The organism is Loktanella sp. 3ANDIMAR09, assembly GCF_001420005.1.
Lineage (GTDB): Bacteria > Pseudomonadota > Alphaproteobacteria > Rhodobacterales > Rhodobacteraceae > Loktanella.
Window position 1 is genome coordinate 112,727 of the sequence record NZ_LJAK01000001.1, and the last position, 56,508, is coordinate 169,234.

Annotated in this window: 57 protein-coding genes (1 of these 57 running past the window's edge); 16 read left to right on the forward strand and 41 right to left on the reverse strand. The window is 62.2% G+C overall.

What is annotated here, in order from left to right:
- The 6 genes from flhA to fliL all read right to left on the reverse strand — a co-directional run.
- Window positions 1-1,028 carry the 5' end (the start) of a flagellar biosynthesis protein FlhA gene (gene flhA, locus AN189_RS00585; protein ID WP_056029445.1) on the reverse strand. 1,063 nt of this gene lie to the left of the window's left edge, so the window shows 1,028 of its 2,091 coding nt (coding positions 1-1,028); the start codon lies at window positions 1,026-1,028; the stop codon falls past the left edge of the window.
- Between the two features lie 131 nt (window positions 1,029-1,159).
- Entirely contained in the window at window positions 1,160-3,253 is a 2,094-nt protein-coding gene (locus AN189_RS00590; protein ID WP_056029448.1) for a hypothetical protein, read from the reverse strand.
- Window positions 3,250-4,119 carry a flagellar motor stator protein MotA gene (gene motA, locus AN189_RS00595; RefSeq protein ID WP_056029451.1) on the reverse strand — a complete coding sequence of 290 codons (870 nt, stop codon included), beginning with the start codon at window positions 4,117-4,119 and terminating at the stop codon, window positions 3,250-3,252. Before motA ends, AN189_RS00590 begins: the two co-directional genes overlap by 4 nt.
- A gap of 83 nt (window positions 4,120-4,202) precedes the next feature.
- A complete protein-coding gene (locus tag AN189_RS00600; RefSeq protein WP_056029454.1) occupies window positions 4,203-4,757 on the reverse strand; it encodes a MotE family protein in 555 nt (184 codons plus the stop codon).
- Window positions 4,754-5,107, reverse strand: coding sequence for a hypothetical protein (locus tag AN189_RS00605; RefSeq protein ID WP_056029457.1), 354 nt, complete (start codon window positions 5,105-5,107; stop codon window positions 4,754-4,756). Before AN189_RS00605 ends, AN189_RS00600 begins: the two co-directional genes overlap by 4 nt.
- Before the next feature lie 15 nt (window positions 5,108-5,122).
- Complete coding sequence (gene fliL, locus AN189_RS00610; RefSeq protein ID WP_056029460.1) at window positions 5,123-5,608, reverse strand: flagellar basal body-associated protein FliL; 486 nt, start codon at window positions 5,606-5,608, stop codon at window positions 5,123-5,125.
- Between the two features lie 119 nt (window positions 5,609-5,727).
- On the opposite strand from fliL, the gene fliF reads away from it, so the two are divergent.
- On the forward strand, window positions 5,728-7,284 hold the full coding sequence (fliF, locus tag AN189_RS00615; RefSeq protein ID WP_056029463.1) for a flagellar basal-body MS-ring/collar protein FliF: 1,557 nt from the start codon (window positions 5,728-5,730) through the stop codon (window positions 7,282-7,284).
- On the opposite strand, the gene AN189_RS19705 is transcribed toward fliF, so the two are convergent.
- Window positions 7,190-7,480, reverse strand: coding sequence for a hypothetical protein (locus AN189_RS19705; RefSeq protein ID WP_172794826.1), 291 nt, complete (start codon window positions 7,478-7,480; stop codon window positions 7,190-7,192). The two genes, fliF and AN189_RS19705, sit on opposite strands and share 95 nt — an antisense overlap.
- A 3-nt stretch (window positions 7,481-7,483) precedes the next feature.
- Between AN189_RS19705 and AN189_RS19710 the strand changes: the two genes are divergently transcribed.
- Genes AN189_RS19710 through fliP form a run of 3 tightly spaced genes read left to right on the forward strand, consistent with a single transcriptional unit; the run spans window position 7,484 to window position 8,856 of the window.
- Window positions 7,484-7,846 carry a hypothetical protein gene (locus tag AN189_RS19710; protein WP_172794827.1) on the forward strand — a complete coding sequence of 121 codons (363 nt, stop codon included), beginning with the start codon at window positions 7,484-7,486 and terminating at the stop codon, window positions 7,844-7,846.
- Complete coding sequence (locus AN189_RS00625) at window positions 7,839-8,135, forward strand: FliM/FliN family flagellar motor C-terminal domain-containing protein (RefSeq protein ID WP_056029467.1); 297 nt, start codon at window positions 7,839-7,841, stop codon at window positions 8,133-8,135. The genes AN189_RS19710 and AN189_RS00625 overlap by 8 nt, the downstream gene beginning before the upstream one ends.
- A gap of 40 nt (window positions 8,136-8,175) precedes the next feature.
- A complete protein-coding gene (gene fliP, locus AN189_RS00630; RefSeq protein WP_253279534.1) occupies window positions 8,176-8,856 on the forward strand; it encodes a flagellar type III secretion system pore protein FliP in 681 nt (226 codons plus the stop codon).
- A gap of 333 nt (window positions 8,857-9,189) precedes the next feature.
- Here fliP and AN189_RS00635 read toward each other — a convergent pair whose 3' ends face one another.
- From AN189_RS00635 to AN189_RS00690, 12 genes are all read right to left on the reverse strand, one after another.
- Complete coding sequence (locus AN189_RS00635) at window positions 9,190-10,281, reverse strand: flagellar basal body P-ring protein FlgI (protein ID WP_056030619.1); 1,092 nt, start codon at window positions 10,279-10,281, stop codon at window positions 9,190-9,192.
- A gap of 11 nt (window positions 10,282-10,292) precedes the next feature.
- The gene (locus tag AN189_RS00640) at window positions 10,293-11,300 is read right to left on the reverse strand and encodes a flagellin (RefSeq protein WP_056029473.1); all 1,008 of its coding nucleotides are present in this window, start codon (window positions 11,298-11,300) and stop codon (window positions 10,293-10,295) included.
- A gap of 2 nt (window positions 11,301-11,302) precedes the next feature.
- Window positions 11,303-12,748 (reverse strand): flagellar hook-associated protein FlgK, encoded by a 1,446-nt coding sequence (flgK, locus tag AN189_RS00645; protein WP_056029476.1) that lies wholly within the window; start codon window positions 12,746-12,748, stop codon window positions 11,303-11,305.
- Window positions 12,749-12,766: 18 nt separating this feature from the next.
- On the reverse strand, window positions 12,767-14,068 hold the full coding sequence (locus AN189_RS00650) for a flagellar hook protein FlgE (protein ID WP_056029479.1): 1,302 nt from the start codon (window positions 14,066-14,068) through the stop codon (window positions 12,767-12,769).
- 78 nt (window positions 14,069-14,146) lie between these two features.
- On the reverse strand, window positions 14,147-14,947 hold the full coding sequence (locus tag AN189_RS00655) for a flagellar motor protein MotB (RefSeq protein WP_056029482.1): 801 nt from the start codon (window positions 14,945-14,947) through the stop codon (window positions 14,147-14,149).
- 80 nt (window positions 14,948-15,027) lie between these two features.
- Entirely contained in the window at window positions 15,028-15,801 is a 774-nt protein-coding gene (locus AN189_RS00660; RefSeq protein ID WP_056029485.1) for an FkbM family methyltransferase, read from the reverse strand.
- Window positions 15,798-16,202: a DUF6165 family protein gene (locus AN189_RS00665; RefSeq protein WP_056029488.1), complete on the reverse strand. Its 405-nt coding sequence runs from the start codon at window positions 16,200-16,202 to the stop codon at window positions 15,798-15,800. The genes AN189_RS00660 and AN189_RS00665 overlap by 4 nt, the downstream gene beginning before the upstream one ends.
- A gap of 1 nt (window position 16,203) precedes the next feature.
- Window positions 16,204-17,589, reverse strand: coding sequence for a tetratricopeptide repeat protein (locus AN189_RS00670; protein WP_056029491.1), 1,386 nt, complete (start codon window positions 17,587-17,589; stop codon window positions 16,204-16,206).
- On the reverse strand, window positions 17,573-18,358 hold the full coding sequence (locus AN189_RS00675; RefSeq protein WP_056029494.1) for a hypothetical protein: 786 nt from the start codon (window positions 18,356-18,358) through the stop codon (window positions 17,573-17,575). The genes AN189_RS00670 and AN189_RS00675 overlap by 17 nt, the downstream gene beginning before the upstream one ends.
- Window positions 18,359-18,445: 87 nt before the next feature.
- Window positions 18,446-20,095: a glycosyltransferase family 4 protein gene (locus AN189_RS00680; RefSeq protein ID WP_056029496.1), complete on the reverse strand. Its 1,650-nt coding sequence runs from the start codon at window positions 20,093-20,095 to the stop codon at window positions 18,446-18,448.
- Complete coding sequence (locus AN189_RS00685; RefSeq protein WP_216597713.1) at window positions 20,092-21,153, reverse strand: Gfo/Idh/MocA family protein; 1,062 nt, start codon at window positions 21,151-21,153, stop codon at window positions 20,092-20,094. The genes AN189_RS00680 and AN189_RS00685 overlap by 4 nt, the downstream gene beginning before the upstream one ends.
- Window positions 21,150-21,935 carry a ThuA domain-containing protein gene (locus AN189_RS00690; RefSeq protein WP_056029499.1) on the reverse strand — a complete coding sequence of 262 codons (786 nt, stop codon included), beginning with the start codon at window positions 21,933-21,935 and terminating at the stop codon, window positions 21,150-21,152. The genes AN189_RS00685 and AN189_RS00690 overlap by 4 nt, the downstream gene beginning before the upstream one ends.
- Before the next feature lie 137 nt (window positions 21,936-22,072).
- Here AN189_RS00690 and chlG point away from each other — a divergent pair, with 137 nt between their 5' ends.
- From chlG to idi, 4 genes are read left to right on the forward strand one after another with little or no spacing between them, the layout of a single operon-like run.
- Window positions 22,073-22,978, forward strand: a complete 906-nt coding sequence (gene chlG, locus AN189_RS00695) for a chlorophyll synthase ChlG (protein ID WP_056029502.1) — start codon at window positions 22,073-22,075, stop codon at window positions 22,976-22,978.
- 1 nt (window position 22,979) lies between these two features.
- Entirely contained in the window at window positions 22,980-24,260 is a 1,281-nt protein-coding gene (locus AN189_RS00700; RefSeq protein ID WP_056029505.1) for a BCD family MFS transporter, read from the forward strand.
- Between the two features lie 2 nt (window positions 24,261-24,262).
- Window positions 24,263-25,444: a geranylgeranyl diphosphate reductase gene (locus tag AN189_RS00705; RefSeq protein ID WP_056029508.1), complete on the forward strand. Its 1,182-nt coding sequence runs from the start codon at window positions 24,263-24,265 to the stop codon at window positions 25,442-25,444.
- Window positions 25,441-25,974: an isopentenyl-diphosphate Delta-isomerase gene (gene idi / locus AN189_RS00710; RefSeq protein WP_056029511.1), complete on the forward strand. Its 534-nt coding sequence runs from the start codon at window positions 25,441-25,443 to the stop codon at window positions 25,972-25,974. The genes AN189_RS00705 and idi overlap by 4 nt, the downstream gene beginning before the upstream one ends.
- On the opposite strand, the gene AN189_RS00715 is transcribed toward idi, so the two are convergent.
- From AN189_RS00715 to AN189_RS00755, 9 genes are all read right to left on the reverse strand, one after another.
- Complete coding sequence (locus AN189_RS00715; protein ID WP_172794828.1) at window positions 25,975-26,661, reverse strand: CatB-related O-acetyltransferase; 687 nt, start codon at window positions 26,659-26,661, stop codon at window positions 25,975-25,977. It abuts the gene before it with no gap.
- A gap of 89 nt (window positions 26,662-26,750) precedes the next feature.
- The gene (locus AN189_RS00720; protein WP_056029517.1) at window positions 26,751-27,761 is read right to left on the reverse strand and encodes a cytochrome d ubiquinol oxidase subunit II; all 1,011 of its coding nucleotides are present in this window, start codon (window positions 27,759-27,761) and stop codon (window positions 26,751-26,753) included.
- A 2-nt stretch (window positions 27,762-27,763) separates the two neighbouring features.
- Window positions 27,764-29,152: a cytochrome ubiquinol oxidase subunit I gene (locus AN189_RS00725; protein WP_056030623.1), complete on the reverse strand. Its 1,389-nt coding sequence runs from the start codon at window positions 29,150-29,152 to the stop codon at window positions 27,764-27,766.
- 206 nt (window positions 29,153-29,358) lie between these two features.
- Entirely contained in the window at window positions 29,359-30,330 is a 972-nt protein-coding gene (locus AN189_RS00730) for an ABC transporter substrate-binding protein (protein WP_253279535.1), read from the reverse strand.
- 55 nt (window positions 30,331-30,385) lie between these two features.
- Entirely contained in the window at window positions 30,386-31,219 is an 834-nt protein-coding gene (locus AN189_RS00735; RefSeq protein WP_083484214.1) for an ABC transporter permease, read from the reverse strand.
- The gene (locus AN189_RS00740) at window positions 31,219-32,136 is read right to left on the reverse strand and encodes an ABC transporter permease (protein ID WP_056029525.1); all 918 of its coding nucleotides are present in this window, start codon (window positions 32,134-32,136) and stop codon (window positions 31,219-31,221) included. Before AN189_RS00740 ends, AN189_RS00735 begins: the two co-directional genes overlap by 1 nt.
- A gap of 72 nt (window positions 32,137-32,208) precedes the next feature.
- On the reverse strand, window positions 32,209-33,039 hold the full coding sequence (locus tag AN189_RS00745) for an ABC transporter ATP-binding protein (RefSeq protein ID WP_083484198.1): 831 nt from the start codon (window positions 33,037-33,039) through the stop codon (window positions 32,209-32,211).
- Between the two features lie 6 nt (window positions 33,040-33,045).
- Complete coding sequence (hydA, locus tag AN189_RS00750; RefSeq protein ID WP_056029528.1) at window positions 33,046-34,500, reverse strand: dihydropyrimidinase; 1,455 nt, start codon at window positions 34,498-34,500, stop codon at window positions 33,046-33,048.
- 75 nt (window positions 34,501-34,575) lie between these two features.
- Window positions 34,576-35,826, reverse strand: coding sequence for a Zn-dependent hydrolase (locus AN189_RS00755; protein ID WP_056030627.1), 1,251 nt, complete (start codon window positions 35,824-35,826; stop codon window positions 34,576-34,578).
- 160 nt (window positions 35,827-35,986) lie between these two features.
- Here AN189_RS00755 and AN189_RS00760 point away from each other — a divergent pair, with 160 nt between their 5' ends.
- Together AN189_RS00760 and AN189_RS00765 are read left to right on the forward strand one after the other, a co-directional pair.
- The gene (locus AN189_RS00760; RefSeq protein ID WP_056030631.1) at window positions 35,987-36,604 is read left to right on the forward strand and encodes a TetR family transcriptional regulator C-terminal domain-containing protein; all 618 of its coding nucleotides are present in this window, start codon (window positions 35,987-35,989) and stop codon (window positions 36,602-36,604) included.
- Window positions 36,605-36,635: 31 nt separating this feature from the next.
- Window positions 36,636-37,304 (forward strand): FAD-binding oxidoreductase, encoded by a 669-nt coding sequence (locus tag AN189_RS00765; RefSeq protein WP_056029531.1) that lies wholly within the window; start codon window positions 36,636-36,638, stop codon window positions 37,302-37,304.
- 69 nt (window positions 37,305-37,373) lie between these two features.
- Here the strand turns inward: AN189_RS00765 and preA are convergent, their stop codons facing one another.
- Genes preA through AN189_RS00780 form a run of 3 tightly spaced genes read right to left on the reverse strand, consistent with a single transcriptional unit; the run spans window position 37,374 to window position 40,790 of the window.
- Window positions 37,374-38,678, reverse strand: a complete 1,305-nt coding sequence (gene preA, locus AN189_RS00770) for an NAD-dependent dihydropyrimidine dehydrogenase subunit PreA (protein ID WP_056029534.1) — start codon at window positions 38,676-38,678, stop codon at window positions 37,374-37,376.
- 17 nt (window positions 38,679-38,695) lie between these two features.
- Window positions 38,696-39,475, reverse strand: a complete 780-nt coding sequence (locus AN189_RS00775; protein ID WP_056029537.1) for an Fpg/Nei family DNA glycosylase — start codon at window positions 39,473-39,475, stop codon at window positions 38,696-38,698.
- Complete coding sequence (locus AN189_RS00780; protein WP_056030634.1) at window positions 39,468-40,790, reverse strand: NAD(P)-dependent oxidoreductase; 1,323 nt, start codon at window positions 40,788-40,790, stop codon at window positions 39,468-39,470. The genes AN189_RS00775 and AN189_RS00780 overlap by 8 nt, the downstream gene beginning before the upstream one ends.
- Window positions 40,791-40,952: 162 nt before the next feature.
- Between AN189_RS00780 and AN189_RS00785 the strand changes: the two genes are divergently transcribed.
- Window positions 40,953-41,432 (forward strand): DUF1810 family protein, encoded by a 480-nt coding sequence (locus tag AN189_RS00785; protein ID WP_056029541.1) that lies wholly within the window; start codon window positions 40,953-40,955, stop codon window positions 41,430-41,432.
- 70 nt (window positions 41,433-41,502) lie between these two features.
- Here the strand turns inward: AN189_RS00785 and rnr are convergent, their stop codons facing one another.
- Both rnr and dapE read right to left on the reverse strand, forming a co-directional pair.
- Entirely contained in the window at window positions 41,503-43,752 is a 2,250-nt protein-coding gene (gene rnr / locus AN189_RS00790) for a ribonuclease R (RefSeq protein WP_056029544.1), read from the reverse strand.
- A gap of 91 nt (window positions 43,753-43,843) precedes the next feature.
- Window positions 43,844-44,992 carry a succinyl-diaminopimelate desuccinylase gene (dapE, locus tag AN189_RS00795; RefSeq protein ID WP_056029547.1) on the reverse strand — a complete coding sequence of 383 codons (1,149 nt, stop codon included), beginning with the start codon at window positions 44,990-44,992 and terminating at the stop codon, window positions 43,844-43,846.
- A gap of 278 nt (window positions 44,993-45,270) precedes the next feature.
- Here dapE and AN189_RS00800 point away from each other — a divergent pair, with 278 nt between their 5' ends.
- Together AN189_RS00800 and AN189_RS00805 are read left to right on the forward strand one after the other, a co-directional pair.
- Entirely contained in the window at window positions 45,271-46,875 is a 1,605-nt protein-coding gene (locus AN189_RS00800; protein WP_056029550.1) for a Hint domain-containing protein, read from the forward strand.
- On the forward strand, window positions 46,872-47,954 hold the full coding sequence (locus AN189_RS00805) for a Hint domain-containing protein (RefSeq protein ID WP_056029553.1): 1,083 nt from the start codon (window positions 46,872-46,874) through the stop codon (window positions 47,952-47,954). The genes AN189_RS00800 and AN189_RS00805 overlap by 4 nt, the downstream gene beginning before the upstream one ends.
- On the opposite strand, the gene AN189_RS00810 is transcribed toward AN189_RS00805, so the two are convergent.
- The 5 genes from AN189_RS00810 to dapD form a co-directional block, all read right to left on the reverse strand.
- Entirely contained in the window at window positions 47,951-48,295 is a 345-nt protein-coding gene (locus tag AN189_RS00810) for a hypothetical protein (protein ID WP_056029556.1), read from the reverse strand. The genes AN189_RS00805 and AN189_RS00810 overlap by 4 nt on opposite strands.
- A gap of 33 nt (window positions 48,296-48,328) precedes the next feature.
- Window positions 48,329-49,360, reverse strand: a complete 1,032-nt coding sequence (locus AN189_RS00815; RefSeq protein ID WP_056029559.1) for a sodium:calcium antiporter — start codon at window positions 49,358-49,360, stop codon at window positions 48,329-48,331.
- A gap of 76 nt (window positions 49,361-49,436) precedes the next feature.
- Window positions 49,437-49,685 (reverse strand): GlsB/YeaQ/YmgE family stress response membrane protein, encoded by a 249-nt coding sequence (locus AN189_RS00820; RefSeq protein WP_056029562.1) that lies wholly within the window; start codon window positions 49,683-49,685, stop codon window positions 49,437-49,439.
- Between the two features lie 89 nt (window positions 49,686-49,774).
- Complete coding sequence (locus AN189_RS00825; RefSeq protein ID WP_056029565.1) at window positions 49,775-50,068, reverse strand: hypothetical protein; 294 nt, start codon at window positions 50,066-50,068, stop codon at window positions 49,775-49,777.
- Entirely contained in the window at window positions 50,068-50,895 is an 828-nt protein-coding gene (gene dapD, locus AN189_RS00830) for a 2,3,4,5-tetrahydropyridine-2,6-dicarboxylate N-succinyltransferase (protein ID WP_056029568.1), read from the reverse strand. The genes AN189_RS00825 and dapD overlap by 1 nt, the downstream gene beginning before the upstream one ends.
- 83 nt (window positions 50,896-50,978) lie before the next feature.
- Between dapD and AN189_RS00835 the strand changes: the two genes are divergently transcribed.
- Entirely contained in the window at window positions 50,979-51,824 is an 846-nt protein-coding gene (locus AN189_RS00835; protein WP_056029571.1) for a TIGR00730 family Rossman fold protein, read from the forward strand.
- A gap of 191 nt (window positions 51,825-52,015) precedes the next feature.
- Here the strand turns inward: AN189_RS00835 and rlmN are convergent, their stop codons facing one another.
- Window positions 52,016-53,197, reverse strand: coding sequence for a 23S rRNA (adenine(2503)-C(2))-methyltransferase RlmN (gene rlmN, locus AN189_RS00840; protein WP_056029574.1), 1,182 nt, complete (start codon window positions 53,195-53,197; stop codon window positions 52,016-52,018).
- 93 nt (window positions 53,198-53,290) lie between these two features.
- Complete coding sequence (locus tag AN189_RS00845; RefSeq protein ID WP_056030637.1) at window positions 53,291-53,824, reverse strand: invasion associated locus B family protein; 534 nt, start codon at window positions 53,822-53,824, stop codon at window positions 53,291-53,293.
- A gap of 169 nt (window positions 53,825-53,993) precedes the next feature.
- Here AN189_RS00845 and AN189_RS00850 point away from each other — a divergent pair, with 169 nt between their 5' ends.
- On the forward strand, window positions 53,994-54,989 hold the full coding sequence (locus tag AN189_RS00850; protein ID WP_056029578.1) for an asparaginase: 996 nt from the start codon (window positions 53,994-53,996) through the stop codon (window positions 54,987-54,989).
- Window positions 54,990-54,999: 10 nt separating this feature from the next.
- A complete protein-coding gene (locus AN189_RS00855) occupies window positions 55,000-55,788 on the forward strand; it encodes an exodeoxyribonuclease III (RefSeq protein ID WP_056029581.1) in 789 nt (262 codons plus the stop codon).
- Between the two features lie 72 nt (window positions 55,789-55,860).
- On the opposite strand, the gene AN189_RS00860 is transcribed toward AN189_RS00855, so the two are convergent.
- Window positions 55,861-56,493, reverse strand: coding sequence for a GDSL-type esterase/lipase family protein (locus tag AN189_RS00860; RefSeq protein WP_056029584.1), 633 nt, complete (start codon window positions 56,491-56,493; stop codon window positions 55,861-55,863).
- Window positions 56,494-56,508 lie beyond the last annotated feature (15 nt).

Here is a 56,508-nt window from a genome sequence, read left to right on the forward strand (position 1 = left end):
CGTTCTGGCGTGTGATCCTCTGCGCCGCGATCAGATGCAACTTGCAATGCGGCCCTGGTTCGCTGTGCCTGATGCCCGAGCCAGGCACATGCACCCAGAACCGCCGCGCCGATAATAAACGGAAGAAACGGCAATCCCGGCACCAAGGCAAACAACGCCAGCAATACCGCGACCGTGGCCAATGCAGCCGGGTGTCGGCCCAGTTGATCAACCAATGCCAAATCTGTTGAACCGGTGGCCCCGCCACGAGCCAGCAGCAACGCCGATGCAATCGAGATGATGACGGCTGGTATCTGACTGACCAATCCATCTCCGACCGTCAGGATTGCGTATGTTTCGAATGCCTCGCCGAACGGCATGCCCATCACAGCGATGCCGATGACCAAACCGACGACCAGATTGAGGGCTGTGATCAGTAGCCCTGCAACCGCGTCGCCCTTGACGAATTTCGATGCCCCATCAAGCGAGCCGAAAAAGGTTGTCTCCGCCTGTTCCCTCTCGCGGCGAGCCTTTGCCTCTGCGTGGTCAATTGCGCCTGCTGCGACATCGCTGTCGATGGCGAGTTGCTTGCCCGGCATCGCATCCAGCGCAAAGCGCGCCCCGACCTCGGCCATTCTGGTCGCACCTTTGTTGATCACGACGAAATTCACGATCAACAGAACGCAGAAGACGACAACACCGAGCACTGCGTTTCCGCCCATGACGAACATGGCAAATCCCTCGATCACCTCACCCGCCGCGTCGGTGCCGGTATGGCCTTCGCCGATGATCAGCTTGGTCGAACTGACATTGAGCGACAGGCGAAGCATGAGTGACGCAAGCAGCACGGTCGGAAATGCCGAGAAATCAAGCGGTCTTTCGATGAAAAGTGTCACCGTGAAAATCAGGATTGCCAAGGCAAATGATGCCGCGAGGCCGATATCAAGGACAATCGCCGGCATCGGCAGAATCATCATGACGATGATCGCCATAAGCATCAGCGCGAGGGCGATCGTTGGTTGAAACGCGAAACTACCGATCCCCCTCATGGCAAGGACCGAATGCAAACTGCGACCGATAGCGGATTCAATTGGAATAGGACCTGCATTCTGCGTGGCATAGAATTGCCTTCCATCAACTTAATCACGCTACAAAATAGGGTATCAGGATTACCAAATTGTCACTGCGTGATGGGCGGCGGCAGTTGAAACCGGCCAAGTAGAGCATCCACAGTAGCCCGCGCTTCATTCGCATCCGCGATCAATGCCCGACCACTCGACAGTGGGGTGAGCGGATCGACTGCGATGGGGGGCCGCGTCGCAAGAATGGCCGCCGATTGTAGTAGCGGGTCATCCGTTCCAGACAATTGTACCCAGTCGCCATCGCGCCAGGCTGTGTCCATTTCATCCTCAACCGGCGGCCACGGCTCCGCTGCCAGGATTGCTGCTGCGCGCGACGTCGCAATACCCGCCAGCGCAATCTGCGCTTGGGCGGCATCATCCATTTGCATGAATGCCATCGCACGAAGATATCGGCGTTCCCCCATTGCGCCACCGGTAGCAGGGCCAGCAAGCAGCACAGCGGCGCGTTCTGGCAGACTCATCGTCAACAAACGGGCCGCGATCATATTCCGAACCTCCGCATTGGGTCGCAGCGCGTCACCACTGAATGCAAAGTCCAGAAACGATCCGTCCGCTGCTGTTTCTACGATGCGTTTTGAAACTTCGGTCCACGCAGGCATGATCTCATCACCATCGGCGGTCGCCGCTGCGCGCAAGCTGGCCAGCGCTGCCGGGAGATCCCCGTTTCGGGCATAGGCAAGTCCCAACGCTGTCCGCAATTCGTTCGCAATCGGTTCGTTCCGGTTCGCAAAAATCAGATCTTCCAGACGGCCAATCATGGCATCATGGACGCGATCATCATCTTCCAACATCATGTTCAGAAGACGAAGGACATCATCTGGCGGCATGTTCGGGTCCTCGGAAAAGCCTGCGAACAACATGGCGCGGGCCGCGTCAACATCACCATCGGCCACTAGAATTTCGGTCTGAACCACCGCAGCTTCTGTTGTGAAAAGAGCCTCTTTCTGACCGGTGGCCAACACCAGTTTTGCAGCATCTGGGGCATCTATCCGGCGCAGCCCCTCTGCAAGGCGAGGAGCGATGAGCACCTGCAAATGCCCGGGAAGCGTTTTGAACTTCTGCATGATCTGATTGACGTCCCACTCCGCTGGCGAAGGGCGTGCGCTGTCGGCGGCGAGCGCCCAGAGAGGGGCCATGCCCGGACAGTTCAACTGCGTTCGAAGTGTCTCGGACGCTGGCGGAATATTGTCGAAAACTTGCGCAAGTGTGCGTAAAGCCAGACGTGACCTGCTCTGCACGCCGTCGAGTTCCAGCGTGCGGATCGCCTCTTGTCCAAAACCGTAATAGACATAGGCGCGGGCCAATGCTTCGACCGCGGCCGGGTCAAACCGGTCACTGCCATCAGTCATGACCGCGCGAGCCTGTGCCAGACGCGCACCAAAAGGCACGTCGTCGCCGTACCACATGGTCACATCGAACACATCTTCGGACCAGCAGAGGTCTGGAGGTGGCGCTACTTCTGGCACATCGCGCGCTGAACGCAGGACCAGACCAGGTGCAGCCTGAAGCGGGCGATCCGGCGTCGCAGACATGACCGGCGCGGTGCCTGCATCTTGGGCCCCGCCCGCGCCCGTCAGGGTCAGGACCCCACGGGTCGATGCCTTTGCCAGTGTTTCGACCAAACTACGTTCGAAACCCACCAGATCGATGGATGGCCCAGCGATCGCCGCGATCGCACCACGATCAAGCGCAATCGCGGGCCCGCCAACCGTGATTGGCAGCATCAGTTCGGAGGTTGTGGCCGCGTCCGGCAAAAACGGGTCTTGTCCAGATCGGTTCGGCGTCGGTACGGACTCGTCTGTCACGTCAACCACGATAAATCTGTCGCGAAAAGAAAAGGCTGTAGCGCGACACTGACATGCCAGTTTGATCGAGAAAACATTGCCCGCAGTTGACACATCCGCCACCCGGTCGCGTCGGATGCGCTGAAATACACGCGTGAGGTCAAGGTCGAGAGGTGCTGCAACGCGCAGGTCATAACCTGTCTCCGTGCGCGTGAGGCTCCAGTCGTTTATATTTTCGACCGGTACAGTCACGCGGGTAAAACCATCATGATCCCCTGACAAAACGGTGCCGGCCCAGGCGAATGAAGGACAAAACAGAAAAAAGAGGACCACACGCACCAGTGTCATGCCGCGTCCTTTCTGACTGATTTCATCGCTTCCTCAAGCGCGGCAAACGAGGGCCGCAGATGCGACGGCGTGTTCTGACGTCCGACTTCGATACATATGTTAGGGGCATGTTGGTGAAGGTTTGCGACCAGAATCTCGCGTACTAATTTGGCGAAATGCGCATCCTCTTCGATGACGGCCCTGACCCTTGCCGAAAAGGGGCCGACAAATCCGTAGGCCAGAAAAACCCCCAGAAAAGTCCCGACCAACGCACCGCCAATCATTTTCCCCAAAATTTCAGGCGGCTGGTCAATTGAACCCATTGTCTTGATGACGCCCAGAACGGCCGCGACGATACCAAGCGCCGGCAACCCGTCTGCAACCGATTGCAAGGCGTGAGTGCTGTGCAGTTTGTGATGAAGCGTCGCCTCGATCCGGTTTTCCAGCACCTCTTCAACCTGATGCGGATCGTCATAATTCATCGACGCGGATCGCAACGTGTCGCAGATGATTGCCACGATTTCATCGTCTGCCGCGATCCTGGGGTATTTGGCGAAAATCGCAGAGCTGGCAGGGTCCTCGATATGGCCCTCGATTTCGACAGGATTGGCGCGATTCAATCGAATCAGTTCAAACAAAAGACACATGAGGTCTTGGTAATCAGACTGCCGCCATTTCGGCCCCTTGAACACCTTGCCGACATCACGAACGGTATGTTTGATCGTCGACATGTCATTTGAAATGACAAAAGCGCCCAGTGCCGCCCCCCCAATCATGATCATTTCAAAAGGCAAGGCCTTGAGGATGATCCCCATCTTGCCACCGGCCAAAAGGTAACCGCCAAACACCATGACAAAAACGATTGCAATTCCGGCCAGGCCCAGCATCCAGCGTTTTCCCTCTGATCATTCTGTCTCGGGCAACCGCCCGCCGCACGGTATGGCAGCAGAAGTTTAAGATTCCCTTTGCCTCATCCGTCAGGGGCGTTGGCGTTGCGTCCTGCCAGCACGACGCTGATGGAATAGGCATGCTCCGGCGGGACCAGGGTCATGATTTGTGCCGCGGCTTCGGCGCTCATCAGGCCTAGAAATCCGGCGGCGAAATCCGGCGACATCTGACTGAACAGATCTGCTGCCTGCTTGGGTTTCATCCCCTCGTAGACCGCTACCAGGCGGTCGACATCGGTTTCTGCAGCCACATCCACTTGCGCGATTGTCGCGCTCAGCGCCTCTTCGGCTGCCACTAACTGCGCCAGCCGCTCTGCGGCTTCCTGTTCTGCCAGCAACAGTGCGCGCATCCGCGCAGCGATGGCATCTTCGCGTTCCTTGACACGGGCCTCACGCTGTTGGAACGCCGCATTCAGCGCCGCCACCCCCTCGCCAGAGGCGGATGCCGCGACGGCAGCGGGGTCCGCTTGCTGCGTTTCCTCCGCCATGGCTGGACCGGCAACTGACAGTCGCACGATTGCCGAAAGCACCAGCAAACCGGCAAGCGCATGCAATGTACCGCCCTGGGATCGGATCATGCGGGAGCCTGCTCGCCAGTGCCAACCCGAAAGGGGTTCGGTTTTTTAACGGGCGGCGTTTGATCCTGCGGCAGATCATGCATTGCTGCCACAAGCAGTTCGAGATGACGCGCGGCGGCCTCTGCCCGTTCGCTCACCTCACCCAGCGTCGACACTGACGTCTGCGCTGTTTCCTGCGCGGCAAGGACCGATGTCGACAGATCACTGACCTGCGTGCTCAACGCGGTCACGGCACCGCCGACACCCCTTTCAAGGTCAGTGAACTGCCGCAACCGGCGCGACAGCACATGGCAGTAAAAACCGGCCCCGAGTGCACCTGACACCAACAAAATATCGGAAATCAATTCCATGACATAGCAACCTTTCTAGTTGATCACGAATTCCATGATGAGCAGATCGCGTACCCGATCATCGCCCACGACGATCTGAAGGCGCCGCAACATCTGGCTGCGCAAACGGATCAAGGCACCCGGATCCGACAATGCCGCGGCATCAACCGCCCGGAGATAATCGTTCAAAACGTCGATCATGCGCGGCATCAGGGCTGCTACCTCGCTTTCGGCACCGGGCGCGACCTCGACCTGGGCAGAGAAACGCAAATGCGATTGCATACCGCGTAGCGAGACGATCATCGGCTCCAGCGGAACGAATGCCACGGGCGGTATCACCTCAGCCGCTTCAACCACCACGGCATCACCTGATTCGGCATCAGCCTCAGGGGCAAACAGCATCCTGGAAACGCCGAAATAGGCACCGGCCGCCGCCAGCACAGCCAACAAAACCCCTATAAATAGAGGTAGTTTCGACCTTTTCGGCGTCCCATCCATGTCGGTCGCTGTCGCCTCTGCCATGACATCCTCCGGTTTGTCTGATGGGACCAGAAATAAACCGACAAGCCCTAACCGATTGTTAAGTCTGTTGCCCCAAACCAAGGGAGCATTGCGGCAGAAGCCCGAGAATCGGAGAGATCATGCAAGGATTGGCATCCGTCTGGACATCGCTTGGCGCATCTCGACGCCTGATTGCGATCGGGGCGTCCGTTGTCATCTTTCTGGCCGTGCTCCTGCTTGCACGGGGGGCGTCACAACGTGATCTGACGTTGCTTTTCGGCGGCCTTGAACCCGCTGCGGCAGGCGAGGTGATCACGGCACTGGACCAGCGCGGTGCGGTGTACGAAGTGCGTGGCGGGGCCATCTACGTCCCGCGCACGGACCGTGACATGTTGCGGATGTCGCTCGCTGGCGAGGGTCTGCCGCAGATCGGCGTCCAAGGATACGAACTTCTGGACGGCCTGTCCGGGTTCGGCACCACCAGCCAGATGTTCGACGCGGCCTACTGGCGCGCCAAGGAAGGCGAACTGGCACGGACCATCCTCGCCAACCCCGCGATCCGCGCCGCCCGCGTCCATATCTCAAGCGCAGGCGACCGCCCTTTTCGACGACCCGAAGCGCCGACAGCGGCTGTGACCGTCACAACCGCCGCAGGCGGTCTTGGAAAACAACAGATCGATGCCCTGCAATACCTTGTGGCGGCGGCAGTCAGTGGTCTGCAACCAGGCGATGTTGCAATTATCGATGATCGGGGGGGACTCTTGTCCGGGGCCGAGGATCTGTCCGCCATGACCGCAGGATCCGACAGGGCAGCACTCTTGCGCGCGCGCGCGGAACGCCTGCTGGCCGCCCGCGTGGGGCCCGGAAATGCCGTCGTAGAAGTATCCGTCGACACTGTGACCGAGGCAGAACAGATCGTCGAACGCACCGTCGATCCCGAATCGCGTATAGCGATCAGCACGGACGTCACCGAAACCGCGTCCACGGCGCAGGGCACCGCTGCGGGTGCCGTGGGCGTGGCATCGAATGTGCCGGACGGTGCTGCGGGGGGCGACGGCACATCGTCCAACCAGAACAGCGAAACCCGCGCTCTGACAAATTTCGAGGTGTCGCAGGTCGAACGTCAGATCACCCGCACGCCGGGTGCAGTCCGCCGCCTGACCGTTGCTGTCCTCGTCAACGATCGGCGCGATCTGGCCGAGGACGGCACGGAGACGCTCATCCCCCGCACGCCAGAGGAATTGGCCGATCTGACCGCACTTGTCTCGTCTGCGATCGGCCTCGATGAGGCGCGTGGCGATGTGATCACCCTCAGGTCGATGTCGTTCGGCACGTCACCTCCATCAGGCAGCGAGGCAGCGACACCCGGGTTGCTCGCCGGTCCGCTCAGCCTGATGCGGATCATACAGCTCGCCATTCTTGCTGTCGTTGCGTTGATCCTGGGGCTCTTTGTCGTACGACCGATCCTGACCAATTCCGCGACCGCCGCGCTGCCTGCACCCGGTGTCGCTGACGTATCCGGGCCATACGGTGGCGAGGTGATCGACAACATGACGAACATGCCGATAGCCGCCCCCACAGCAACCCAGCCCGTCGATCCGGTCAGCCGACTGCGCGCAATGATCGCCGAACGCGAAAGCGAAACAGTGCAGATCCTGCACGACTGGATGGATTCCAACGACAAGGAAGCCCGCTGAAATGGGACTTTCGAACCTGTTCGAGGATTTTGCCGATGATGCGCCCGCGGAAGCCCCCCGCGACGAAGACTTGCCCGGCTACGCTGCCGGCCACCGGGCGGGGCTGGCAGAGGCCGCACGTCATCGTGACGCCATTACGGTCGAGGCTGCTCAGACCATTGCCGATCTGACATTCACTTATGCAGAAGCCTCCCATCAGGTGCTGTCCGGCCTCCGACCGCTTCTCGCTGTCCTGACGGACCACCTTCTACCGCTCTGCGCCCCGGATGCGCTGCGCCACGACATCCTGAATTGTCTTCAGGTGGCGGCTGACCAGATTTCGGAACAGCCCCTGACCCTTCGTCTGCACCCCGATGCGGTCGGGCCTATTGCGTCGGCACTTTCCCCAACCCTGGGTGCACGCGTCAAACTGCTGCCCGACGATACCGTGTCGCCGCTGGCAGCACATCTGCACGGCACCCCAGGCGAGACACTCTTTGACAGGCAATCGCTCATTGAAGCGATCGCCGCTCTGATCGCGCAACTGGACACCCCCGAAACCAAGGAATTCGATCATGGATGAACCCCAAAACACCCAAACCGACGGCGGCCGCAACGCAGGCCCCCTGCAACAGATTCCGATCGAGGTCACGGTTTCGGTCGGCAAGGCCCGACCCTTGATCAAGGACCTTCTCACGCTTTCACAAAGCGCGATCCTTCCACTCGACCGCCGGATTGATGACCCGGTCGAACTTTATGTCGGGGACAAACTCATCGCGCGGGGTGAACTTCACGAATTGGACGGGTCTGAAGCCGGACAACTCGCGGTCCGCCTCACAGAAATTGTCAGCGATGCACGCACTCTTTCCTAAAGCTGTCAGTGTCCTGCCGCTGGTGTTGCTCGTTTGGGGCATGCCAGCCGAAGCCCAGGAATTGACCCTCGACCTGGGCAGCGATGCATCGCTGGCCACGCGCTCGGTGCAGCTTCTTGTGCTGATCACGGTCCTCAGCCTTGTGCCGGGGATCGCAATCATGGTGACCTGCTTTCCCTTCATGGTTACCGTACTTGCGATTTTGCGCCAGGCTATCGGACTTCAGCAATCACCACCGAACATGTTGATGGTCAGTCTTGCATTGTTCCTCACATACTTCGTCATGGAACCCGTTTTCACCGAAAGCTATGTGCAGGGCATCGCGCCCATGATGGACGGCACACTCCCCTTGGCGGACGGATTGGCACGCGCGATGGCACCTTTGCAGGACTTCATGCTTGCGCGCGTCGATCCGGACACGCTGTCCGATCTCGGCGCATTGCGTCCAGATCTCGATCCTGCCGCTCCTCTGGACCAGGCTCCGCTATCGGTGCTTGTGCCGTCTTTCCTACTCAGCGAAATCGCCCGCGCGTTCCAAGTTGGCTTTCTGATTTTCCTCCCGTTTCTGATCATCGACCTCGTGGTCGCGGCAGTCCTGATGTCCATGGGAATGATGATGGTGCCGCCCGCGATCGTGTCGCTCCCGTTCAAATTGGCGTTTTTCGTTGTGGCCGATGGCTGGTCACTCCTCGCGGCAAGCCTTGTGCGGGGATACGGATAGACACGGCTAGATCGCCAATGTCGTTCGACCGGCCGCCCTGATCCACATGTCTCAGCCGCTGTCTTGGCCAAAGCGGTGCGGTGCGGTCACGCTTGGACCCGGCCACGCTGACGAACGATGAACGATGAACGATGAACGATGAACGATGAACGATGAACGATGAACGATGAACGATGAACGATGAACGATGAACGATGAAGACCGGCCGACGATCGGTGCAACATACACATGTTGAATTCCGTGATCCGCCGGCAGCCCTGTGGGGTCGTCGCCCCGCATTTTCCGTCACGATCCACGACCTGCCACTGACCAGCCGACAAATTCATTTTCGATTCACTGGACAATGAACTCCGCATGCAGGGCACCGCTGGCCTTGATGCTCTTGAGGATATCGATCATGTCGCGCGGCGAGACGCCCAGCGCATTCAACCCTGCAACAACCTGGCTAAGTGTCGTGCCTTCTGGCAGCTCTGCCATGTTGATCCCCGGCTCCTCGTCGATACCCACATTGGTGCGCGGCACGACCACAGTTTCCCCTTCCGAAAATGGATTCGGCTGGGACACGAGCGGGGCCTCCTGCACACGCAATGTCAGATTGCCCTGGCTGACAGCGACCCGACTGATTCGCACATCCTCGCCCATGACGATGGTCCCGGATGCCTGGTCCACGACAACGCGCGCGCGACGTTCGGGTGCGACCGTCAGCGCCTCGATCCGGCCGATCGCGTGTGCCGGCGATGCCATGGATGTCGCTGCGATGTCGAATTCCACAGTGCCTGCGTCCAGCATCCATGCCACCCGTTTTCCGAATGTATGGTTTATCGCCGATTCGATCCGTGCCGCAGTGGTAAAGTCGGGCGTCCTCAATGCGAGGCGGATTGAGGTCAGGGCCGTGAAATCAAAGGCGACCTCGCGTTCAACTGTCGCCCCCGACGGTATCAGTCCGGCGGTTGGCACACCTTGCGTCACCCTTGCCCCTTCTCCTTCGGCGGCGACGCCACCGGCGATCACCGTTCCTTGCGCGACCGCATAGATTTCTCCATCGGCGGCGTTCAGAGGTGTCATGATCAGGGTTCCACCCAACAGGCTCTTGGCGTCGCCGATGGCCGATACGGTCACGTCGATCGGACTGCCCGCGCGGGCAAAAGGCGGCAACCGTGCCGTGACAAGGACGGCAGCAACATTTTTGGGTCGAAATTCTTCGCCGGTGACATTTACCCCCAGCCGTTCGAGGATATTGACCATGATTTCTTCGGTGAATGGGGCATTGCGCAACCCGTCGCCTGTCCCGTTCAGACCGACGACCAGCCCATACCCGACAAGGTCGTTGGTGCGGACGCCATCGAATTCTACCAAGTCCTTCAGCCGAATTTGCGCAGCCGCAGCGGTTTGCATCAAACACGCAAACCCTGTGACAAGGATCATCAGAAACCGGATCACAGGTAGGTCGCCAGGCTGAGGCGGGACAGGCGCGCCGTTGCGGTATAGTGCAATTCCAACTGCTGCTGCGCAGTTTGAAGTGCAGTGGCTGTCTGGAATGGATCAGCCTGCACTATGGTGTTGCGGGCCATCTCAAAGGCCGTTCGCTGCGCTGACTGGTAGGTCACACTGGCGTCCAGGCGGGCCTGGATCGCGCCGATGTCGCCGGCCAGCGCGATCAGGCCATTGGCCGCCGGCATCAGGTCCGCACCAGCGCGTCGCAGCAAATCCGCCCTGGTTTCAACGGTCAGACGGTCAGCGATCCGCCCGCCCATGGCAACAGTAGCCACTGCTGCAAGCGTGTCGCGCAATGCCAGATCGTCCGCGCGCCCAGGCACAGGTATGTTTTCACCGGAATTCACGCTGCGCATCACGGGTGGTCCTGCATCGCCGCCGTAGATGACAGCGCTGTAGCCCGCGACGGGATCCGAAAACCATTGATCAATCGCTGCAGTAATACCCGCTGGATCGGTCAGCCCCGCGACAACCGTATCGAGTTCTGACAATAGTCTTTCAACGTCAGCAAGTGGCGTGCGATCCACCGCAGCCCCCGCAAACAAGGACCTGCCACCAACACGTTCGTTGATCTGCGAAATCGCCTGCCCAAGAAGTGCCCGTCCATCGGCCTCCGCCCGGACGATTTGCGATTGCGGCGTCGTCGATGTGACCGTCAGCCAGCGCGCGCCCAGCTCGATGGCTGGATTTGCGACCGCCTCCAGCACGGCCTGTTTGCGCGTCAGTTCAAGGTCGAACGCAGAGGATGCCGCAAGAAAAGCATCAATCGTTTCGATGTCCCCCGACAGTGTCGCCAGTTCAGACGTGCGTCCTGACAGATGCTGCACCATATCGGCTGGACGACCAGTCGACAGCTCTTGGGCGAGGCGATCGAGGTTCGATTTCAATGTCTGACCATTGCGCAGGCTTTGAAAGGCTTGCGCGCGATCTCCAATTGACAGTCCGTTCATCGCTAGATCTCCATCAGTCTTTGCATCATGTCCTGGATTGTCTGCATGAGCCGTGCATTGGCGGCGTAGGCTTGTTCAACCTGCAAAAGGCGTTGAAGTTCAGCGTCGGTATCGACCCCGCCCGCCAATTCGGCGACGCGCAGCGCATCGCGCCGCGCCGTTGCAAAGGTCGTGGTGCGATCCGCCTGCAGTTGTTGGACGGACAAACCCTCGCCAAAATCAGCCACCAGTCTTGCAGCGGTCACAGGCGTCGTCGTCAGTGACGACAATCGCGGTGTTTGCATTGCTGTTGCATACCGTAGCAGCTGTGCATTCTGACCGACCGGGGCCGATGTCGTGGCCGCAAGACCGTCGCGCAGCCGCGCAGGGTCCCCGCCCTGCTGCGGATCCACTGCCGCATTCACTGCAATCCGGCCAGCCAATCCTGTCTCTGCGCCCGCCAGCAGCGGACCGCCCGCGTCCGTCAGCAGTCCTGCACCACCTGGTCCCAGTGACGGATCAACACCCGTGGCGGCAAAGCGGGCTACAAGATCCGTTGCGACCGCGTCAATGTTGCGCTGTGCGGTCACAAGCGTTTGATCGCGCAGCATGAACTGCGATGCGATTTCGCCACCGCGCAGGATGCCGACGCCATCTCGTCCGAGGGGGCGTCCGTTGATCGTCAGACCCGAAAGCGTACCCTCAGACTGCAGCTGATCCTCTGTCAGACCAGGCGTCGGGTCAAAACCGATCGTCGGTGGTTTACCGTCCAAAAGCGGACTGCCCGACAGCGTCAGCAGCGCGATCTGACCCTGTGACCGGGTCGATTCCTGAACCGGGACCAGGGCGGCAATCCGGTCCACCACAACCTGGCGGTTGTCCATCAGACCAGAGGCATCGCCACCCGTCAGAACCGTGCGACTGATGTCTGCATTCAGCTTTGCGACCTGTTGCAGCGCGGTATTCAAGTCAGCCACATTCGATGCGATTCGCTGATCAGCCCGCCTGCGCTCGGCCGTCACGCCTTCCGACACCGCATTTATCGCACCCGTCAATTCGGACAGCCTGTCGACGACCTGCGACAACCGCGCGACAGAGGACGGATCGGCCGCTGCGGTCGTCAGCGCAGACTCGACCGCTGACAGGCGCGCGCTGAGGCTGTCAGGCCTGTCAGGCGTCCCGATCCGGTCCATCAGGCGCGCCAGCGCTTCGACTTGGGTGTCCGCAAACGCGACCTCACCGTCGGCCTGACGCCGGTCGCCCAGCACGATCGGGTCGCTGTACCGCCGGATTCCATCAATGCGGACGCCGGCACTGGTGCCGCCGACGGTTTGGGCAGAGGTCAGCAATTCCCGCCGCGCATAACCTTCGGTCTGGGCATTCGCGAGGTTCGCAGAAATGACCTCGGCACGTCGGGCGTTGGCGTTCAGGCCGGATACCGCGTTATTGAGTGATTGCGAAATGCTCATGCCTCATGTCCCGTTTTGTCAGCGTTTGATATTGGTGGTTTCCTGAAGCATCTCATCCACGGTCTGGATGACCTTGGCGTTTGACGAATAGGCCCGTTGGGTCTGGATCAGTTCGGTCAACTCACCAGCGATATCCACGGTCGATGCCTCACGTGCGAAATTGACGACCTCGCCCGTTGGGCCATCGCCCGCATTCCACAGGAAGAACGCGCCAGATTCGGGGGTGACGCGATAGGCCTGCTGATCCAGCGCCTGCAGGCCATTCACGTTCGGCACATCCGCCAGCGGCACCTGATAGAGGATACGATTGATCCCGATATCGAACGACGCGCGCACATTGCCGTTTGCGTCAATTTCGATGCCCGTCAGGTTCCCCACCTGTGATCCGTCCTTTTCCGAGACGACCTGTGCAAACCTGTCTGACAGCTGGGTCATGCCATCACGACTGCCCAGCGCCCCGATATCGAAATCGATGGGCCCACCTGCAACATCCAGCTGGATCATCCCGGTTGCGGGCACATAGCCGTTCCCGGTCACCGTCTGCACATTCGTCAGCGTTCCACCGTTTGCGCGACTGGCATCAAAGGTCAGGGTATATTCCGCGATCGTGGCGTCGTCGCTGGCACTGTCCGTAATCGTCATGGTCCACTCGTTCGACGACCCAGTTGCCGGAACCGTGGGCGAGAAAACAACCGAAAGGGTTTCCGATTTCCCCAGGTTGTCGAAATATTCCAGGGTCAACGGCTGCACTGCGCCGCCGGATCCCGCGACGGTTTCGGTTGCAGGCAAATTCGCGCTGAACCGCATCTGTGTCGTGGGTTCGCCCGGGTATTGGTTCGTATTGATCCGCACCGGCGTCAGGCCGTTGGCGGAATCGCGCGGAAAGGCCGGTATCACCCCATCGGGATTCGCCTGCCACCCCATCAAGACCAGTCCACTGTCACTCTTGAGATAACCCTGATCATCGATCCGAAACGACCCGGTCGTCTGCAGCATCATCGGATTGTTGCCGTCGGCACTGCCCACAGAAACCGCGGGCGTCACGGGAAACATCCCGCGTCCGCGCACCGCGATATCGGTGGCGTTCGTCGTCGACACCAGTGAACCGCGCTGGTCAATCAGCCGCGTTGTCGTGGCGCGCACCCCACCCGCCGTATAGATGCCGCGCTGATCACCGATCACCATCGAATGAAAATCAGCCTCGACCCGCTTGTAACCGTAGGTCTGCGAATTGGCGATATTGTCCGAAATCGTGGCCAAGCGGGTCGCATTGGCCGACAATCCGAGGACACCGGCATTCAGGGAGGATGAAATGGTCATGGACGCGCCTTTCCAAGCGAAAACAACTATCGCACCAGTGCATAGCGCGGTGGGCTTAACGGCCTCCTAACGTGGCCATCACAAACCCGACCGCAGCAGGGTGACCGTCACGCGGTTGTTGCGCAGCTCTGTGTCCGGACTGACAAGTGGGACCCGGTCGGCATGACCCGTGGTGCGCACGATCCGGTCAGGCTGCGTGCCCGTGACCTGCAACAGCGCACGGACCTGACCCGCCCGGTCCATCGTCATGTCCCACGGCAGATCGCCCTGGCCCTCTGCCACATGCGCCGCCACCGCGACATCATTCGTCACCAGCCCCATCACGCGACTGATCATGGTGATCAGCGTGACCGTCACCGGCTGCGGGCGCGCCGTATCAGCAATGAATATAGGTGCGCCGGGCAGATCGAAAATCTCGATCACCAGACCTTCGTCGGTCATGCGGGTCACCAGCTGGCGCATGGCGTTTTCCAGCTCCATCGACTCGCCGCCCCGGCCCAGCAAGGCGGATTCAAGGTCACGCAAGGCCTGCCGGTCGGCTGCATCGGCCAGACCTGCGGCGGGCCCGCCTTCCAGCTCGGCAATGCCGCCAGTGCCCATTTCCAACAGCGTATCCAGCGATTGCAGCGACTCGCCCGACAGTGATCCGTCACCGCCGCCCGACAACTGGCTGAACGGGATCGTCGGCGCAAAATAATCGGCGATCCCCGCGCGTTGCTGTTCCGTGGTCGCGTTCAGCAGCCACATCAGCATGAAAAACGCCATCATCGCCGTCACGAAATCCGCATAGGCGACCTTCCAGGCCCCGCCGTGGTGCCCGCCACCTGCGATGACCTTCTTGCGTTTGATGATGATCGGTCGGTTGTTGCCAGTGCTCATGTCCGGTCCCTGCGTTGCCACCTGAAGCGGGGATGACAACGCAGGAGTGAACAACTCACTAAACGCGCAATGCGCCGGATTTAGGTTGCGATATCCTTATGGACATAGATCTCGTCCACGCCACAGAATTCCGCCAGATTGTAGCCATGTTCGCGCATCAGTGCCGCGATGTCGCGCGCGGTGGTGTTGTTCTCGATCGCCCAGACGCCGACCTTGTACTTGTCAAAGTCAAAGGCCCGCAGCGCGGCCAGCTCTCCGCCCTCGATATCAAGCGAGACAAAATCCACCTCGGTCACGCCAATTTCGTCGAACAAGGCGTTCAAAGTCCTTGTCGGCACGGTGATGCTGTCCTCGGCGTGGCGCGGATCGGCGCGCACCCGTTCCAGCAGCTTGGGGTCGTAGGTGCCTTTCAGGCCGCTCATCTGGGTATAGCCCTTGGTCACCGCAATGAACGGTGCCTCGCCGTCGCTGTCAGAGATCGCATAGGGCAGGCAGGGCGCCGTGCGCCACATTGCTGCCGTATCACGGTACGCTTTCACCGGCTCGACCAGGGTGCCGGTCCAGCCGCGCCACTTCTCGAAATACAGAGAATTTGAACCAGTTATTCCGTTGAACGCCCCGATATCCAAAAAGGTGCCGTCCCGCTTGCCCTTGAAAATCGTATCCACGACCTGATCCTGGCCCGCCTGGGATGTATAGGGGAATCCCGGCGTCATCATGCTGGCGACCTCATGCAGCAACCGCACGACGGGGCCGCGCTTGCGGCTTTTCTCGGTCTTGAGGATCTTGGACAGCTGCTGGCGCACCTCGTGCAATTCCTTGCGGGCGGCATTGACGCGGTCTTGGGGGGTCATAGGCTTTGGCTCTCCGGACTGTAGTATGACTTCTCTTCCACGATGGCAGAGCCAAGCAGAACGTTGATCCGCTTTTTCACGGCGGCGCGTTGATCGTTGGTGACATATACCGCACGCGCCAGGGCGATGAAACCGGGGCCGAAATCGCGGCGGGCCTCAAAGGCACGGATATCGTCCTCGATTTCCCACAGGTCGGCGTTGATCCGGTACAGTTCATCCCACAGCGCAGTCAGCGCGGCGCTGTGCTGCAACGCCTGATCCGCAATAGCCTGCAACACGCGGCGCTCATGGCGGACATTGGTCAGCTTGGCCTGATCGGTGATCTTTTCTTCTTTCAGGCGCAGGATCGTCAGCTTGTCGATCAATTCGCCGGGTGCAGTCGGAACGAGTAACTCTTTCATCTCAAATCTCCATCTGGGCGCGAACGGCTGACGTCACATCCGCCATAACGCCGTCCCAGTCTAATGGTTCATGCTGCCGGAACAGGCGCATTGACGGATACCATGCCGTGGTCGGTCCCGCATGGCGGTACACCCAAAAGGCATCCCAGTGCAAAACGACCCACACCGGCACGCCCAGCGATCCGGCCAGATGCGCCGTGGCCGTGTCTGACGTGATCACCAGATCCAGTTGCCGCATCATCGCGGCCGTATCCGCAAAGTCGCGTTCGCTGCTGCCTGTGTCGATGATCACACCGTCCGTGCCGTCGGCGTGGTAGGGTGCCAGTTCCGGCCCCTTGTACAGCGAAAAAAGCTGGACACCCGGCACGGCCGCCAGCCCAAGGTAGTTACGGTGGCTGAACGACCGGAATGCATTGCCCTTGTAGGTGACGGACCCGGTCCAGACGACACCGATCCGCATCTTGCCGGCGTGTGGTTTCAGCAGGGCGCGCGCGCGCGCGACGCTGTCTACGGGCATCGTCAGGCGGCACGGCGGTGGCACTGTGTCATCCTGCTCGAAATGCAGCAGCGCGAGGTCCATGATATTGATCCAATAGTCGGCCTGCGTGTCCGCCGTCAGATCCGGCACCATCGCATCGACGCCATCGATCCCCGCGAACAGACGCCGCAGGGGTTTCTTGACCTGCATCACCACGCGCGCGCCACGCCCCCGCAGCACGGCGGCAAAGCGCGCAAACAGGATCGCATCACCAAATCCCTGTTCGGGCAGGATCACGATGGTCTTGCCGTCCAGCGGCTGACCCGTCCATTCGGGAAACGGCAGATTGCGCGGTTTCAACTCTCCCGCACGCCAACGCGCGCGATAGTTCCGGAACGCCTGCGCGTAATCCCCCGCCCCCAGTTGCGCAAAGGCCAGCTGCATCTGCAATTCCGCATCATCGGGAAACCGCGCGCGCGCGGCTTCCAGCCAGCGTATCGCGGCTGCATAATCACCCTTGCCGCGCAGGCAGCGCCCGACCATCGCCAGATGGTTCAGATCGTCGGGGGTCTGGTCCAGCAACCTGTGCCGCAGGGCCAGCGACTGATCGTATTGCCCCACATCGGACAGCGCATTCGCCGCGTTGTTCATGACGGATACATCGTCCGGTGCCAGCGCCAACGCACGCTGATGGGCGAGCAGCGCCATCTGCGTGCGGTGCGCGCGCCGGTGCAGCGCCCCCAGGTTCGACCACATCCGCGCATCCCCTGGCACCCGCGCCAGATAGGCGGCATAGGCGCGCAATGCGGTTTCGGTATCGCCATCCGTATGCGCCTGCGCCGCTGACGCACGCAATTCGGACAGTGACTTGGCCGTATCCGTCACTGCGCCATCACTCCGACCGGTCACGCTTGACCGGGCAGACCAGTTTTTTCGGACGCCGCGCCTCTGCCGCTTCGAACAGTGAAAACGTCTGGTTGACGTAGTTCACCGCGCCCGAAATCAGCTCCATGTAATTCTTCAGGTCCTCGGTCTGTTCGACCTCCTGCACGACGACCGACCGGTCCTGCGGCATCGTCTCGAATGTGACGTAGAACAGCGGGTCCCCCCGGTTCACGACCAACGGCTTGGTATGGTCGACCCACTCGAACGCCCACATCAGCGGACGCGGCCAGACATTGATCGGGAACCGCCCACCGAAAATCGTGCCCGGCAGCGGCGTTTTCGCATAATGCATGAAAGGCGCGACCTGGCTCATGTAAACCGGCTCATCCGCGATGAACGTATATGGCAGTTCCAGCTGGATGGTCGGCACGCCGGGGTAACGCCATTCATGTTCCGCCGCGATATGCAGTTTTTCACGTAGCTTGTTGCCACGGATGCCGCTGCGGTCCCCGTTGAGGTTGCGCATCGCGGGCTTGCCGTCCTTGTCGCGGACGAATTCGAGGTTCAGATCGAACGGGCACCGCACCACGAAATAGCGGCTTTCCATGTTGATGACCGCAGGGCAGCGACTTGCGGATTTCGCGTGGGTCTTGTTCATGTCCACGGACCGCACCCGTTCGGGCGGGAAATAGACGATCCCGGCCTTCATCTGGTTCAGAAACCAGCCGACCTGCACAGGGCCTTTGCCCGGCTCTGTCCCTTGTGTGTTTTCAAATCTGACCGATAGCTGCATTGCCCAAACCTCTTGCCGTCCGCGTTCTTTGGTCCGTTACTTGTCCGGACTGGCGGTTGATTGGTCAATATATCGTAAATTACGGCCTTACTGTGGTGGGGTCGGGTCCAGTTTCAGATAATCGTATTTCGCCAGAAACAGCGCCGCCGCGATGGCAAGGTCGCCTCGCAGGTCCATTGCCGCCGCAATGTCGCCGATCCGGGCCATACCGGCACGCCCCGCCGCATCAACAAACCCCAAAATACGCGCATCCGGCAATTGCTTGCGCCGGTACAGCCCGCGCCCATTCAGCGCATCAAGTGACGCAAGCGCATCCTGCCCCATCGGTCGCACCTGTGACACGACCCAATCCGTCGTGACATGATCCGTCGGATACCCGGAATAGAGGTCAAAGGGGTCAATCTGCAACGGCATCACCGCCGGGCGGGTCTTGGCTGCGGCCCGCCGCGCCGCCAGTTCGTCGCACAGTGCCAGATACTGCGGAATGACCGCCGCCCAGTCATAATGCGCGCGCACGTGCGCCGCACCGGCCTGCCCCATCCTGCCCCGCAACCCTGCATCCAGCGCGAGAGCGCGCAGGGCATCGGCATAAGCGGCCACATCAATCTGCGTCTGCTGTTGGATCAGTGACAGATGATGCAGGTAGCCATCGCGCCCATCCGCGAACCGCGCCGCCAGATCGGCCCCCACGGGTTGACCCGGCCCGGTCATGCGGGTGGGGATCAACATGCCCGTCTCACCATGCACGACCGTGTCACGAAACCCATTCCAATCGGGCATGACAACGGGCAATCCCGCCGCCATCGCCTCGACCGGGACCAGACCGAATGTTTCCTGAATGTTGTCCACAGGCAGGGTGAATACATCGGCCCCCGCCCAGATATCGCGCCGGATGTCCGCGTCGCGCCCGTCGATCTGCACCACCTTGACCGACGGACAGAACACCGCCGCCGCATCACGGTGCAACGCCGCCTCCTTTTCGCGGTTGGCCCAGCCGACCTGCCACAGATGCACCGGGCGTCCCATATCCTGCGCGACCTGTTCCAGCGCCAGATACAATGGCACGGGGTTTGCCTTTTCCACACTGGTCAGACGCCCCATGGTCATGACGACAAAGGCATCATCCGCCCCGAACCGCGCCCGCATTGCAGCCCGCGCACCGTCGCGCTGCACAAAGTCATCCACATGAATCCCCAGCGGTATCACCGGCAGTTGCGGTATCGGCATCCGGGTCGCCCCGAACCGATCCGCATAGAACAGCACGTCTTCTTCCATCTGGCGGGCGACCACGGATTGCACCGCGCGACTGGTGCAGATCACGGCGTCCCAGTCATGCACAGGCTCGGCCAGCAGTTTGTGCAACCCTTCCATCACACGCCGCGTGGATACCGTATGCGTGATGCCCACCAGACTGCACGCCGCAGCGCCAAACCGCTGCCGCTGCCATGCCGCCTGCATATATCCCGGACCGGGGAAAAAGATCGTCCCGACCCCCGTGAAATCCGCACCGGAATTCAGCGCCATCGCAGACAGGGGCCGCGCCTCGCCCAGACCGCGCGCAACCGTGTCAAACACCTTGGCCGCTGCGGGGGTTTCCACCAGCGCATGAACGGTCTCGCCCGGCACATGTTGCAGGAAACCGCGCAGGAACGATTGCCCCGCGCTGCGCCGTCCCACCAGGTCCTTGCCCTCACCCTCGATCGCATCCGCATGGAAAAAGATCGCGGGCCCGGTCATCCCAGAACGATATCCCGACAGCCGTCACCGTCACTCAGCACCGCCGCATCCAGCGCCCGCTGCAACGTCGCACCACGCGCAAAATCGGGCAGGACCGATTGCCCCGCGCGAATGGCCTCGATGAACCGGACATAGTTGGTCTGCACGGGCGGCACCTCCAGATACTCCCACGCAGCCGTGCCGATCTGGTCCCCCAGACAGGCCCGCAAGACGGACTGGTTATCCTCCCAGCGCACATCCAGACCACCTTCGGTTCCGAAAACCCGCAGGCGCAGGTCGTTCATGTGTCCGCTGGCATAGCGACTGGCGTGCACCACGCCGATCGCCCCGTTGGTCAGTTGCACCTGCATCGTCGCACTGTCGTTGGCATCCAGCACATAGGCGCCGATCTGCCCGCCAGGCGCCTTGTCGAACGTCCTGAGCCGGCACGACACCGCAGCCGAATCCGCGCCCGCAACGAATGTCGCGAAATCAAGGATATGCACCCCTACATCGCCCAGCACACCCAATGACCCGTGTTTCGACGACAGCCGCCACAGCCATTGTTCTTCTTCGTCCCATTTCCCCCAGGCGGGCTGGGTCAGCCAGCTTTGCAGATAGGACGCCTCAAAGTGCCGGACCTCGCCGATGGCACCGCTGGCGACCAGTCGCTGGGCCTCCATGATCGCGGGAATGTTGCGATAAGTCAGATTGACCATGTTCACGACACCTGCCGCCTGCGCGGCCACCGCCATCTGTGCTGCATCGGCGTAGGTCACGGCAAGCGGCTTTTCGCACAACACATGCTTGCCCGCTGCCAGCAGCGGCATGGTCGTCGGGAAATGCACGGCGTCGGGCGTCACGTTGGACACCGCGTCGAATTCCCCCCATTGGATCGCCTCGATCACGGAATCGAACCCGTGGGTGATCCCGTATTGCGCGTTGAATTCATGCAGATTTTCGGGATTCCGGTCGACACCGCCGACCAGTTCGACCCCCTCCATCGCCTGATAGGCACTGGCATGGGCATGGGCCATGCCGCCTGTCCCCACGATCAGGACACGTATGGGATCGCTCACTTGAAACCCTCTTCGCCATCCGCGTGCAGGCTTGGCCCGCGCGCCTCGATGGGTTCCAGCGCCTTTTCCACGGGCACGTTGGGCGCGTCTGTCGGGGCAGGATCGCGCATCGCGGGATTATGCGCCCAGCGCACGGCATTGGTGATCACGCGCTGAATGTTCGCATCGTGATAGGTTGGATAGGTCTCGTGTCCGGGGCGGAAATAGAACACGTTGCCCGCACCGCGTTTATACGTCAGCCCGGACCGGAACACCTCGCCGCCCTGAAACCAGCTGACAAAGACCGTTTCCAGCGGTTCCGGCACGCCAAAGGGTTCGCCGTACATTTCCTCGTTTTCCAGTTCGAAATGATCGGGCAGCCCCGCCGTGATGGGATGATTCCGTGACGTGACCCATAGGCGTTCGCGTTCCCCCGCCTCGCGCCAGGTCAGGTTGCAGGCGCTGCCCATCAGACGCTTGAACGGCTTGGCGAAATGCGCGGAATGCAGCGCGATGAATCCCATGCCGGACCAGACCGCCTCGGTCACGCGCGCAACCACGGCGTCATCGACATCGCCGTGCGCCGCATGGCCCCACCAGATCAGAACGTCGGTGTTGTCCAGCCGTTCCTGCGTCAGTCCGTGCTCCGGCTCTTGCAGCGTGGCGGTGGTGGCAGCGATTCCCTCTGCCTTGTTCAGCGCATCCGCAATCGCGCCGTGGATGCCACGGGGATACAGATCGCCGACGATCTTGTTATGTGTTTCGTGGACGTTTTCGTTCCAGACGGTGACGCGAATAGCCATGGCAGGCCCTTTCCAAATCGTTTCGGTCACGGTGCATCGGGCGCAGAAAAAGTGCAAATGCTGTTTGGCCAAATCCGAATCTGTCCGCTTTAGTTTACACTTGCCCGCAGGGTATATGTCTAGCTAGACTGACACCCATGAGCACCCTTGCCGATCACCCCGTACCACAGCGCCGCTGGCCCGCGCCGCGCGCCCTGTTGCGCCTGGTCAAGCCGTGGACCTGGTTCCCGCCCATGTGGGCCTACCTGTGTGGCGTCGTGTCCGTCGGCACATTGTCAGCCGACTGGACGCTGGTGGCGCTGGGCGTCGTGCTCGCCGGTCCGGTGACCTGCGGCATGAGCCAGGCTGCCAACGACTGGTGCGACCGCCACGTCGATGCGATCAACGAACCGGATCGCCCCATCCCGTCCGGTGCCGTCCCGGGCCGCTGGGGCCTGTGGATTGCACTGGCGATGACCGCGCTATCGCTGGCCATCGGCTGGCAACTGGGCGCATGGGGGTTTGGTGCAACCGCACTCGCCTGTGCTGCCGCCTGGGCCTATTCGGCAGAGCCGCTCCGGGCGAAACGTTCGCCCCTGTGGGGACCGCTGCTCTGTGGTCTGGCCTATGAAACCCTGCCGTGGATCACCGGCGCTGCCGTGCTGTCGGCCGGTGCGCCGCCCCCCCTCATCATGGTCACAGCCACGCTCTACGGGATCGGGGCCTATGGCATCATGGTGCTCAACGATTTCAAATCCGTGACCGGTGACCGCGCCCTCGGCCTGCGATCACTGCCCGTTGTCCTGGGCCCGGCCCGCGCCGCGCGCGTGGCCTGCTGGGCCATGACCCTGCCGCAGATCGCGGTCATTATCCTGCTCGACCTCAACGGCAAGCTGCTGCACGGCACCGCCGTCGCCGCCCTGCTCGCCATCCAGCTGATCGCCATGCGCACCCTGCTGCGTGATCCGCTGGGACGTGCGCAATGGTATCAGGGCATGGGCATCCTGTTTTTCATCGCAGGCATGATGGTCACAGCCACCGCCCTGCGCAGTATCGGAGTCTGACATGCTGACGTGGTTCCAGATCATGCGACTTGGCCTCGTGCAAATGTGCCTTGGCGCAATCGTGGTCCTGACCACATCCACCCTGAACCGCCTCATGGTGGTCGAGTTGTCACTGGCCGCCGTCCTCCCCGGCGCGCTGGTGGCATTGCACTACGGCATCCAGCTTAGTCGCCCCAAGTGGGGCTTTGCCTCTGACGCGGGCGGACAGCGCACCCGCTGGATCGTCGGCGGCATGGCGATCCTTGCCGCAGGCGCACTGCTGGCGACCGTGGCGATCCTGCTGTTCCCCGCCGGCTTTGCGCTGGGTCTGACCGTGTCCATCATCGCCTATGCACTGATCGGTCTGGGTGTCGGCGCATCCGGCACGTCACTGCTGGCACTGCTGGCGACGACCACCGCCCCCCACCGCCGCGCCGCCGCCGCCACGATCACATGGCTGATGATGATCTTTGGCATCGCGGTCACCGCTGGCACCGTGGGTGCCTTCCTTGATCCATACACGCCCGCCTTGCTGCTCAAGGTCGTCACCATCGTCGTGACCGCCGCCATAGCCCTGACCACCCTCGCCGTCTGGGGCCTCGAACGCCGCCTGATCAAGGTCACGGAACCCGACGCCACTCCCTTTCGCCAGGGCCTGGCAGAGGTCTGGGCCGAACGCCGCGCGCGCAACTTCACGCTTTTCGTGTTCCTCTCGATGACCGCCTATTTCATGCAGGAACTGATCTTGGAACCCTACGCCGGCCTCGTCTTTGGCTTTACACCCGGCCAGTCCACCTCCCTGTCGGGCGCACAGAACGGCGGCACATTCGTCGGAATGCTGGCCGTTGGCATCCTTGCCACCGGGTTCAAGATCGGCGGCCTGCGCGGCTGGGTCGTCGCAGGCTGCATCGGGTCCGCCGCATCGCTGGCGGCACTCGCTTTCATCGGGCCAATGGGGCCGGGTGCACCGCTGGTGCCCGTTGTCGTGGCACTCGGTTTCTTCAACGGCATGTTCGCCGTCGCCGCCATCGGGTCGATGATGGCGCTGGCAGGCCAGGGCCGCGACCGCCGCGAAGGCACGCGCATGGGCCTGTGGGGGGCCGCACAGGCGGTCGCCGCAGGCTTTGGCGGGCTGACGGGTGCTGCCCTTGTCGATCTGGGCCGCACCGCCCTTGGCGACGCACAGGCCTTTGGCTCTGTCTTCATCTTCGAGGCGGCCCTGTTTCTGACCGCCGCCCTGATGGCCGCGAAAATCATGGACCGCCACCGTGCGTCCGCATCCACACTCGTTCCGGGAGAATAGCCATGAAATATGATGTCGTTGTCGTGGGCGCAGGCCCTGCCGGGGCCACTGCCGCCGAGGATCTGGTCCGTTCCGGCCACCGGGTCGCGATGCTGGACCGGTTGGGCCGGATCAAACCCTGCGGTGGCGCAATCCCGCCCCGCCTGATCGCTGACTTTTTCATCCCCGACGCACAGCTTGTCGCGAAAATCACGACCGCACGGATGGTGTCCCCCACCCAGCGCCACGTCGATATCCCGATCGAGAACGGTTTTGTCGGGATGGTGGACCGCGAACATTTCGACCCATTCCTGCGTGACCGCGCCGTATCAGCCGGGGCCGATCTGATCGCCGGGACATTCGTGCGCATCACCCGCGACGCGGACGGCAGCCACGTTGTTTACCGGGACAAGGAAACGGGCGACGAACGCACCCTGTCCACCAAGATGATCATCGGTGCCGACGGTGCGCGGTCCAAGGTTGCGGCCCAATGCGTGCCGGGCGGCGATAAAATCCCCTACGTCATCGCCTACCACGAAATCGTCGAGGCCCCCGCCGCCAACGCCACCTACGACCCCAAGCGCTGCGACGTGATCTATGACGGCAAGATCTCGCCCGATTTCTACGGCTGGATTTTCCCCCACGGCGGTCAGGCCAGCATCGGCATGGGGTCGCTGGTCAAATCAGTGGACGTCAAACAGGCCACCGCCGACCTGCGCGCCGCCCACGGTCTGACCGACTGCAAGACCATCCGCCGCGAAGGTGCGCCGATCCCGCTGAAACCGCTGGACCGTTGGGACAACGGCAGCGACGTCGTGCTGGCCGGTGACGCGGCCGGTGTCGTGGCCCCGTCGTCTGGCGAAGGCATCTATTACGCCATGGTCGGTGGTCGCGTCGCCGCGACCGCTGCTGCGGCGAAACTCAAAACCGGCCGCGCCAAGGACCTGCAACTGGCCCGCAAACTGTTCATGCGGGAACACAAACAGGTATTCCGGGTTCTCGGCGCGATGCAAAACGCCTATTACCGCAGCGATGAACGGCGCGAACGGTTCGTGTCGCTCTGCCACGACGTCGATGTTCAGAAACTGACGTTCGAGGCCTATATGAACAAGGCACTGGTAAAGGCACGGCCCATGGCGCACCTGAAAATCGGCATCAAGAACCTCGCCCATCTGTCAGGGCTGGTCAGCGTCACCCGCACATGACGGTGATGATCCCCGCATGGATCGACGGCACCCTGACGCCCGTCGAAAAACTGGACGCCCACCTGCGTGGCCTGCGCCACAAGGCGATCAGCGTCTTTGTCATGCGCGGCGATCAGGTGCTGATCCAGCAACGGGCGATGGGCAAATACCACACGCCCGGCCTCTGGGCGAACACCTGCTGCACCCACCCCGACTGGGGCGAGGATTCACTGACCTGCGCCACGCGCCGCCTGAACGAGGAGTTAGGCATCACTGGCCTGACACTGACCCATCGCGACCGCCTTGAATATCGCGCGGATGTTGGCGGCGGCCTGATCGAACACGAGGTGGTCGAGGTCTATACCGCCGATGCCCCCGCCGATCTGCCTGTCATCCCCAACCCCGAAGAGGTCATGGCGACCCGCTGGGTCGCGTTGCGTGATCTGATGGCACAGGTTGAGCGCGACCCCACGGCCTTTACCCCGTGGCTGAAAATCTACCTGGCTGACCACGCGCAGGCGATCTTTGGCGAGGCCACGCCGGTGGGCTAGTCAGTCAGCCGGGGCCTTGATCCGTTCGATCTGGTCCAATGCTGCATCTACGTCGTTGAAAGTGATGCCGTCCATTTCCTGCGGGGTAAGCGTCCACCACTTCACCCGCTGAAACCGCGCGATCGTCGCCGCATCGAACCGATAGCGAATGACCAGCGCCGGAATACCGCCGACGATGGCATGGGGTGGCACGTCTTTGTTCACAAACGACCCTGCCCCAAGGATCGCACCATCGCCGACTTTGACCCCCCGCCGCACCACAACTTTCGTGCCGATCCATACGTCATGGCCGATCGCCGTGCTCGGGCGTGACTTGTGTTTGATCCGGCGCGGCTTGTCGTAGCCGGGAACGTCCCGAAAGTGACCTGTATTGTACTGGAAAGAGTGGACACTCATCCAATCCATCGGGTGTTCCGGCGGACCAATGTCCACTCCCGTCGCAATCGTGCAAAAGCGGCCGATCGTGGTGCCGCGCGCCACCCGCGTGCCACGTATGAGGTAGGTATAGCGCCCGATGCTTGCACGATCCTTGATGATGGCACCGCCCGGACTGACCGGCCATTCCAGCTTCGCGCTTTTGGAAACATTTCTGTACTGCCGGCGTCTGGCCCGCAACCGTCTTAAATACTTGATAATCATACGCTCCGCGCCGCTGCTTTCTCTATGGCCGCGCAGCAACATTTCCATGCCCTCGCCCGGACGGTGACACTCTGCGCGAGGGGCGCGAATTTCGCAATTCGAATGCGCCCCGATCATTCAGGACCGGGGCACATTTGTCAGTCGTAACGCAGCTCTGTCGCCTTGCCGCGGAAAATGAAATACGACAGCACCGTATAGCCTGCGATGGCAGGCAGAACGAACAGCGTGCCCACCAGAATGATCATCAGGCTTTCGGGGGCGGAGGCCGCATCGTAGATCGTGATCTGTTCCGGCACGACATAGGGATAGAACGAATAGGCCAGCCCACCGTAGGCAAGGACGAACAATCCCGTGGCCGCCGCAAACGGCGTCCAGGCCCAGCGGTCATCGACGAACGGCAGGCGGCGCAGCTTCCACCACAGGTAGCCGACCAGCGCCAGCGACAGGATCGGCAGCGGTGACAGATAGCCGATCTCGGGCCAGCTGAACCATTTCTCAAAGATGCGGAAACTGACGAACGGCGTGGCCAATGAGATCGCGCCAATGCCTAATATCAAGCCCCAGATACCACCCTTGGCCCAGCGCACCGCATGCTGTTGCAGGTCGCCGTCGGTTTTCCAGATCAGCCAGGCCGCGCCAATGAAACTGTAGCCGACCGTCAGGAACACGGCCGTCAGCACGGCGAAACCGACATGCGGCAGGGTCCAAGTCAGGCCCATGATGTACATGCCCAGCATGAAGCCCTGACTCAGCGATGCCATCAGCGACCCGGCGAAAAACGCGCCATTCCACGCCGCCTTTTGCGACAATGGGGCCTTGGCGCGCATCTCGAACGACACACCGCGCAGGATCAACCCGATCAACATGACAAATACCGGCAGATACAGCGCCGTCAGGATCGCACCATGCGCGGGCGGAAACGCCACCAGCAACAACCCGACGGCCAGCACCAGCCAGGTTTCGTTCGCGTCCCAGAACGGGCCGATCGACGCGACCAGCCTGTCCTTTTCATCGTCGTTGGCCAGCGGCATCAGCAGACCGACACCCAGATCGAAACCGTCCAGCACCACGTAGATCAGGATCGACAATCCCATGAGTGCGGCAAAGGTCCACGGCAGCCAGACAGCCGGATCACCAAACAGGTCCATCGTTATTCTCCCGGCTGCAAAGTGGCGATGTTGACCTCACCCCGGCGCGGGTAGCGACGGTTCGAGAACGGCTCTCCCTTTGTCGCCTTCCGCGCGAGGTAGGTGATCACACCGATATAGGCCACGATCAGCACCGCATAAATCGCGAGGTATCCGATCAGCGTGCTCAGCACCATGCTGGCAGGCACATCGCTAACCGCGTCCTTGGTCGTCAGCACACCCTGCACCAGCCACGGCTGACGCCCGATTTCGGTCGTGTACCAGCCCGCCAGCGTCGCGATCCACCCGCTAAAGCTCATCGCGGTAAAGGCCAGCAGCGGCAGCTTGGGCATCTCGCCGGCACCATAGCGACGCAGCAGGAACGCACCACCCCAGGACAGCAGCAACATGGCGACACCCGTGCCGATCATGATGCGGAACGCGTAGAACACCGGGGCCACACGCGGGTGCAGGATTTCGCCATCCTCACCGACAAAGTCATTCAGACCCGGCACCACACCATCCGCCTTGTGCGTCAGGATCAGCGATGCACCATTCGGAATGCTGATTTCAAAGTCATTCGACCGGGTTTCCTGGTTCGGCACGGCGAACAGCACCAGCGGCACGTTTGACTGCGTTTCCCAGTTGCCTTCCATCGCGGCCACCTTGGCCGGCTGATATTCCAGCGTGTTCAGACCATGCATGTCACCGGCCAGAATTTGCAGCGGGATCAGAACGGCACCCGTGATGATGCCGAACCGCAGCGTGGATTTCACCGCCTCGCCGCGATCACCCCACAGCATCCGCAGGGCAGAGATACCCGCGATCAGGAATGCCACCGTCAGGCCGGACGCCAGCATCATGTGCACGAACCGGTACGGCATGGAGGGGTTGAAGATGATCTCCATCCAGTTGGTCGCATGGACCACACCGTCGATCACCTCAAAGCCTTGCGGCGTATGCATCCAGGAATTCAGCACGATGATCCAGAACGTCGACATCGTCGTGCCGAACGCCACCAGGAACGTCGCCAGCGTATGCACCCAGTTTTTCACACGGGATGCACCGAACAGCATGATCCCCAGAAACACGGCCTCCAGGAAAAACGCCGTCATGATCTCGTAGGCCAGCAGCGGACCCGCCACGTTGCCCACGGTTTCCATGAACCCCGGCCAGTTGGTGCCGAACTGGAACGACATCGTGATGCCCGACACCACGCCCATGGCGAATGACAGGGCAAAGATTTTCACCCAGAACATGTAGGCGTCCATCCACTTCTGGTCGCCGGTCTTGTTGAACCGAAGCTTAAAGAACAGCAGCACCCAGCCCAGCGCGATCGTGATCGTCGGGAATAGAATGTGAAATGAAATATTCGCACCAAACTGGATACGAGAGAGTAGAAGGGTGTCCACCGCAAGCTCCGTCAACACAGGTTCATCGTTGACTTAGATTTATGGATTTCGCGGTTGCAGCAAAAGTCCGTGCGACAATACGCACAGTCAGATGGCGGGTGTAAAACGCCCCATTTCCTGAGGATTCAAGATGCTGCGTCAGCAGGTCGCGGATCGCGGCTGCCGTTTGAATGACGCCGCGACCGTGGCCGCGGCGCCTTTTGTCATCAGTTCAGTGCAGCATCCGTGATGACGCTGGTCCATGCACCGGTCGGTGCTTGGGAAATGACCGGATCGGACCCGCCGGCCAGCAGCGTATCGACGGTGCGCTGGTAATCAGCCTCGTCCAGCGCGCCGTTCGATCCCGCCGTCAGCAAGGCGACCTCGGACATCATGCGCTGCTGCGCCTCCAGGCCCTGTGCGCCGGTCATGTCGTTGTCCAGCACGATCTGTGCGGCCTCATCGGGATTGGCTTCGGCGTATTTCCACCCTTCCATCGACGCCCTGACAAAGCGTGTCATCTTCTCGACGAATGCCGGGTCCTCCAGGTTTTCTTCCAGCACCCACATGCCATCTTCCAGCGTGGCAACGCCCTGATCCTCGTACTTGAACGTGACCAGCTCGTCGGGGCTGACGCCCGCATCCAGCACCTGACCGTATTCGTTGTAGGTCATGGTCGAAATGCAATCGGCCTGACGCTGCAACAGCGGATCGACGTTGAACCCCTGCTTCAGCACCGTGACGCCCTCCTCACCACCATCAGTGGGGATGCCCGCCTGGCTCATCCAGCTCAGGAACGGGTATTCGTTGCCAAAGAACCAGACGCCGATGGTCTTGCCACGGAAATCCTCCACCGATGTGATGCCGGTATCCTTCCAGCAGGTCAGCATCAGGCCGGACGATTTGAACGGCTGCGCGATGTTCACGACCGGCAGACCCTTTTCGCGGGCCGCCAGCGCGCTGGGCATCCAGTTCAGCATCACATCAGCACCGCCACCGGCCAGCACTTGCGGCGGCGCAATATCGGGACCGCCGGGCAGGATGGTGACGTTCAGCCCCTCTGCCTCGTAAAATCCCTTGTCCTGCGCGACGTAATAGCCCGCGAACTGGGATTGGGTGACCCACTGCAATTGCAGCGTCACGTCATTGTCCTGCGCGCTGGCCTGTCCCGCGACAAAGGTCAGCATCGCCGCTGTCATCAGATGTCTCATATCGTTCTCCTTGTTGAGGTTACGCCGGGTTGTCCCGGTCTGGTTATCTGCGTTGGCTCGGGTGCCAGAATGTCAGGACCCTCTCGATCCCGGCCATCCCCCCGTAAAAGACCGACCCCGCCAGGGCCGCCACGACAATCTCGGCCCAGACCAGATCCAGCGCAAGCTGCCCCACGCTGGTCGAGATCCGAAAACCCATTCCCACGGTCGGAGAGCCGAAAAATTCAGCAACAATGGCCCCGATCAGCGCCAGAGTGGTCGCAATTTTCAGCCCGTTGAAAACGAACGGCAGTGCTGCCGGAATGCGCAACTTGATCAGGGTCGGCCAATAGCCCGCGCCGTAGGTGCGCATCAGGTCGCGCTGCATCGCGGTGGTGTCGCGCAGCCCGGCGACCGTGTTGATCAGGATCGGGAAAAACACCATGACGCCCACCACCGCCGCCTTGGACGGCCAGTCGCTGCCCAGCCATTTGACAAAGATCGGCGCCGTCCCCACGATCGGCAGCGCCGCCATGAACCCGCCGACAGGCAGGATGCCCCGCATCAGAAAATCGCTGCGATCCGCCAGCACCGCGACCCCAAAGGCCGCCAACGCCCCGATCACATAGCCGGTCAGCGCCCCCTTCAGGATCGTCTGCTCGAAATCCGCCCAGAGGATGGACAGCGACCCGGCAAAGGTCACGGCAATCGCCGATGGAGGCGGCAGGATGATCGGACTGACCCCCGCCATGCGCACGTAAACCTCCCAGATCAGCAGGATCGTCAGGCCAAATATCACCGGGGCCAGCCAACCGGCGCCCGCAGCGCCGCGTCGCGCCAGCATCAGGTTCAAAAACCATCCGGTGCCCCAGATCACCATGACCGCCGCTGCCGCCATCATGCTGCCATCCCCATGCGTTTCAGCGTCACGCGTTCCAGCGCCGCGAACAGCCCCACCAGTGCTGCCGCCGTGATCGCCGCCGCAAACAACGCAGCCCATGTCACCAGTGGCTGTCCGTATTGATCGCCCACCAGCATCCGCGCACCGAATCCGGCGCGCGCACCCGTGGGCAATTCACCCACGATCGCCCCGACAAGGGACGCCGAAATCCCGATCTTCAATGATGCGAACAGATAGGGCACCGACGCCGGCAGACGCAGCTTCCAGAACCCCTGCGCGGGCCCCGCACTATAGGTCCGCAACAAATCCAGCTGCATCGCATCAGGACTGCGCAGCCCCTTGACCATGCCGACCACCACCGGAAAGAAAGACAGGTAGGCACTGATGATCGCCTTGGGCAGCAACCCCTGGATCCCCAGCGCCCCCATGACGACGATGATCATCGGAGCCAGCGCCAGAATGGGAATCGTCTGGCTGGCAATGGCCCAGGGCATCACGCTCAGATCCATGGTCCGCGAAAATACGATCCCCACGGCCAGCGCGATGCCCAGCGCCGTGCCCATGCCGAACCCCAAAAGGGTCGCCGACAACGTCACCCAGCCGTGATAGATCAGCGACCTGTTCGACGTGGGGGCCACGGCAAAAACCGTGTTCCACAATTCCACCACTACCTGCTGCGGCCCCGGCAGACGCGGCCGGTCCAGCGTATAGGTCATCGGGATCACCGCCGGATTGCCCAGCGCAAGCGCAAAAGCCCCCACCTCCTGGCGCGCCCGCGCATCATCGGGTTCCACGACCATATCGCCCCGCGCCGCCTGATCGGCGGCCAGGTGAATGTTCATCGGCACCACCGCCAGGGTCCAGAACCCCAGGATGAACGCCACGATCGTCAGGACAGGCAGCACCGATCTCATCGCGCACCCATGGCATCATCTTGCCGGAAATACTCCCGCCGGAGGCACCCGCCCCCACAATCAGCGCCACGCTCAATCATCCGCATGCCCCGCCCGCAAACCATCCCGCACCCGGTGCGCAATCGCGATGAACTCAGGGCTGTCACGAATATCCAGGGGGCGCTCGCGCGGCAGAGTGCTCTCGATCACATCCGCGATCCGGCCGGGCCGGGGCGACATCACGACAATCTTGGTCGACAGATACACCGCCTCGGGGATCGAATGGGTGACAAACCCGATGGTCTTTTCCGTCCGCGCCCACAGCTGCAACAACTGCTCGTTCAGATGATCGCGCACGATCTCGTCCAACGCGCCGAACGGCTCGTCCATCAGCAGGATATCCGCGTCAAAGGCCAGCGCCCGCGCGATGCTCGCCCGCTGCTGCATCCCACCCGACAATTGCCAGGGGTATTTGCGCGCGAACCCGGCCAGATCGACCAGCTCCAGCACGCGGCGCACACGCGCCTCCTGCTCCGCTTTGGAATATCCCATGATCTCCAGCGGCAGTTTCACGTTTCCGCCGATCGTGCGCCAGGGATACAGCCCCGCCGCCTGAAACACGTACCCATAGGCCCGCGCCCGCCGCGCTTCGTCCGGCGTCATCCCGTTGACGCTCAGCGCCCCACCCGTCGGTGTTTCCAGCCCCGCGATGCACCGCAGGAACGTCGTCTTGCCACACCCCGAAGGCCCGATGAAACTGACGAAATCGCCCTTCTCGATGTCCAGACTGACATCCTTCAGCGCATGGACCGGCCCGTCATTGGTCTGAAAGGTCAGATCAACCGAACTAGCAGAAATCACAGCTGATCGCGCTGTTTTTGCGGAATGTTCCAAGCCTTGAGGATTGCCGTCCACGGACACCATCTATCCTCAGACCCCCGTCGCCGGAATGCCGGACCGTTCGACGGGGCGCGGTGCGGTCAGCTCTTTCCACGACGACAGCGCCTTGTTCACCGACCCGTTGGGCGCACGCTTCACGAATTTTCCGTGGCCTTCCTGCGCGCGCATCTCGCCGTCGTGCACGGCAACATGGCCGCGCGTCAGGGTGAACCGAGGCAGGCCCTTCACGTGCTTGCCCTCGAACACGTTGTAATCGATCGCGCTGACCTGGCTTGCAGCGGCAATGGTCTTTTCCTTTTCCGGGTCCCAGACCACCAGATCGGCGTCCGCCCCCACCAGCACCGCACCTTTTTTCGGATAACAGTTCAGGATCTTGGCGATATTGGTCGACGTCACCGCAACAAATTCATTCATCGTCAGCCGCCCGGTGTTCACGCCGTAAGTCCACAGCATCGGCATCCGGTCCTCCAGCCCCCCGGTCCCGTTCGGGATCTTGGTGAAATCACCCACGCCATATCGCTTTTGTTCAGTGGTAAAGGCACAATGATCCGTCGCCACCACCGAGAGTGACCCGCTTTGCAGACCGGCCCACAGGCTGTCCTGATGCTGCTTGTTGCGGAACGGTGGCGACATGACCCGTCGCGCGGCATGGTCCCAATCGGCGTTGAAATACTCGGATTCGTCCAGCGTCAGATGCTGGATCAACGGCTCGCCCCAGACGCGCTTGCCCTGCATCCGCGCACGCCGGATCGCCTCGTGACTGTCCTCGCAAGAGGTATGCACCACATACAGCGGCACGCCCGCCATGTCGGCGATCATGATGGCGCGGTTCGTGGCCTCGCCCTCGACCTGGGGCGGGCGCGAATAGGCATGTGCCTCCGGCCCCGTGTTGCCCGCCGCCAGCAGCTTGGCCGACAGTTCCGCCACGACGTCACCGTTTTCGGCATGGACCATCGCGATGCCGCCCAGTTCCGCCAGCCGGTTGAACGACGCGTATAGCTCGTCATCGTTCACCATCAGCGCACCCTTGTAGGCCATGAAGTGCTTGAAGGTGTTGATGCCGCGATCCCGCACCACGGTCTCCATCTCGTCGAACACCTGCTCGCCCCACCATGTCACCGCCATGTGGAACGAATAATCACAGGCGGCACGCCCCGATTTGTTGTCCCACATCTGCAAGGCGTCCAGCAGCCCCTGTCCCGGCGAAGGCAATGCAAAATCCACGACCATTGTCGTCCCGCCCGACAGTGCCGCACGCGTGCCGCTGTCAAAATCATCGGCGGAATAGGTGCCCATGAACGGCATCTCCAGATGCGTATGCGGGTCGATCCCGCCCGGCATGACGTAGCAGCCGGTCGCGTCCAGAACCTCGTCCCCCTTCAGGTCAGGACCGATCTGGGTGATCACACCGCCCTCGATCAGCACATCCGCCTTGTAGGTCAGATCAGCGGTGACAATCGTGCCGTTCTTGATGACTTTGCTCATGGGCGTGGTCCTTATTCAGTCAAACTTCTTCTGGTCAAAAATATCCCGGGGGAGGCGCAGCCGGGGGCAGAGCCCCTAAGACACCACCTCTGCCGTCTCGAGCACCGCATGCAGCAGCACGTCCGCCCCGGCCTTGGCCCAGTCCTTGGTGATCTCCTCGGCCTCGTTGTGGCTCAGCCCGTCGACACAGGGACACATCACCATCGCGGTCGGATACAGGTCGTTGATCCAGCAGGCGTCGTGACCCGCGCCGCTGACGATATCCATATGAGAATAGCCCAGCCGTTCCGCAGCGCCGCGCACTGCCGCCACACAGCCCTCATCGAATGCGGGCGGATCAAACTGACCGACGATTTCGGCGCTGAATTCAACCTCGATATCCGCGCACAGCGCGGGGGCCCGCGCCATCAATTCGTCGACCATGCCGTTCAGCTTGTCCAGCAGATGCGTCCGCATATCGATGGTGAACACGACCTTGCCGGGGATGATGTTGCGGCTATTGGGATAGACGTCGATATGACCGATGGCACCCACCGCGTTGGGCTGGTTTTTCATCGCAATCTCGTGGACCAGTTCCGTGATCAGCGCGAGTCCCCGTCCCGCGTTCTTGCGCATCGACATCGGTGTCGATCCGGTATGGCTTTCCTTGCCGGTCACCGTGCATTCGATCCAGCGCAAACCCTGACCGTGGGTCACGACACCGATATCCTTGCCCTCGGCCTCCAGGATCGGTCCCTGCTCGATATGCAACTCGAACAGCGCGTGCATCTTGCGCTGGCCTACGGTTTCATCACCCTTCCAGCCGATGCGTTCCAGTTCATCGCCAAAGCGTTTGCCCTGCGCATCGACCCGGTCGTTCGCCCAGTCCAGCGTGTGCTTGCCCGCGAAAACGCCCGACGCCAGCATCGCGGGGGCGAACCGTGTGCCTTCTTCGTTGGTCCAGTTCACGACGACGATCGGGTGCCTCGTCTTGATATCCAGATCGTTCATCGTGCGGATCAGTTCCAGCCCGCCCAGCACGCCCAGAACGCCGTCGTATTTGCCGCCCGTGGGCTGGGTATCCAGGTGGCTACCGACATAGACCGGCAGCGCGTCAGGGTCGGTGCCCTCGCGCCGCGCGAACATGTTGCCGATCTCGTCGACAGCCATGGTCATGCCCGCATCCTTGCACCATGCGGCGAACAGGTGACGGCCTTCGCTGTCCTCATCCGTCAGGGTCTGGCGGTTGTTGCCACCCGCGATGCCCGGGCCGATCTGGGCCATGTCCATCAGACTGTCCCACAGGCGGTTCCCGTCGATCCGCAGATTTTCCCCCGGTGCCGCCATGTTCGTCATCCCTCGCCATTCATGATTTGACCGCTTGGTCAAACTCACGCTACCACGGGACCTGAATCCGTCAAGCCTGCGCCGCGACAATCCCGCGCAGCCAGTGCGACGGCACAGCACGCAGGCAGCACCGCCCGAAAAAGCGGCAGCAGGAGAACCGATGGACGACGCAGCGCCCAAGACCCGCATCCAGATCCGCAATCGCAAGGTGATCCTGACCGCCGGACTGGAGGTGTTTTCCGCAAACGGCTTTCGCGGCGCGACGCTCGATCAGATCGCACGCGAGGCGGGTCTGTCGAAACCCAACCTGCTGTATTATTTCCCCTCCAAGGAGGCGATCTACACCGCTCTGCTGGACGCGCTGCTGGACACTTGGCTGGACCCGTTGCGCGCCCTTGACCCGACAGGCGATCCGATCACGGAAATCCTGGGATATGCGCAGCGCAAACTGGCCCTCAGCCGCGATTTCCCGCGTGAAAGCCGCCTGTTCGCCAACGAAATCCTGCAAGGGGCGCCGATGGTGCGTGACCTGTTGAAAACCGACCTCAAGGCGCTGGTCGATGACCGCGCGGAGGTGCTGCAAAACTGGATGGACGCGGGCCTGATCCGCCGCACCGACCCGGTACACCTGATTTTCTCGATCTGGTCACTGACCCAGCACTACGCTGATTTCGACGTGCAGATCCGCGCCGTGCTGGACGAAGAGGACCCGTTTCCCGGCGCGGAATGCTTTCTCGATCAACTCTATCGCAGTCTTTTGGAACCACGCGCCCGTTAGATCCGTTTTCCTGTCAACCAAGGAGAACGAGATGACCCATACATTGACCGTCCAAAAGACCGAACAGCTGACCCACGACACTTATCGGCTGATTTGCAGCAAACCCGACAGCTTTCGATTCGAGGCAGGCCAGGCCACCCATATGGCGCTGGACAAGGATGGCTGGCGCGACGCGGACCGCGCATTCACGATGGTCAGCGATCCCGATGCCGAACATGTCGAATTCGTGATCAAATCCTATCCGTCCCACGATGGTGTCACGGAACTGGTCCCCGATATCCAACCGGGCGACCGCTGGCTGGCCGAGGACCCGGCCGGTGCCATTACCGACCACGGTTGCGGCACCTTCCTGGCCGCCGGTGCAGGCATAACGCCATTCATCGCGATCCTGAACAAACACGCCCGCGAAGGCGTGGGCGGCGATCACCTGATCTTTGCCAACACCCATGACCGCGACATCATCATGAAGGAGACATGGGACCAGATGGCGGGCGTGACGCCGACCTATGTGATTTCGGATCAGGACGATACGGCCCACCGCAAGGGCAAACTGGACCGCGCCATGCTGGCCGACATCGGCATCGCCATAGACAAACCCTGCTATGTCTGTGGGCCGGGTGAATTCGTCGACGACATCCGTGACGCCCTGAGGGAAATGGGCGTGCCAGAGGACCAGATCATCACCGAAAACGGCTGGTAAGTCCGGACAGGACCGGGGGCGCTGCCCCCGGACCCCCGGGATATTTGACACCAGAAGAAGGGAGAGCCCCTATTCTGCTGCAACCGCACCGGGGTTGTTGGGATGCGTGGTCCAGTTTGCATAGTCTTTCTGGACTTCTTTGCCGGTGCGCGGATCAATCGTGCCGGGGGTCATCGCCTCCATCGTGATGCAATCCGCGACCGGGCAGACATCAACGCAGAGGTTGCAGGCCACGCATTCGGCGTCGATCACGCTGAAGGTGCGGTCCTCTGACATGGCGATGGCCTGGTGGCTTGTGTCCTCGCAGGCGGCATAGCAACGGCCGCAAGAGATGCATTTGTCCTGGTCGATCTTTGCCTTGGCGACGTAGTTCAGGTTCAGGTACTGCCAATCGGTGACATTGGGAACGGCGCGGCCCACGAAATCGGCCGTCGAGGTATAGCCCTTTTCGTCCATCCACTGGGACAGGCCCGATTTCATTTCTGACACGATCTTGAACCCATAGGTCATGACGGCGGTGCAGACCTGGACGTTGCCGCAACCGAGCGCCATGAATTCAGCCGCATCGCGCCATGTCGACACGCCACCGATGCCCGAAATGGGCAGACCACGGGTCGCGGGATCGCGGGCGATTTCGGCCACCATGTTCATCGCGATCGGTTTCACCGCAGGGCCGCAATAGCCGCCATGCGTGCCCTTGCCGTCGATCATCGGTTCGGGTGACATCGCATCAAGGTTCACCGAGGTGATCGAGTTGATCGTGTTGATCAGGCTGACAGCATCGGCCCCGCCGTTTTTCGCCGCCTGCGCGGGTTTGCGGATATCCGTGATATTCGGCGTCAGCTTCACGATGACGGGCCGGTCATAGTATTTCTTGCACCAGCGCACGACCATTTCGATGTATTCCGGCACCTGCCCCACGGCCGATCCCATGCCGCGTTCGGCCATCCCGTGCGGGCAGCCAAAGTTCAGCTCGATCCCGTCGGCGTTGGTTTCCTGAACCCGTGGCAGGATGTCTTTCCAGGCCTGTTCCTCGCAGGGGACCATGATCGAGGCGATCATCGCGCGGTCGGGGTAGTCAGCCTTGACCCGCGCCATTTCCTCGAGGTTGACCTCCAGCGGGCGGTCGGTGATCAGCTCGATGTTGTTGATCCCTAGCACGCGGCGGTCGGCCCCGTAGATCACGCCGTAGCGCGGGCCGTTGACGTTGACGACCGGCGGCCCCTCGGCCCCCAGCGTTTTCCACACGACACCGCCCCAGCCCGCCTCAAAGGCGCGGCGCACGTTGTATTCCTTGTCCGTGGGCGGTGCCGAGGCCAGCCAGAACGGGTTCGGGCTCTTGATGCCGAGGAAATCAGTGGTCAGGTCAGCCATGGTGTGTCCTATCGTCGTTAAGTCTGGTGAGCAGGGCAATGGTAGGATGTGCGCCCGCCGACGGTCATCCTGGTGATCGTGCCGTTGCAGCGTGTGCAATCGGCACCATCGGTGCGGTTGTGGATCAGCCAGTCGCGGGGCAGCTGGCTGTAGTCCGCGTTCTTGTCCATCACGGCACCCATCACGTCCTGCACCGTCCGGCGCAGGGCCGCGATGCGGTCAGCAGGCAGATCACGCGCGCAGGCGTCGGGCATGATGCCGGTGCGATAGAGCGTTTCATCCGCCCAGAGGTTGCCGACACCCGCCAGTTTGCGCTGATCCAGCAGTGCGGATTTCACAGCACCCCGCGTGCCGCCGATCACATTGGCAAAGGCATTGTCTCCGATCTGCATCGCATCGGGGCCCAGACGCTTTTGCGCGACAAACCGTTCGATGTCGGCGACCAGCTGCACGTGACCGAACTTGCGCGGGTCGCGAAACGTCAGGCGGCGACCGCCCTCGAAATTGACGGTCAATCGCGCGTAATCCGGCACGTCATCGCCTGCATCCCAGATGCGCAAACTGCCTGCCATGCCCAGATGGATGTGCAGCCAGGGCCCATCCACGGACCCCGCAAAGATGTATTTGCCGTGCCGATGCGTGCGCGTCAGCTGCGTGCCGATGAACCGGTCCAGCTGATCTGGTGTCGGCAGGTCCACATGCGACACCTCGCCGATCGTGAACCCCGCGATCGTGCGGTGCAGACAGTGGTCCGCGATCCGGCGACGCGCGGCATCAGCTTCGGGCAGTTCAGGCATCGCGGACCAAGGCGCTGTGAATGTCCATCGCCGCATCGCGCCCTTGGGCGACGGCCGTCACGGTCAGATCATCGCCACCCTGTGCACAATCGCCCCCCGCCCAGACGCCCATCCGCGTGGTTCGCCCGGCGCCCGTCACCTTGATCTTGCGATCCTCGATCATCAGGCCACCGTCTGTGGTCAAGGTCTGGCCGATGGCGCGGAACACCTGGTCGGCGGGAATGCGGATGATCTCGCCCGTGCCTTTCAGGCCGGTGCCATCGTCTGCGGTATATTCCAGCGCGATTTCACCATCGTGGATCGCATGCGGCTGGACGTTGAACATGATCCGCACACCGTGGCTGGCGGCCAGATCCTGCTCATAGCGGCTGGCCCCCATCCGGTCGCGGTCGCGGCGATAGGCAATGGTCACGGCCTCTGCCCCCAGCAGCTTGGATTGCACGGCCGCATCCACGGCCGTCATACCGCCGCCGATGACGACGACATGACGACCGACGGGCAGTTGTGTCAGGTCGGTCGCCTGCCGCAAGTCAGCGATGAAACTGACCGCATCCGTCACGCTGTCGCTGTCGTCGCCCTCTGCGCCAAGCGCATTCACACCGCCCAGCCCAACGCCCAAGAACACGGCATCAAAGTCGGTGGCGAGGGTGTCCAGCGACAGATCCGCGCCCAGCGCACGACCGGTTTCCAGCGTGATCCCGCCAATCTGCATCAGCCAGGCAGCCTCGCGGGCGGCGAAATCATCGGTGCTCTTGTAGGCGGCGATCCCGTATTCGTTCAGACCACCCGGCTTGGGACGTGCGTCATACAGCGTCACGTCATGTCCCAGCATCGCCAGACGGTGCGCACAGGAAAGGCCCGCCGGACCTGCGCCGACGACGGCCACACGCTTGCCCGTTTCAGGCGCGCGGGTGAACGGATGCCCCTGCTGCGCCATCAGCGTATCGGTGGCATGGCGTTGCAGACGACCGATCTCGACCGGTTTGCCCTCGGCCAGCTCACGCACGCAGGCACCTTCGCACAGGTCTTCGGTCGGGCAGACGCGGGCGCACATGCCGCCCAGGATATTCGCGTCAAAGATCGTGCGCGCTGCGGCCTCTGGCGTGCCGGTGGAAATCTGGCGGATGAACAACGGGATATCGATGTCCGTCGGGCAGGCCGTCACGCAGGGCGCGTCATGGCAGAAATAGCAGCGGTCGGCGGCGACCAGTACCTCGTGCGGGTCAAGCGGCGCGTGCAGGTCGGCAAAGGCTTCGGCCAGCGCATCCGCGCTCAGGCGGCCTGCGGCGATTCCGGGGGCAGTAGGTGATGTCATGGCGGCCTCGGTCGTTGTCTGGATCGCCATCAGCTTTGCACGGTTTTATTTTTTATCAAATGGTAAATTTTAGGCAGCTTGTGAACTTGCCCCGGCCGGCACCGTGGCACTGGCGCATCCCGATCCGATCCGCAATGATGCAGGTCCAGTGGCCAGGGACGCATGTTTGATATGGACGATACGCCGATCGACGTAGATTTCGAGGACGACGAAGACGAGTTCGACCATTTTACCGATGCGCAGGACAGCGTCTGGGACAGGGTGATGGCGGACCTCGCGGCAGGCCGCGCGACGGGCAACTGGGTCTGGTTCGTCTTTCCGGTGCTGACGGGAATAGACGATGCCCCCATGGCGATGTTCTATTCCCTGCGGGACGCGGCAGAGGCCAGCGAATTTGCCCGGCATCCGGTCCTGGGTGCGCGATTGGTCACGTGCCTGCGCAGGCTGACGGAAAATGACCGCCCCTTGTCCGATACCATGGCCGATGAAAACGCCTACAAGGTGCGCGCCTGCGCCACGTTGTTCGAAGCCGCCGTCCCGCAGGACCCGATTTATGCGCGGGCGCTGGACGATCTGTTCGGCGGGCAGCGCTGCACCAAAACGCAGCGCCTGCTGCGCGAACCACCGCCAGCGCTGTTTTGATACACCTGAAGGGGGGCCAGCCCCCCGGCCTGCGGCCTCCCCCCCGGGATATTTCGAAAACAGCGAAGTGTTAGCGCTTCGCCTTGCGGATGCGGGACACCTTGCGTGCGGTCTTGGCCGCTTTGGCCTTGGCGGGGCCGACGCGGCGTTTGCCCGGTTTGCCGCGCCCCTTTGACGGGCCACGCGGCAGGGTCGCGCCATCCAGTTCGATCAGGTCGGCAAGCAATCCACCCGTGGTCGGGACAGCTTCGGTCAGGCGGACCGTCGCGCGCTGACCCAGCCCGATCACAGTGCCGCTGTCCGATCCCATCAGCGTCTGGGTTTCCGCGTCATAGTGGAAATATTCCGCCCCCAGATTGCGCATGGGGATCATCGCATCCGCGCCGGTGCCATCCAGTTTCACAAAGACGCCGAATCGCGCGATCCCGGCGATACGCCCGCCGATCTCGGTCCCGACCCGGTCCGCCAGAAAGGCCGCAAGATAGCGGTCCGTGGTGTCACGCTCTGCCGTCATCGACCGGCGTTCGGTGTCCGAGATCGCCTTGGCCGTGGCGTCCAGATGTTCGATGTCCCAGGGGCTGAGCCCGTCCTTGCCCCAGCCATGTGCGGCAATCAACGCGCGGTGCACGATCAGATCGGAATAGCGCCGGATCGGTGACGTGAAATGCGCATAGGCCCGCAGCGCGAGGCCAAAGTGGCCAAAGTTTTCTGGATGGTAATAGGCCTGCGTCATCGACCGCAGCGTGGCGATGTTGATCAGTTCAGCACTGTCTGTGCCTGCCGCGGCAGCCAGCAGGCGGTTCAACGTGGCCGTGCGCAGCACCTGCCCCTTGGCCAGCGCAAGGCCGGCGCTGTCGGCCACTTCGCGCAGGGCGTCCAGTTTTTCGGGGCTGGGTTCCTCGTGGACGCGGAACAGCAGGGGGGTCTTTTTCGCGATCAGGGTTTCGGCAGCACAGACGTTCGCCAGCACCATGAATTCCTCGATCAGGCGATGCGCATCCATGCGTTCCTTGTGGTTGACCGCCGTCACCTTGCCGTCGTCGTCCAGTTCGATCCGGCGCTCGGGCAGGTCCAGGTCCAGGGGCTGGCGCGTCTCGCGGGCGCGCCTGAGCGCATCATAGGCGTCATACAGCGGCGCGATCACATCGTCGACCAGCGGGGCGGTCCGCGCGTCGGGGTTGCCATCGCGCGCGGCCTGCGCCTGTTCATACGACAGCGAGGCCACCGACCGCATCATGCCGCGATGGAACTGATGGCTGATCTTGGTGCCGTCCGCGTCGATATGCATCTCGACCGCAAGACAGGCGCGGTCGACGTGTTCATGCAGGGAACACAGATCACCCGATAGCGTATCGGGTAGCATCGGCACGACGCGGTCAGGGAAATAGGTGGAATTGCCGCGTTTGCGGGCCTCGACATCCAGCGCACTGCCCGGGGTGACATAATGCGCCACATCGGCAATCGCGACCCAGATGACGAAACCATCACCGTCACGCTGCACAAGCACCGCATCGTCCCGATCGCGGGCGTCTGCCGGGTCAATGGTCAGCAGCGGCATGTCACGCAGGTCCTTGCGTTTGCCCATCGGTGCCGGTTTCGCGGCATCGGCCTGCGCCACCACCTCGTCCGGGAAATGGTCCGGGATGCCGTGCTGGTGGATTGCGATCAGGCTGACGGCGCGTGCGCTGGTCGGGTCGCCCAGCCGGGTCAGGATGCGCGCCTTGGGCAGACCCATCCGGCCCTTGGGGCCAGTCTGTTCAGCTTCGACCAACTCGCCGTCGCGGGCACCACTGGTCGCGCCGGCGGCGATCGTCCACTGCTTGTCCGACCCCTTGTCGATGGGCATGACACGGCCGCCCTCTGACGCGGCGCGGAACACCCCGAGGATGCGTTGCGGGTTCGTCCCGATCCGGCGGATCATGCGGCCCTGATAGGCATGTGCCTCGCCCGGTGTGGCGGTCAGTCGCGCAAGCAGGCGATCACCGGGCCCGAGCGCGGGGTCAGAGGCGCGCAGCGCCAGCAGGATGACGGGCGGGTCCGTGTCCTCGGCCCATTCCAGGGGTCGCGCCAGCAGATCGCCGTCTGCATCCGGACCCGTGACCTCGATCACGCTGACGGGGGGCAGTTTGCCCGGCTCGCGGTAGCTGGACCTGCGTTTGGTCAGGGAGCCCTCGGCCTCCATCTCGCGCAGGAGCGCCTTGAGGTCGACACGCGCCGCACCCTTGATGCCAAAGGCACGGGCGATATCGCGTTTCGCGGTCTGCGTCGGATTGTCGGCCAGAAAGGCCAGCACGTCGCGTTTGGAAGGGATCTGTTTCATGCACAGCACCTAGTGCGGCGGCCTGCCGGTTGCAAATGGCGGACCGGGGCGCTGCCCCGGACCCCGGGATATTTTTGACCAGAAGAAGCCGTCAGGCGAAGTAGTCGCGCAGGATGCGGCCATAGATGGCCTTGAGCGTCTGGATATCCTGCACGGGGACCTTTTCGTCGACCTGGTGCATGGTTTTGCCGACCAGGCCGAATTCGACGACGGGGCAGTGATTTTTCACGAACCGCGCGTCCGAGGTGCCGCCGGAGGTCGACAATTCGGGCATGACCCCCAGTTCGGCCTGCACGGCCTTGCCGATCAGGTCGGACAACGGGCCGGGCGGGGTGAGGAAACTTTCGCCGCTGACCTTGATCTTCATGGTGATGGCGATGCCGGTGTCCGCCGCGACCGCATCGGCATGGGATTGCAGCCAGTCGGTCACCGATGCGCCACTGTGGTGATCGTTGAACCGGATGTTGACCGTGCCACGGCAGGACGCCGGGATCACGTTGGTTGCTGGATTGCCCGTGTCCATCGTCACGATGGCCAGCGTCGAGGCGTCGAAATGATCGCTGCCCTGATCCAGCGGTTCGGACGCCAGCCGGTCCATCAGCCGCGCCATGGCAGGCAGCGGGTTTTTCGCCCGGTGCGGGTAGGCGGAATGGCCTTGTTCGCCGGTAAAGGTGATCCAGGCCGTCATCGAGCCGCGCCGCCCGATCTTCATCGCCTCGCCCATGTGGTTCGGGCTGGTCGGTTCACCCACCAGGCAATCGGTCATCGCCTCGCCGTTCTGCGCCATCCAGTCCAGCAGCGCGGTGGTGCCGTCGAGCGCATCGCCCTCTTCGTCACCGGTGATCGCAAGGATCACTGCACCGTCCGGTGGCGTGTCACGCACAAAATCACAGGCGGCAGCCGCAAAGGCCGCGACACCGGATTTCATGTCCGTGGCACCACGTCCCCACAGAAAACCGTCCTTGATGACAGCGCCGAAGGGATCGACGCTCCAGTCATCGGGATTGCCGATGGGCACCACATCCGTGTGCCCGTTGAACCCGAAACTGCGATTGGCCCCCTTGCGTCCCCAGCGCGCATAAAGATTGCTGACGCCACCGCGATCCACCCGCGTGCAGTCAAATCCGGCCCCTGACAACAGATCCTCCAGCAACAGCAATGCGCCGCCCTCGGTCGGTGTCACAGATGCGCAGCGCACCAGTTGCGCTGTCAGGTCAACGGGGTCGATCGGGTCAGTCATGGCGCGCCTCTCTTGCTATGGGACATAGCGGTAGCCTGCTGTCCGTCAGGATGCAAATGCTGTGGCCAATGCGCCACGCGAACGCAACGACGCGCGATTATTCAATGACACAGAGAAATTTGTCGTGCATCTTCAAGGGAATAAATGACCCGAGGCAGGGCAAACCCCAATGTGGGTGTGAGTGCGAGCAGGCACCACAACATATAGCGAAACACGGGACAACGATCCTGTGCAAGCGTTTGCGCTGACCCCGGGCTGTTGCGGCAAGGGGCATTTAAATGGCGACGGCATCGGAACTTTCGATGAACCAGAACGCGTCTGCGGCACAAATGGCGCAGACGATCTTTGGCGACGGCGTGATCGTGGTGGGCGCGTCCTATTCGGGATCGAGCTATTCTTCGGCGACCTATTCGGGCGGTGACAGCACCAGCCCCGGTGTGGTGCCGGGCGATACGGGCGTCATCCTGTCCACGGGGCGCGCGTCGGATTTCACCAATTCCCAGGGCTGGGGGAACTGGTCGGGCGACCCGAACCTCAGCACCAACACGTCGACCAACTCGGGCGGACAGAACGGCAACGCGGATTTCGAGGCCATTTCAGGCCAGCGCACATTCGATGCATCGTTCCTGACGGTCAATTTCATTCCCACCGGCAATGTCATGTCGATCAAGTTCGTCTTTGCGTCGGACGAATACCCCGAATACGCGTCGTCGATCTATAACGACGTGGTCGGTGTTTGGGTCAACGGCACGCACATCCCCCTGTCGGTGACGCAAAGTGCTGCGTCCGTGACGGAAATCAACGATACCGAGAACATCAACCTCTACAAGGACAACACGGGCGATCAATACAACACCGAAATGGATGGTTTCACCGTCAGCATGACGCTGACGATCCCGGTCAACTCGGGCCAGGTGAACACGATCAAGCTGGGCATCGCCGACGCCTCTGACAGCAACTACGATTCCAACCTGCTGATCGCTGGCGACAGTATCCAGACGACGGTCATCGCCATCCAGGACGATGTGACCATCGCACCGGGCGGCACCCAGAACGTCGATCTGCTGGCCAATGACCTGAATGCGACCGGCGGCGTGCTGTCGGTGACCCATATCAACGGCGTTGCGGTCAATCCGGGCGACACGGTCATCCTGCCATCGGGACACCAGGTCACCCTGCTGGCCGACGGCACGGTCGACATCCTGACCACGAACGTCGAGGAAAAGGTCAGTTTCACCTACGAGACCACCAGCACCAACGGGCTGGGCCAGGAGGTGGGTGGCGATCTTGGATTTGTCACGGTCGACACGGTTCCCTGCTTTGTCGCGGGCACACTGATCCGCACGCCGCTGGGCGACATTCCGGTCGAGACGCTGGAACCCGGCGATCTGGTCGATACGATGGATGACGGCGCACAGCCCCTGCGCTGGGTGGGACGTCGCACCGTCGCGGCAGAGGGCGCATTGGCCCCCATTGCCATCGCCGCGAATGCGCTGGGTGAACACGCGGCCCTCATGCTGTCGCCGCAGCATCGCGTGTTGCTGGGCGACCCGCTGTCCAGTCTGCTGTTCGGCGAGGACGAGGTGCTGGTCGCAGCCAAGGATCTGGTCAACGACCTGACGATCCGCCCCAGACCCGGCGGCGACGTCACCTATCTGCATCTGATGTTCGACCGCCACCAGGTCATCTGGGCCGAGGGCCTGCCCACCGAAAGTTTCCTGCCCGGCCCCCAGATGAAAAAAGCCTTTGCCCGCGAGGCGCTCGAGGAGATCACCACGCTGTTTCCCCAGATCGACTGGACCTCTGGCCGTGGCTACGGGCCTGCGGCCCGCCGCACGCTCAAGCGGTTCGAGGCGCGTGTCTTTCGCGGGTCTGCCCTTTGAACTGGATCGGCCTGCGCGAGGCACGGACCGCCCTGTTTGACACAGGGGGTCTGGCCACGCCATCGGCACGGCCCGGCGATCTGGACGCGCTGATGGCGCGCGGGGCACTGATGGTGGACTGTGCGATCCTGCCCAGCCTGACCGAACAAACGTTGCTGTCCTATGCCGCAAAAACGCCTTGGGATACGGCGCTGTCGATTGCGCTGTCACCCGAAGGCGTTGTGATCCTGCGGCATCGCGTGGGTCGGTCGCAGCGGACCTACCGCCTGGACACGGGGGTCAAGGAACGCGCCGTTTCGGTCACCATCGTTTTCAACTGGGACGCGCCAGCCAGACGGGCCAGCCTGTCGGCTGAATTCCCCGACACCGGCGCGTTGGCCTATCGCGTGCTGGATGCGCCGCTGCCGCCGACCCTGCGCGACGCCCGTCGCATCATGATGGACCGCCGTCAGTGCTATCTTGCCCCTGGCGTCCGCTTTGCCGCGATTGCGACCGATCAGGTCCCGGTCGGACCGCTGCCATCGCTGGACGGTCAGACGCAGGTCATCACCCAGACAGGCCGTCGCAGCATCCAGTCGCTGCGCCCCGGCGATCTGGTGCAGACCGCGACAGGCAGCATGGCACAGGTTCGCTGGACCGGTGCGGTGACCTTGCCTGCGCGCGCACGGTTCCGTCCCCTGCGGGTCAAGGCGCCGTTCTATGGTGCACTGCGCGACATCGACTGTGCCGCCTGCCAGCAGATCAGGTTTCACCATTCCGCCGTGGACTATTTGTTCGACACCCGCACGGTCATCGCCCGCGCCGGTGACCTGCTCGAAGGTCTGACACCGCGCCTGCAACCGGATCAGGTGCTTGAAACCTACTGGCATGTCTTGCTGGATCGCCCGGTGCCGATGCAGATCCATGGGGTGGCGTGCGAATCGCTGAACGCCCGCGATCTGCTGGCCGACCCTGTCCTGCGGTCATTGTCCGTGCTCAGGAATTTGCCCAAGGAACTGTTTCCGCAGGACGCCGGACCAGCGCCATTGCGCCTGAAACACTACGAGGTGCGGTCACTGTGTGAATCGCGCGCCGCCTAATCGTCGGCGTCGTCGTTTTCGTCACCCTCGTAGAACGGGGTCATCTGCGCCACGATCACGCTGTTTTCGTCCAGCGCCCGCTGCATCAGCGCACGTTCCTCGTCGGGAATGTCGTGACCTTCGGCCAGACGTTCATCCAGCGTTCCGTAGCCCGACACGTCCAGCGGTGACAAATCAGCCTGTTTCAGGATCGCCACGGTTTCGCGCACGGCCTCTGCCTCGTCCACACCGCTGGCATAGCACATCAGCGCGGCCCCGGTTGCGCCCTTTGGCAGACCATCATCCTTGGACCGGCCAACCTCGACCAGCAGCGTATAGACCTGTTGCACACGTTTGTTCATGTCGCCAGCAGTCGCGCGGCAGGCACCCGATTGTCAAGCGGCGGTGAATTGGACGGCCAAGGCTGCCGCGTAAATCGCGATCAACAACACGCTTTCGATGCCGATCCGGCCCGGACCCGCGCGTTGTCGCAGGATCAAACCGCCCAGCAGGACGGCTGTCATCAGCAGACCCGTTGCCAGCCAATACAGGTCGGTACCGCTGACCGCATGGAACAGTGACCCGTCGCGATAGCTGACGTCGGATGCAACCAGAAACAGCGTGTCAAAGGTGTTGCCGCCGATGATGCCGCCCACCGCCAGTTGCAGCGCACCGCGTTTGACTGCCGTCAGTGTCGTCACCAATTCCGGCAGTGACGTCACCACGGCGGTAATCACGGCACCCACCAGGGATGATGCCAGACCGAACCGGGTGATCAGGCTGCCACCGACCTGGGAAATGACGTAACCTCCCAGACCCATCACCGCCACGAGTGCCAGGAAAATCAGCGCCGGGCGCAATGCCGAGCGGTCTTTTTCGTCGTCGTCTTCGGGTTCATCGGTGCGGGTGTCGCGGGTCTGTACCGGTCGCCACATCGGCTGTTCCGATACGGTCTGCGTCAGCTTTACGCCGCCAAGGTAGGCCAGGAACATCAGGATCGATGCCGGATGCACCCCGAAATACGCCATATCAGGACCGGCCATCGCACACAGCGGAATCGAGAGCAGCACGATCAGCATGACCGCCTGAAACAGATTGGCCGGTTCCGCTGCCGCATGTTCCAGATTGGCCTTACGGTGGATGATATCCGCAAGCGCCAGAAACAGCGTCTGCGCCGCGATCCCGCCGACCGAATTTGAAAAGGCGAAACTTGCATCACCGCTGATCGCCGCATCCACCGACACCACGACACCGGCCAGCGACGTGGCGGCACCCAGTATCAGACCACCGGCCAGCGCCTCGCCCATGCGCGTGCGGTCGGCGATGATATCGGCCAACCCCGTTGCCTTGATCGACGACACGACGACAGCCGCAGCGGCGAGGATGAAAACAAGGAGCAGCAGCGGTAGGGGCAGATTCGCGATCATGTGCGATGGCCTTTAACTAAAAAAGCGGCACGCAAACCTGCGCGCCGCCTTGTCTGTCGGTCCTGATCAAAGAGGATCAGCTACGCACCTTGCGCGCGATCCAGATCAGGATGCAGGCACCGACAAAGCCGACAAACAGATAGCCAAGGCTAAAGCTTGCGCCAGCGGCATAGAGACCCAGCAGTGTGCCAAAGATGAAGTTGAACACGATCGCGCCCAGGATACCCAGACCGATGTTGGCCAGCAGGCCCATGTTCGATTTCATGAATTTCTCTGCAAGCCAGCCGGCGATGCCGCCGACGATGATTGCTGCTAACCAGCCCATAAGGTTTTCCTTCGATTAAAAATTTCACCCCGTGGCCGGGGTATTCCGCGACAGAACGCCTCAGCCTTGGACGAGGTTCCACAGAATTATCACAGCGTTGTGAATTTGTCGTCCGGATCCACATATCGTGATTTCGCAGCCCAGAGCGACGACAGGATCAACACCACCTGTATCGGCAGGAAAAACAGGATGAAAAAGATGCCGACCGTCACGGTGACAGGTGGCTGGTTGGCATAGATCAGCGACATGACGGGCATGAACATCAGGCCCAGCGCCGCCAGCAACATCAGCGCATCCAGCGCCACAAGGCCCCAGGCCGCGAACCAGCCGGGGCGGACGCCCGCCGCGATCCGGCGGCGGGCGACAAAACGGCTGACGATCATCAGTCGCGCAGCAGCTCGTTGATGCCGGTCTTGGACCGGGTCTGTGCGTCAACGCGTTTGACGATCACGGCGCAATACAGGTTGACCCCGTTCTTGGACGGCATGGTGCCCGCCACGACCACGGAATAGGGCGGCACCTCGCCGTACATCACGTCGCCGGTTTCGCGGTCCACGATTTTGGTCGACTGGCCAATATAGACCCCCATCCCCAGCACGGAGCCTTCGCGCACGATGCAGCCTTCGACGACTTCGGACCGGGCCCCGATAAAGCAGTTGTCCTCGATGATCGTGGGGCCGGCCTGCATGGGTTCCAGCACGCCGCCGATGCCGACGCCGCCGGACAGGTGGACGTTCTTGCCGATCTGCGCGCAGCTGCCGACCGTGGCCCAGCCGTCGACCATGGACCCCTCGTCCACATAGGCGCCGAGGTTCACGAAGGACGGCATCAGCACCACGCCTTTGCCGATAAAGGCCGAGCGACGGACGATACTGCCGGGCACGGCGCGGAAACCTGCGTCGCGCCACTGGTTTTCGCCCCAACCGTCGAATTTGGACGGGACCTTGTCCCACCACGTCGCACCACCGGGACCGCCGCTGATGGGTTCCATGTCGTTCAGGCGGAACGACAGCAGCACCGCCTTTTTCGCCCATTGATTCACGTGCCAGTCGCCATTTTCGTGGCGTTCGGCCACGCGCAGGGTGCCGCTGTCGAGGGCGTTCAACGTGTCCTCGATCGCCTCGCGGACCTCGCCGGTGGTGGCGGGGCTGATGCTGTCGCGATCATCCCATGCGGTTTCGATTGCGGTTTCGAGTTGGGCATTGGACATCGGATGATCCCTTTGGCTGGTGACACTGGTTGGCGGGGGCTATAGACCACGCAGGCCCTGCCGCGCAATCACAAGGACACGCCATGAAGGACGACCACACCCATCCCCTCCGCCATTCGGGCGAGGATCGCGCAGCCACGCAGCATGTGCCCGACACGCCGCAGACACGTGCGCCATCGTATAAACTGGCGTTCACCGACGATGATTTCATGTGCCGGGACGAATTGCGCCCGGTGCGCTGGCAGTTGGAACTGATGAAACCAGAGCTGCTGATGAACGCGGCCGATGTGCAATCCACCGTGGTCATGTTCGGCGGGGCGCGCATCCCCGATCCGGTGAACAAGAACACCGCGCGGACGCAGACGTTGGCAGAACTGACCGCGTTCTATGACGAGGCCCGCACATTTGCCCGGATGATGACGGAACGGTCGCTACGCGACGGCGGACGCGACAACGTCGTGGTCACGGGCGGCGGTCCGGGCGTGATGGAGGCAGGCAACCGTGGTGCCGTTGATGCAGGCGGGCGGTCCATCGGTCTGAACATCGTGCTGCCGCACGAACAGGCCCCGAATGAATACGTGACACCTGACCTGTGTTTCAACTTTCACTACTTTGCCACGCGCAAGATGCATTTCCTGATGCGTGCGTCGGTCATCACCGTGTTCCCCGGCGGGTTCGGCACCTTGGACGAGATGTTCGAGGCGCTGACGCTGATCCAGACGGGCCGCATGGCCCGCGTGCCATTCCTGCTGTTCGGTCGGGATTTCTGGGAAAAGATCATCAACTGGGACGCGCTGGCCGACGCAGGCACGATTTCACCCGAAGATCTGGAACTGTTCCGGTTCGTGGACACCGCAGAAGAAGCCATCGCAGCGATTGATGCCTGGGACGGGGCCGGACAGAAACGGGCGGAAATCCCGGGCCGCTAGGCCGATATATGCCGATTCGATGATGTTTCGCGTGCGAAACATATTATGTTATTTGCCAATGATTTCATAACCTTCGTTAAGAATTCATTGGCAAACCGGGTCGAGGCGCTGCCTGAGTGAAGCCATAGCCACGATCAGGGCAAACCCTGAAAGTCATGCTTAGGACAAGCTAACGAAGGCTTGCGGCTGGGTTACATCCCCGCCTCGGCCTCGATCTGCTTGCGGCTCTTCCTTGCGCGTTCGGTTTCGGATTTCAGCTGGCCACAGGCGGCCATGATGTCCTCTCCGCGGGGTTTGCGGATGGGGCTGGCGTAACCTGCCTTGTAGATGATGTCGGCAAAGGCGCGGATGCGATTGTTGGACGACCGTTTGTAGGGCGCACCGGGCCATTCGTTGAACGGGATCAGGTTGATCTTGGCCGGGATGCCTTCGATCAGCTTGATCAGGCGGCGGGCGTCGTCGTCGCTGTCGTTCACGCCGTCAAGCATCACGTATTCGAACGTGATCCGTTCAGAGTTCGACACCTTGGGGTATTCACGCAAGGCATCCAGCAGTTCGGCGATGTTCCAACGTTTGTTGATCGGCACGAGTTTGTCGCGCACCTCGTCGGTGGTCGCATGGAAACTGACAGCCAGCTGGCAGCCGATTTCCTGCGCGGTGCGGGCGATTTCGGGCACAACGCCGGATGTGGACAGCGTGATGCGGCGGCGCGACAGGGCCAGCCCCTCGCCGTCCATCGCGATTTTCATCGCGTCGCGGACGTTTTCGAAATTATACAGCGGCTCGCCCATGCCCATCAGGACGATGTTCGACACCAGACGCGGGCCGTTCTCGCCGGTGCCCTGACCGGGCGTGTGCCATTCGTCCAGATCGTCGCGCGCCAGCATCACCTGACCCACGATTTCGCCCGCGGTCAGGTTGCGCACCAGTTTTTGTGTTCCGGTATGGCAGAACGAACAGGTCAGCGTGCAACCGACCTGCGACGACACACACAGCGTGCCGCGATCGGTTTCGGGGATATAGACGACCTCGACCTCGTGGCCGCCGGCAATCCGCACGAGGTATTTGCGGGTGCCGTCCTCGGAAATCTGGCGGGTCACCACTTCGGGCAGTTGCACCACGCATTTTTCAGCCAGCAAGGCGCGGAAATCCTTGGACAGGTTTGTCATCTGGTCAAAGTCGCGCACGCCGCGATGATAGATCCACTGCCAGATCTGGCTGACCCGCATCTTGGCCTGTTTTTCAGGGGTGCCGATCGCGATCAGTGCATCACGCATCGCGTCGCGGGTCAGGCCGACAAGGTTCAACGGTCCCTCCGGCAGCTTGCGCGGCATGGTGTGGACGTCCTGTGTGATCGGTGCGGTCGCGGTCATATCAATACCCCTGTCGGCGTGAAGCCTGTCCCATATAAGCAAAAAGGCCCGGTTTCCAATGGAAAACCGGGCCTCGCAATTCTGTGACGCCGATCAGGACGCGCAGCGGCTCTCGGCTTCTTCGACGCCTGCGGTAAAGCCCAGCAGCGAAAACGTATCGGTTGTGATGTTGCCGCGACCGGACCGGCCACGCACCACCGCATCGGCACCGCGTTTCAGGGCTGCGACGACGCGGGCGTCATCCTCGGGGGTGGCGGGCCAGGCCCATTCACCTTCGGTAAAGAGCTGGAACGTGCTGTCACCGACCGTCAGATCCACGGTGGACCCCGATGCAAAAGGATAGCCGCCCGTGAACGTCACCTGCCCCTGCACGTTCGCGCCCGGGCGGTAGAAAACCATGAGGTAGATGTCGCCCCGCGTGCCGGTCGTGGGGTTGCCATTGCCGTCGGTCAGCGTGCTGGATGTGGGTGCGGACACGCTGATGCATTCGCGGGGGTTTTCCGCCTCGAACGTGCTCCAGTCCGTGTTGGCCGCGACCAGGTTGTCGGTGGTCTGCTGCGCCGCTGCCGGCATCGCCACGGCCAACATGCAGGCCAGTGTCGTCGCAAAGGTCGTTTTGTTCATCATGTCATAGGCCTCCAAGCTGCCCTTGCCTCATTCCGTATGTGCCGCACCGGTCTTGGCGACCTTTTCGTCTGGCGGCATCCTGTTCAACCAGATAGCCATGAGTCTAGCAAAAAACCGCCCAAACATAAAAGCCAATTCCACGCACAAAGCCGTGGGTGAAAGGACCAATATGTCATCCCCTGCCCCCCTGATCGAAGTTCACCGCGGCGACATGCTGGAGTCGCTGCACAGCGGCCATGCGGTCGTTTGCGACGACAGCGGCCAGATCGTGCAGGCCTGGGGCGACCCCGATGCAGTGATCTTTCCGCGGTCGTCGTGCAAGATGATCCAGGCGCTGCCCCTGATCGAAAGCGGGGCAGCCGACGCGCACGGGCTGACGTCCGAACAGCTGGCGCTGGCCTGCGCCAGCCACCAGGGCGCGCATATCCACACCGACCGGGTGCAGGTCTGGCTGGACCAATTGGGCCTGAAAGACAGTGATTTTCGCTGCGGTCCGCAATGGCCCGGCGATATCCCGGCCCGCAACGAGATCATCCGCGCCCATGCCCAGCCCTGCCAGATCCACAACAATTGTTCCGGCAAACATGCGGGATTTCTGACGCTGAACCGCCATCTGGGCGGTGCGGCGGATTACGAGCTGGTGGATCATCCCGTGCAGCAGGCGGGCAAGGCCGCGTTCGAGGAGGTGACCGGCATGACCTCGCCCGGTTACGGGATCGACGGATGTTCCGCCCCGAATTTCGCTACCAGCGTGCAGGGTCTGGCCCGCGCGATGGCCAGCTTTGCCAGTGCGGGCGACCGCAGCGACACGCGGTCGCAGGCGATGGTGCGGCTGACGCAGGCGATGACGGCGCATCCCGAACTGGTCGCGGGCGAGACACGCGCCTGCACCGACCTGATGCGCGCGATGGACGGCCGTGTGGCGATCAAGACCGGGGCCGAGGCGGTGTTCGTTGCCATCATACCCGAACGCAAGATGGGCGTGGCACTGAAGATCACCGACGGCAGCACGCGCGGTGCCGAGGCTGCGATTGCCGCGATCCTGGTGAAACTGGGCGTGCTTGACCCGGACCACCCTGCCACCCGCGCCCGGATGGTGCCCGAAATCCGCAACTGGCGCGGCACGCTGTGCGGCCATATCCGCCCCACCTCTGCCCTGCTGTAAGGAGAGCCCCATGTCATTCACACTCGCCACATGGAACATCAACTCGGTTCGCCTGCGCGAGGACCTGGTCGCGCGGCTGCTGCGCGACGCGGGCCCCGACGTGCTGTGTTTGCAGGAATGCAAATCGCCGATGGACAAGATCCCGACGGAACAATTCGAGGCGCTGGGTTACGTGCACCGCATCGGGCGCGGCCAAAAGGGCTATAACGGGGTGGCGATCCTCTCAAGGATGCCGATCGAAGAGGTGGGTGCCGCCGATTACGCAGGTCTTGGGCATGCGCGGCACATCGCCGGGCGGCTGGCCAACGGCGTGACGGTGCATAATTTTTATGTGCCGGCCGGTGGCGACAAACCGGACCGCACAATCAACGAAAAATTCGGGCAAAAGCTGGATTATCTGACCGACATGCGCGACGCCTTTCATGCGGACCGGCCAGAGCGCGCGATCCTTGTGGGGGATCTGAACATCGCCCCGCGCGAGGACGATGTCTGGGATCACAAGAAGCTGCTGAAGGTCGTGAGCCACACACCGATCGAGGTCGAGCACCTCGCACAGGTGCAGGACGCAGGCGGCTGGGTCGACATCACCCGGCAGGATATCCCCAACGGCAAACTGTATTCCTGGTGGTCCTACCGGTCGCCTGACTGGGATGCCGCCGACAAGGGCCGGCGGCTGGACCACATCTGGGCCACGCCGGACATCGCGGGGTCCGCGCATTCCAGCCGGGTGCTGCGTGACGTGCGTGGCTGGGACCAGCCCAGCGACCACGCCCCCGTGTTTGCGACCTTTGATCTGTAGGGCGGCCAAATTTTCGCGAAAATTTGGGGTGGGGCGCTGCCCCACACCCCGGGATATTTCGAACCAGAAGAATTAGCGCCGCAGGGCGGTCGCTGCCGCTTTGGCGAGGGTTCTGTGAGCATCGGGGTCGAAGTGCACACCGTCCTGCGCACTGACGGCGATGTGGTCGGCGGCGTTCAGGAATCCTGTGCCCCAGGTTCGTGCAAGATCACGGTAGTGGGAGGCGAGGGCCTGTGATCTGGTGGTTGCACCGTGAAACACCTGGCTGATCGGGCCGGTTTCCACGATGGGCGGCGGGCAGATCAGCAGGATGTCGAACCCGCCATGGCGGGTCTGTGCCGCGTCACCACAGGCAATGGCGAGAAGACCCGCGATCCCCGCAGCGATCCCCGCCGGCGTTTGACCAAAGTGCGCCTTGCAGTCGTTGGTCCCGAGCATCAGCGTGAGCGTGTCGATGGGGCCATGGCTGTTCAGGGCCATGTGCAGGCCCAGATGGCCGTTCATATGCGCGCCCATCTCGGGATCGCTGTCAGCGCGGGCAAGACGGCCCGGCAGGCCTTCTTCGATCAGGTCCGCATCCAGCGCGCGTGCCATCAGCACAGGCCAGCGGGTGCCCGCGTCATAGCGCGCGTAGTCGCCACGCGTCACGATGGGCGGGGTGCCGTGGGTGTTGCTGTCGCCGAATGTCAGGATCATGCGTGCCATGCCGCAGGCTAGACC

Excerpts from the sequence above, each read along its gene's own strand:
- AN189_RS00775 (WP_056029537.1), bottom strand. The coding sequence starts at position 39,475 with ATGCCTGAACTGCCCGAAGCTGATGCCGCGCGTCGCCGGATCGCGGAC.
- fliP (WP_253279534.1), top strand. The coding sequence starts at position 8,176 with ATGCCAGCCGAAGCCCAGGAATTGACCCTCGACCTGGGCAGCGATGCA.
- AN189_RS00735 (WP_083484214.1), bottom strand. The coding sequence starts at position 31,219 with ATGGCGGCAGCGGCGGTCATGGTGATCTGGGGCACCGGATGGTTTTTG.
- AN189_RS00760 (WP_056030631.1), top strand. The coding sequence starts at position 35,987 with ATGGACGACGCAGCGCCCAAGACCCGCATCCAGATCCGCAATCGCAAG.
- AN189_RS00740 (WP_056029525.1), bottom strand. The coding sequence starts at position 32,136 with ATGAGATCGGTGCTGCCTGTCCTGACGATCGTGGCGTTCATCCTGGGG.
- AN189_RS00845 (WP_056030637.1), bottom strand. The coding sequence starts at position 53,824 with ATGATGAACAAAACGACCTTTGCGACGACACTGGCCTGCATGTTGGCC.
- dapD (WP_056029568.1), bottom strand. The coding sequence starts at position 50,895 with ATGTCCAATGCCCAACTCGAAACCGCAATCGAAACCGCATGGGATGAT.
- AN189_RS00675 (WP_056029494.1), bottom strand. The coding sequence starts at position 18,358 with ATGCAGCTATCGGTCAGATTTGAAAACACACAAGGGACAGAGCCGGGC.
- AN189_RS00650 (WP_056029479.1), bottom strand. The coding sequence starts at position 14,068 with ATGACCATTTCATCCTCCCTGAATGCCGGTGTCCTCGGATTGTCGGCC.
- AN189_RS00855 (WP_056029581.1), top strand. The coding sequence starts at position 55,000 with ATGTCATTCACACTCGCCACATGGAACATCAACTCGGTTCGCCTGCGC.
- dapE (WP_056029547.1), bottom strand. The coding sequence starts at position 44,992 with ATGACTGACCCGATCGACCCCGTTGACCTGACAGCGCAACTGGTGCGC.
- AN189_RS00690 (WP_056029499.1), bottom strand. The coding sequence starts at position 21,935 with ATGGCTATTCGCGTCACCGTCTGGAACGAAAACGTCCACGAAACACAT.
- hydA (WP_056029528.1), bottom strand. The coding sequence starts at position 34,500 with ATGAGCAAAGTCATCAAGAACGGCACGATTGTCACCGCTGATCTGACC.
- AN189_RS00820 (WP_056029562.1), bottom strand. The coding sequence starts at position 49,685 with ATGGGCTGGTTAGCAGCAATCATCGTCGGCGGCATCGCCGGCTGGCTT.
- AN189_RS00655 (WP_056029482.1), bottom strand. The coding sequence starts at position 14,947 with ATGAGCACTGGCAACAACCGACCGATCATCATCAAACGCAAGAAGGTC.
- AN189_RS00640 (WP_056029473.1), bottom strand. The coding sequence starts at position 11,300 with ATGAACGGACTGTCAATTGGAGATCGCGCGCAAGCCTTTCAAAGCCTG.
- AN189_RS00810 (WP_056029556.1), bottom strand. The coding sequence starts at position 48,295 with ATGAACAAACGTGTGCAACAGGTCTATACGCTGCTGGTCGAGGTTGGC.
- AN189_RS00635 (WP_056030619.1), bottom strand. The coding sequence starts at position 10,281 with ATGATCCTTGTCACAGGGTTTGCGTGTTTGATGCAAACCGCTGCGGCT.
- rlmN (WP_056029574.1), bottom strand. The coding sequence starts at position 53,197 with ATGACCGCGACCGCACCGATCACACAGGACGTCCACACCATGCCGCGC.
- AN189_RS19705 (WP_172794826.1), bottom strand. The coding sequence starts at position 7,480 with ATGGGAGGCTTCTGCATAAGTGAATGTCAGATCGGCAATGGTCTGAGC.
- AN189_RS00665 (WP_056029488.1), bottom strand. The coding sequence starts at position 16,202 with ATGAAAGAGTTACTCGTTCCGACTGCACCCGGCGAATTGATCGACAAG.
- AN189_RS00825 (WP_056029565.1), bottom strand. The coding sequence starts at position 50,068 with ATGATCGTCAGCCGTTTTGTCGCCCGCCGCCGGATCGCGGCGGGCGTC.
- AN189_RS00730 (WP_253279535.1), bottom strand. The coding sequence starts at position 30,330 with ATGACAGCGGCGATGCTGACCTTTGTCGCGGGACAGGCCAGCGCGCAG.
- preA (WP_056029534.1), bottom strand. The coding sequence starts at position 38,678 with ATGGCTGACCTGACCACTGATTTCCTCGGCATCAAGAGCCCGAACCCG.
- idi (WP_056029511.1), top strand. The coding sequence starts at position 25,441 with ATGACGGTGATGATCCCCGCATGGATCGACGGCACCCTGACGCCCGTC.
- AN189_RS00700 (WP_056029505.1), top strand. The coding sequence starts at position 22,980 with ATGCTGACGTGGTTCCAGATCATGCGACTTGGCCTCGTGCAAATGTGC.
- AN189_RS00625 (WP_056029467.1), top strand. The coding sequence starts at position 7,839 with ATGGATGAACCCCAAAACACCCAAACCGACGGCGGCCGCAACGCAGGC.
- AN189_RS00765 (WP_056029531.1), top strand. The coding sequence starts at position 36,636 with ATGACCCATACATTGACCGTCCAAAAGACCGAACAGCTGACCCACGAC.
- AN189_RS00815 (WP_056029559.1), bottom strand. The coding sequence starts at position 49,360 with ATGATCGCGAATCTGCCCCTACCGCTGCTGCTCCTTGTTTTCATCCTC.
- motA (WP_056029451.1), bottom strand. The coding sequence starts at position 4,119 with ATGCTGGGCCTGGCCGGAATTGCAATCGTTTTTGTCATGGTGTTTGGC.
- fliF (WP_056029463.1), top strand. The coding sequence starts at position 5,728 with ATGCAAGGATTGGCATCCGTCTGGACATCGCTTGGCGCATCTCGACGC.
- AN189_RS00715 (WP_172794828.1), bottom strand. The coding sequence starts at position 26,661 with ATGGAAATGTTGCTGCGCGGCCATAGAGAAAGCAGCGGCGCGGAGCGT.
- AN189_RS00680 (WP_056029496.1), bottom strand. The coding sequence starts at position 20,095 with ATGACCGGGCCCGCGATCTTTTTCCATGCGGATGCGATCGAGGGTGAG.
- AN189_RS00660 (WP_056029485.1), bottom strand. The coding sequence starts at position 15,801 with ATGACCCCCCAAGACCGCGTCAATGCCGCCCGCAAGGAATTGCACGAG.
- AN189_RS00705 (WP_056029508.1), top strand. The coding sequence starts at position 24,263 with ATGAAATATGATGTCGTTGTCGTGGGCGCAGGCCCTGCCGGGGCCACT.
- AN189_RS00755 (WP_056030627.1), bottom strand. The coding sequence starts at position 35,826 with ATGGCGGCACCGGGGGAAAATCTGCGGATCGACGGGAACCGCCTGTGG.
- rnr (WP_056029544.1), bottom strand. The coding sequence starts at position 43,752 with ATGAAACAGATCCCTTCCAAACGCGACGTGCTGGCCTTTCTGGCCGAC.
- AN189_RS00800 (WP_056029550.1), top strand. The coding sequence starts at position 45,271 with ATGGCGACGGCATCGGAACTTTCGATGAACCAGAACGCGTCTGCGGCA.
- chlG (WP_056029502.1), top strand. The coding sequence starts at position 22,073 with ATGAGCACCCTTGCCGATCACCCCGTACCACAGCGCCGCTGGCCCGCG.
- AN189_RS00860 (WP_056029584.1), bottom strand. The coding sequence starts at position 56,493 with ATGGCACGCATGATCCTGACATTCGGCGACAGCAACACCCACGGCACC.
- flgK (WP_056029476.1), bottom strand. The coding sequence starts at position 12,748 with ATGAGCATTTCGCAATCACTCAATAACGCGGTATCCGGCCTGAACGCC.
- AN189_RS00850 (WP_056029578.1), top strand. The coding sequence starts at position 53,994 with ATGTCATCCCCTGCCCCCCTGATCGAAGTTCACCGCGGCGACATGCTG.
- AN189_RS00720 (WP_056029517.1), bottom strand. The coding sequence starts at position 27,761 with ATGGACCTGTTTGGTGATCCGGCTGTCTGGCTGCCGTGGACCTTTGCC.
- AN189_RS00745 (WP_083484198.1), bottom strand. The coding sequence starts at position 33,039 with ATGGTGTCCGTGGACGGCAATCCTCAAGGCTTGGAACATTCCGCAAAA.
- AN189_RS00600 (WP_056029454.1), bottom strand. The coding sequence starts at position 4,757 with ATGATCCGATCCCAGGGCGGTACATTGCATGCGCTTGCCGGTTTGCTG.
- AN189_RS00835 (WP_056029571.1), top strand. The coding sequence starts at position 50,979 with ATGAAGGACGACCACACCCATCCCCTCCGCCATTCGGGCGAGGATCGC.
- AN189_RS00785 (WP_056029541.1), top strand. The coding sequence starts at position 40,953 with ATGTTTGATATGGACGATACGCCGATCGACGTAGATTTCGAGGACGAC.
- AN189_RS00590 (WP_056029448.1), bottom strand. The coding sequence starts at position 3,253 with ATGACACTGGTGCGTGTGGTCCTCTTTTTTCTGTTTTGTCCTTCATTC.
- AN189_RS00605 (WP_056029457.1), bottom strand. The coding sequence starts at position 5,107 with ATGGAATTGATTTCCGATATTTTGTTGGTGTCAGGTGCACTCGGGGCC.
- AN189_RS00780 (WP_056030634.1), bottom strand. The coding sequence starts at position 40,790 with ATGACATCACCTACTGCCCCCGGAATCGCCGCAGGCCGCCTGAGCGCG.
- fliL (WP_056029460.1), bottom strand. The coding sequence starts at position 5,608 with ATGGCAGAGGCGACAGCGACCGACATGGATGGGACGCCGAAAAGGTCG.